This is a genomic window from Pseudomonas sp. FG47 (genome assembly GCF_057809115.1).
On the sequence record NZ_JBMDJI010000004.1, the window covers coordinates 171,085 to 228,755 of the forward strand.

Here is a 57,671-nt window from a genome sequence, read left to right on the forward strand (position 1 = left end):
GATGACGCCCTTCGGCCACGGCGCGCTGGCAGCACTGCTCCAGCAGGTGATGGGCACGGTCGCGGCCCAGGCGTTGGGCGAGGACGATACTGACCGCCTCGGCCAGCACCAGGCCCTGGGTGAGGTCGAGGTTGCGGCGCATGCGTTCGGCGTCCACCTCCATGCCTTCGGCGATCACCTGGGCATGACGCAGGGCACCGGAGACCAGGCAGCAGATCTCCGGCAGGGTTTCCCACTCGGCGTGCCACAGGCCGAGGCTGCGCTCGTGCTCCTGGGGCATCGCGCTGAACAAGGTCGAGAGCAGCCCGGGCACACGGGTAGCAGCGCCGATCAGCACCGCCGCACCGACCGGATTGCGCTTGTGCGGCATGGTCGAGGAACCGCCCTTGCCAGGTGCGGCGGGTTCGAACAACTCGCCTGCCTCGGTCTGCATCAGCAGGCTGACGTCACGGCCGAACTTGCCCAGGCTACCGGCGACCAGGCCCAGCACCGAGGCAAACTCCACCAGGCGGTCGCGCTGGGTGTGCCATGGCTGTTCGGGCAAGGACAGTTTCAATTGCACGGCCAGGGCCTCGGCCACCGGCAGCGCTTTGCTGCCCAGCGCCGCCAGGCTGCCGGAAGCACCACCGAACTGCAGCACCAGCAGGCGCGGGCGCAGTTCCTTGAGGCGTTGGCGATGGCGAGTGAGGGCGCCGAGCACACCGGCCAGCTTCATGCCCAGCGTCACCGGCGTGGCATGCTGCAACCAGGTCCGCCCCACCAGCGGCGTGTCGGCATGCTGCAATGCCTGATGCGCCAGGGTGTCGGCCAGCTTGCCGAGATCGTTTTCGAGCAACCCCAGGGCCTCGCGCAGTTGCAGCACCAGGCCGCTGTCCATCGCATCCTGGCTGGTCGCGCCCAGGTGCACATAGCGCTCAGCCTCGGGGACGCCGCTGGCGACCACCTTGCCCAGGGCCTTGACCAGTGGGATCGCCGAATTGCCGGCCACCGCGATGGCGTCGGCCAGCGCCCGGGCATCGTAGCGCTCGGCCTTGCAGGCCGCCTCGATGGCAGTCACCGCCGTGTGCGGCACCAGCCCGGCGGCCGCTTCGGCGCGGGCCAGGGCCGCCTCGAAGTCGAGCATGCCCTGCAAGCGGCCTCGGTCGGAGAAAACCTCGCGCATGGCCGGGGCGGTGAAGTAGGCGTCGAACAGTTGGTTGCTCATGCAACGTCCTTAGTGATCGTGGTGCAGGTACGCCGCCTGCTTTGGCAGGCGCAGGCTGAACAGGAAAGCCACCGCCATCATGGCGGTCACGTACCAGTAGAAGGTGTTCTCCATGCCCAAGGTTTTCAAGCCCAGTGCCACGTACTCGGCCGAGCCGCCGAACACCGCGTTGGCCACGGCGTAGGCCAGCCCCACGCCCAATGCGCGAACCTGTGGCGGGAACATCTCGGCCTTCACCAGGCCGCTGATGGAGGTGTAGAAGCTGACGATGCACAAGGCCAGGGTCACCAGCACGAAGGCCATGAACGGGCTGGTCACGGTCTTCAGCGCCATCAGCAAGGGGACGGTGAAGAGCGTCCCCAGGGCGCCGAACAGCAGCATCGAATTACGCCGACCGATGCGGTCGGAGAGCATGCCGAACAGCGGCTGCAGGATCATGAACAGGAACAACGCGCCGGTCATGACGAAACTGGCGCTCTTGGCGTTCATGCCGGCGGTGTTGACCAGGTACTTCTGCATGTAGGTGGTGAAGGTATAGAAGATCAGCGAACCACCGGCGGTATAGCCCAGCACAGTGACGAAAGCCGCGGCATGATTGCGAAACAGCCCGCTGATGGTACCGGCATCCTTGTCCTGGCGGGTCTCGGCGCTGCTGGTCTCCTTCAGCGAACGGCGCAGCATCAGCGAGATCAACGCGGCAATGGCACCGACCACGAACGGGATGCGCCAGCCATAGGCGCGCAGTTCATCCTCGCTGAGCAGTTGCTGCAGGATCACCACCACCAGCACCGCCAGCAACTGGCCGCCGATCAGGGTGACGTACTGGAACGAGGCAAAGAAACCGCGTTGCCCACGCAGCGCCACTTCGCTCATGTAGGTGGCCGTGGTGCCGTACTCACCGCCCACCGACAGGCCCTGGATCAGCCGCGCCAGCAGCAGCAAGGCCGGCGCCCAGGCGCCGATGCTGGCGTAGGTGGGCAGGCAGGCGATGATCAGCGAGCCGCCGCACATCATCAGCACCGAGATCATCAGCGAGTTCTTGCGCCCGTGACGGTCGGCCAGGCGGCCGAAGATCCAGCCGCCGATAGGGCGCATCAGAAAGCCCGCGGCGAACACGCCGGCGGTGTTGAGCAACTGCACCGTGGGGTCGTCGGAGGGGAAGAAGGCCGGGGCGAAGTAGATGGCGCAGAAGGCGTAGACATAAAAGTCGAACCATTCCACCAGGTTGCCCGACGAGGCACCGACGATGGCGAAGATACGCTTGCTGCGTTCTTCGCCGGTGTAATAGGTTGAGGTCATGGTGCGTTTACTCCTGGAGGGTCACAGGTAATTCTAGACATACCTGGTTACACACTCGTTCCGCTATCGGGATCACGCTGCGCCTTGTCTGTAGGAGCGGCCTCGTGTCGCGAAAGGGCTGCAAAGCAGCCCCAGCGATATAAAGGTGGTGCAAAGATCCTGGGGGTGCTTCGCCCCCCTTTCGCGACACGAGGCCGCTCCTACACACAAGTGCTGTGCTGCGGATCAGACCCGCTCGATGGCCAATGCCAACCCCTGCCCAACCCCCACACACATGGTCGCCAGGCCTTTGCGCCCGCCACTCTTCTCCAGCTGGTGCAACGCCGTCAGCACCAACCGCGCACCACTCATGCCCAGCGGATGTCCCAGGGCGATGGCGCCACCGTTGGGGTTCACCTGCGGCGCATCGTCCGCCACACCCAGCTCGCGCAACACCGCCAGGCCCTGGCTGGCAAAGGCTTCATTGAGCTCGATGACATCGAAGTCGGCCACGGCAATGCCAAGGCGCTCGGTCAGCTTGCGCACCGCGGGTACCGGGCCGATGCCCATCACCCGTGGCGCCACACCGGCGCTGGCCATGCCCAGTACCCGGGCACGTGGGGTCAGACCGTGCATCTTCACCGCCTCGGCCGACGCCAGAATCAACGCGGCGGCACCGTCGTTGACACCCGAGGCGTTGCCAGCGGTAACGGTCTTGTCCGGGCCGTTGACCGGCTTGAGCTTGGCCAGTGCCTCCAGCGTGGTCTGCGGGCGCAGATGTTCGTCGTGCTCGACCACCGTCTCACCCTTGCGGTGCTGGATACGCACCGGCACGATTTCCTCGGCGAAAAAGCCGGCGGCCTGCGCGGCGGCAGCCTTCTGCTGGCTGCGCAGGGCGAAGGCATCCTGGTCGGCACGCGACACCTGGTAATCATCGGCGACGTTGTCGGCGGTCTCGGGCATCGAGTCCACACCGAACTGGGCATTCATCAACGGATTGACGAAGCGCCAGCCGATGGTGGTGTCCTCGAGCTTCATGTTGCGCGAGTAGCCGCTCTCGGCCTTGCCCATCACGAACGGCGCGCGGGACATCGACTCGACGCCACCGGCAATGGCCAGCTCCATCTCGCCGCTGGCGATGGCCCGGAAGGCGCTGCCGACGGCATCCATGCCCGAGGCGCACAGGCGGTTGAGGGTCACGCCCGGGACGCTGTGTGGCAAGCCGGCCAGCAACAGCGCCATGCGCGCCACGTTACGGTTGTCCTCGCCAGCCTGGTTGGCGCAGCCGAAGAACACTTCGTCGAGCCGGTCCCATTGCACACCCGGGTTACGCTCGATCAATGCCTTGAGCGGCACTGCCGCCAGGTCGTCGGCGCGCACGCCGGCCAGGGCCCCGCCGAAACGGCCGATAGGGGTACGAACAGCGTCGCAGATGAAGACGTCACGCATCAGGCTTCTCCTGCCGTCTGGCCATGGGCGGCGGCGGTACGCGCTTCGAGATCGCGCAAAGCGGACAGCTCTACCTCGCTTGGTGCCGCGGTTTGCTGCACCTCCTCGGCAAAGCGGATCGCCCAGCCAGTGGCGTTGATGATCTGCTCGCGGGTCACGCCTGGGTGGACCGAGGTGACCACGAACTCGTGGGTACCTGCCTCCGGCTCCATGATGCACAGGTCGGTAATGATGCCGACCGGCCCCTCACCCGGCAGGCCCAGGCGCTGGCGCGAATCGCCGCCTTCGCCATGGCCGACCGAGGTGATGAAGTCGAGCTTGTCGACGAAGGCCCGCGGCGACTGCTTGAGGATGATCAGCACCTGTTTTGCAGAACCGGCGATCTCCGGCGCGCCGCCTGCACCCGGCAGACGGGTCTTCGGTGCGTGGTAGTCACCGACCACGGTGGTGTTGATATTGCCGAAGCGATCGACCTGGGCGGCGCCGAGAAAGCCGACGTCGATGCGCCCGCCTTGCAGCCAGTAGCGGAAGATCTCGCCGGTCGGCACCACGGTGTCGGCGCTCTCGGCCAGCTCGCCGTCCCCGATGGACAGCGGCAGCACGCTGGGTTTGGCACCGATCGGGCCGGACTCGTAGATCAGCACCACATCGGGCGACGAGGTCAGGCGCGCCAGGTTGGCGGCCTTGGACGGCAGGCCGATACCAACGAAGCAGACAGCGCCGTTGCGCAGGCGACGGGCGGCGGCGACGGTCATCATTTCGGAAGTGGAGTAGCTCATTGCGCGGCCTCCGCGGTGCTGGCCAGCCTGGCCTGGAATTCAGTGAAGTCGGCGGTGCCACGGATATAGGTGTCGATCCAGGCAGTGAACGACTCACGGTTGCGGGCAATCGGGTCCCAGGCCTGGTAGAAGCGGTTGTCGCGCTCGTAGTAGCCATGGGCGTAGGACGGGTGGGCGCCGCCGGGCACCAGGCACACCGCGCTAAGGGCCCAGGTCGGCAGTACACAGGCATTCATCGGTGCCTGCAGGTCATCGACGATCTCCTCGACGGTGACAATGCAGCGCTTGGCTGCCAGCGCCGCTTCCTTCTGCACGCCGAGGATGCCCCACAGCAATACGTTGCCCTTGCGGTCGGCCTTCTGCGCATGGATCACGGTGACGTCCGGACGCACCGACGGCACGGCGGCGAGCACCTCGCCGGTGAACGGGCAAGTAACGGACTTGATCAGCGGGTTGACCTTCGGCAGGTCGGAGCCGGCGTAGGCGCGCAGCACCGCGAACGGCAGGCCGGAGGCGCCGGCGACATAGGCGTTGGCCAGGTCGGCGTGGCTGTGCTCCTCGATCTCGATGGCGTGGGGCCACTGTTTCTCCACCGCGTCGCGCAGGCGGTGCAGCGAACCGACGCCGGGGTTGCCGCCCCAGGAGAAGATCAATTTGCGCGCGCAACCGGCGCCGATCAGTTGGTCGTAGATCAGGTCCGGGGTCATGCGCACCAGGGTCAGGTCGCGCTTGCGCTGGCGGATGATCTCGTGGCCGGCGGCGGTCGGGATCAGGTGGGTGAAACCTTCGAGGGCGACACTGTCGCCATCCTGGATGAACTGCTTCACGGCCTCGTGAAGCGAGAGGATTGCTGCCATTGGAGACTCCTGGTCAGGTCGAGTCGGGTCAGTGAGCAGCGGACCGATGCATCGCTGCGATGGGCCCAGATTAAGGAGGCCGAGGGGGTTATCTCAATCCGATAATCGCACTTTTGTGCGATTATCGAACTATTTGTTACCCTGCTATTTATGCGCTCCTGCAGCAGCGAGCCACCCAGACCTCAGGTCGCATCCGCGTGGCTGACCAACCCTTTCACCACGACAGCCACCGCGGCCAATGCCGCTGGCACCAGCAGTGCCGTCAGCACCTGCTCGAAATTCCACCCCAACCCCAGCAGCGTAGCCCCACTCCAGGCGCCGAGAATCGCGCCGAAGCGACCGATCCCGAGCATCCAGGAAACGCCTGTGGCACGGCCTTGGGTCGGATAGAAGCGCGCCGCCAGCGAGGGCATGGCCGATTGCGCGCCGTTCACGCACATGCCGGCGACCAGCACCAGGGTCGCCAGCAAGGTGATGTTGCCCAGGCTCTGTCCAACGGCGTAGGCAAACACACCTGCCAGCAAGTAGAAAATGCCGATCACCTTGTGCGGATTGAAGCGGTCCATCGCCCAGCCCACCGCCACCGCACTGAGCACGCCACCGAACTGGAACAGCGCGCCGATGAATGCTGCCTGCTCCATGCTGGCGCCACTGTCGCGCATCAGCGTCGGTAGCCAGCTGGTCAGCAGGTAGACGATCACCAGGCCCATGAAGTAGGTCAGCCACAGCAGCAGGGTGCCAAGCCCATAGGTACCCGAGAAAATCACCGCGAACACGTTGCGCGCCGCCACTGCCTTTTGCTCCGGTACGCTGAAGCTCGCCGCCTCGGCCACCAACGCCGGAGCGATCGGCGCCAGGGTCTTGCGCACCTTGTCGCTGTCCCGGTTGCGCACCACCAGGAACCGTGCCGACTCTGGCAGCCAGGCCAGCAACACCAACGCCAGCAGCAAAGGCAACACGCCGCCGATCACCAGCAGGCTGTGCCAGCCGTAGGCCGGGATCAACTTGGCGGAAATGAACCCGCCGCCGGCCATGCCCAGGTTGAAACCGCAGAACATGCTGGTCACCAGTAACGACTTGAGGCGCTCAGGGGTGTACTCCGACAGCAGCGTGGTGGCATTGGGCATGCCAGCCCCCAGGCCCAGCCCGGTGAGAAACCGCAGCACCAGCAACTGCTCGACATTGTTCGCATAAGCCGAGGCCAGGCTAAACCCGCCGAACACCAGCACCGCTCCCACCAGCACGCCCTTGCGCCCGAAGCGGTCGGCCAGCGGGCCAGAGCCCAATGCGCCGAATACCATGCCGATCAACGCGGCGCTCATCACCGGGCCCAGGCTGGCACGGTCGATCCCCCACTCCTGGGACAACGCCGGGGCGATGAAGCCCATGGCGGCGGTATCCAGGCCGTCGAGGAACACGACCAGGAAGCACAGGATCACCACCCGCCACTGGTAGCCAGACAAAGGCTGGGCATTGATCAAGGACTGCACGTCGAGGCAGTGGCCGACGGCGGATTGCGGTTTGTTCATTATTGTTATCCGGAAGGTAGGCGCAGGCACGCTACTGCGCATGAGCCATGCACAGCAACAGGAGACAACGGATAGCGCGGCGAGGAGTTAGCCGGAATGCAACGGCGACAACGAAGGGAGCGTATTCATGGAGGGTGCCCTCGGGCCTGTTGTTATTGTCCGGTCGGCGCAGCCGACCCGTGCGACAGACATTAATCAGCAAGCTGAAGCTGTGCAATTCGCTACAGGCGACACTGTGCGTTTATCGCACAGGATCTTGTTGACGCACTAGCGGTAGGCGCTGCGGTGGATGGCACCGGCTATGCCGGTGTTCGCCGGCAAGCCGGCTCCTACACGTTTTGCGGCATACCCCGCCCCGTAGGAGCCAGCTTGCTGGCGAACCAGGCAGCGCGGTAGAGGCCGGCTCCTGCAGCTCAACCAAACAACTGGTGACATAGATCCCGGCTGGCTGCCAGCAGGATCGGCAAAAACCGCTGCTCCAGCTCGCCACGGCTGACCCTTCCTACATGGGTACTCACATTCAACGCCGCCAGCACCTGCCCCGAGGCGTCGTAGATCGGCACGGCAATCGAGCGCAGTCCCTGCTCCAGCTCCTGGTCGACCACGCACCAGCCCTGCTCGCGCACTTGCTGGATGCAGGCCAGCAGCGATGGCGCGTCATGCAGCGTGCGGCTGGTCCGCGCCTTCAGGTCGGCGCGCTCCAGGTACTCGTGCAGGCTGGCATCGTCCAGCGCCGCCAACAAGATGCGCCCCATCGACGTGCAATAGGCCGGTAACCGCCCACCTACCGACAGGTCGACCGAGATCAACCGCTCCACCGTGGCCGAGCGCGCTATATAAAGGATGTCGTCGCCTTCCAGGGTGGCCATGTTGGCCGCCTCGTGCAGTTGGTCGCTGATGCGGTCCAGGTATGGCTGCGCCGAAACTGCCAACGGAGTCGAGGACAGGTAGGCATGCCCCAGGGTCAGCACCTTGGGCAGCAACGAATAGGTGCGACCGTCGGTGGTGGCATAGCCGAGCTTCATCAGCGTGTGCAGGCAACGCCGTACCGCCGCCCGGGGGATTTCCGTGCGGTGGCTGATCTGGGCGATGGTCAGGTGGCGTTTGCGCTCCTGGAAGGCCTGGATCACCGCCAGGCCACGGGCCAGGGAGGTCATGAAATCCGGATCGCCGGTGAATGCCTGGATACGTTTGGCCGCCGAGGCCACGATCGGCGGCGCCAGGGCCGACACACTGCTGCGCGCTGGCTCGTTCGGCACCGGGCCGGGGGTTTCATCGCTCATGGGGCTTGCCTCAAAAAACGGTAGCTTGTGCGATTATCGAACGAACGGCCGATAATCGCAATTGACCGCTGACACTTTTGCTTATACCTTTCCCCATGCCACGTGTGGCTTCTTTGGAGAGACTGGTCAGGTACCCACCGCGGAAGTCCCAGGCAACGGCCTCGCCCACCCGCGAGGCCGTTTTCATTTATGCCAGCCAAATGTCGAACTTTTCGCGCTGTGCGCTTGAACTTTCGTCGTAGCGCACAGACATATTCATAGTCAATTATTCATAACTTCTGTCAGGGCCTGGTAAAGAACGATAGCCTTAGAGTTGCCGATTGCTATAATCGACTTCGCGGGCCGTACAATTGCCAGTCGGATCCAACCCGCAGACTTTCGTTGCTTGCACCTCGCTTGCACACGCATCAGACGTGGCAGGCCCGGTAGCGAACCCTGGCGCTCATGCGAAGTTGCCTTCGACGCCACTCGCACAACAACGATGTATCCGCACGGGCGCGATACCCGCACATTGATTGTGTACTTGCTCGCCCGCGCCACACTTCAACCTATTCAGGTATCAACTGTGACGAAAGAAGAACTGCGCGCGGAACTCGAGCGCCAGGCTGAACGTTACAAGGATGTTTACGGTGGTGAAGTCACCACCTACGCCGCACAACCGGAGCCAGAACGCAAACCTTGGCGCAAACGCGCCAGCATTCGCGACCAGGCCTTCGCCCAGGAATTGGAGAAGATGGAAAAGGACCTGCGCCAGGACGAGCAGTGAGCGCGGATGATCTCATCGCGCCATCGGCCAAGGGCCCTTGGCGTGAGGCATCATTGCAGAATCGCCTTGGGTGAAATGGAATTACACAAATTTCATACAAGCGTTTGAAGCGTGAGTGACATTTAGATTTCGCTACAATTCATTGATTTTCAACACAATTAGCCGATTTTCAGGCTATTTTTTTGCGTCATCGATTGCGCTTTCGCGCGGCAACGGCCAGATGCACGGCAGCCATCGGTCTGCGGCAGGTGCATCGATTGCCATGGTTTTCTGGCATAATCCGCCCCCCCTAAGACCGCCAGACAACCTTCATGATCGATTTATTCAGCGGACTGGATGCCTGGGTCGTCGTGAGCCTGATGCTCGCTTTGACCTTCGTGCTCGCATTCGAGTTCATCAATGGCTTTCATGACACCGCCAACGCGGTAGCCACTGTCATCTATACCAAAGCCATGCCGCCACACCTGGCCGTGTTCTTCTCCGGTGTGTTCAACTTCCTCGGTGTCCTGCTGGGCGGCGTCGGGGTGGCCTATGCCATCGTCCACCTGCTGCCGGTGGAACTGCTGATCAATGTGAACACCGGGCACGGCCTGGCCATGGTCTTCTCGCTGCTGGCCGCGGCCATCACCTGGAACCTGGGCACCTGGTACTTCGGCATCCCGGCCTCCAGCTCGCACACCCTGATCGGTTCGATCCTCGGCGTGGGCCTGGCCAATGCCGTGCTCAGCGACATTCCCCTGGGTGACGGCGTCAACTGGCAGAAGGCGATCGACATCGCCCTGTCGCTGGTGGTCTCGCCCATGGCCGGCTTCGCCGTCGCCGCACTGGTGCTGCTCGGCCTGAAATGGTGGCGTCCGCTGTCGAAGATGCACAAGACCCCGGACCAGCGCCGCAAGCTCGACGACAAGAAGCACCCTCCGTTCTGGAACCGCCTGGTGCTGGTGATCTCGGCCATGGGCGTGAGCTTCGTGCACGGCTCCAACGACGGCCAGAAAGGCATCGGCCTGATCATGCTGGTACTGATCGGTATCGTCCCGGCCAAGTTCGTTCTCGACCTGAACAGCACCACCTACCAGATCGAGCGAACCCGCGACGCCACCTTGCACATGAGCCAGTTCTACCAGCGCAACGCCGCCACCCTTGGCGAGTTCCTGGCCCTGGGCAAGGCCCAGTCGACCGACCTGCCAGAGCAGTTCAGCTGCAATCCGCAGCAAACCGAACCGACCATTGCCGCGCTGCAATCGTCGCTGGCTGGCGTGACTGACTACCGCGACCTGAGCGCCGACAAACGTGTCGAAGTGCGCCGCTACCTGCTCTGCCTGGACGACACGGCGAAGAAGGTCGGCAAGCTGCCAGGCCTGGAAGCCCGTGAAAAGGCCGACCTGGAGAAACTGCGCAAGGACCTGACCGCCACCACCGAATATGCCCCGTTCTGGGTGATCGTGGCCGTCGCCCTGGCCCTGGGCCTGGGCACCATGGTCGGCTGGAAGCGTGTGGTGCTGACCGTCGGCGAAAAAATCGGCAAGCAGGGCATGACCTATGCCCAAGGCATGTCGGCGCAGATCACCGCGGCCTGCGCCATCGGCATGGCCAACATCTTCAGCCTGCCGGTGTCCACCACCCACGTCCTGTCGTCAGGCGTGGCCGGCACCATGGTCGCCAACAAGAGCGGCCTGCAAGGTGGCACCGTGAAGACCATCCTGCTGGCCTGGGTCCTGACCCTGCCGGCGTCGATGGGCCTCGCGGCCGGCCTGTTCTGGCTGGCGTCCAAGGCCATTGGCTGAGTGACACCGCAGTGGAAAAAGGCGCCTTCGGGCGCCTTTTTCGTTCATCCAGGCTGCGCTGGCGCCTGGCGCACCTGCGTGGATTGCTCGATCCAGTGCCCTGTGGGAGTGGCTTTAGCCGCCAATACCGGCGCAGCCAGTGCCCACCCCTCTGTCGCATGGTTCGCCAGCAAGGCTGGCTCCTACAGGAAGTGCGCATGGAACGGACTTGGCATACGGCCTAGCGCTTCTTGCCTCCTAGCAACGACCCCATCAGCCCACGCACCAACTGCCGGCCCAACTGGTTGGCCGCCTGGCGCACCGCCGACTTGATCGCCTGCCCGGCGGCACTCTGCAGGAACTCGCCGGCTTTGTCGGCAAAGCTATCCTCGTCAGCCTTGGGCTGCGGTGCCGGCTCCACCGGCTCGCCTTTGCGCTGGGTCAGCAGCTCGTAGGCCGACTCGCGATCGATCGGCTTGTCATAGCGCCCAGCCAGGGGAGATGCAGCGATCAACGCACTGCGCTCGGCCGCGCTCAACGGCCCGATGCGTGACTGCGGCGGCGCGATCAGCACGCGCTGGACCATGGCCGGTGTGCCCTTTTCTTCCAGGGTGCCGACCAGCGCCTCGCCGATGCCCAGCTCGGTGAGCACCGCCAGACTGTCGAACGCCGGGTTCGGTCGGAAACCATCGGCCACGGCGCGCAGCGACTTCTGCTCCTTGGCAGTGAACGCGCGCAAGCCATGTTGAATGCGCAAGCCCAACTGCGCCAGCACCGCATCCGGCAGATCGCCCGGCGACTGGGTGACGAAGTACACCCCCACACCCTTGGAGCGGATCAGCCGCACCACCTGCTCCAGGCGATCCTGCAGGGCCTTGGGCGTGCCGTTGAACAGCAGGTGCGCCTCGTCGAAGAACAGCGCCAACACCGGTTTGTCGGCGTCGCCCCGCTCAGGCAGTTGCTCGAACAGCTCGGCCAGCAGCCAGAGCAGGAAGGTCGCGTAGACCTTGGGTGCATCGTGCACCAGGCGACTGGCGTCGAGCAGGTGGATACGCCCGCGGCCATCGCCATCCAGGCGCAGCAGGTCTTCGAGCTGCAGCGCTGGCTCGCCGAACAGCGCCTCGGCGCCTTGCTGCTCCAGGGTCGCCAGGCGGCGCAGCAAGGCCTGAGTCGACGCGCTGGTCATCAGCGCGCTGTCCTCGCCGAGCAACTGCGGATTGTCCTTGAGGTGGGCGAGCAAGGCCTTGAGGTCTTTCAAGTCAAGCAGCAGCAGGCCTTCGCGGTCAGCCACCTTGAACGCGGCGTACAACGCCGCCTGCTGACTGTCGGTCAGCTCCAACAGGTTGCCCAGCAACAGCGGGCCCATCTCGCTCAGGGTGGTGCGCAGCGGGTGCCCGGTCTGCCCGGCGACATCCCACAAACTGACCGGATAGGCCTGGGGCCGATAGTTCAGCCAGGGCATGCCGGCAATACGCTCGGCCACCTTGCCTTGGGGCGCGCCGGCCGCCCCCAAGCCGCACAGGTCGCCCTTGACGTCGGCGGCGAAGACCGCGACGCCGGCATCGCTGAACAGCTCGGCCAGGTGCTGCAAGGTGACGGTCTTGCCGGTACCGGTCGCCCCCGCCACCAGGCCGTGGCGGTTGGCCAGGCGCATGGCCTGGGTTACCGGTTGGCCATCAGGGCCTGCTCCTACAACCATTTGCGAAGAATCTGACATCTTCATCCTTCCCCTGCTCAAGTTCTGTCACATATGTGCCGATATTTCGAAATGATTCTCCTAGAAAGACAGTAACAACCCCGACAAGGACCCCGGGAAATGTTGCACTGTTTTCCAGCCGTGCTTTGTGCGAACGACCCGATAACAAAACCTTAGCGGACGCCTCACGTCATGAATAAAAGCCTTCGTTTCAGCCACAAGATTCTCATGGCGGCATCACTGATCGTGATCCTCGCCTTCAGCCTGTTCACCCTGTACAACGACTATCTCCAGCGTAACGCCATTCGCGAGGATCTGGAGAACTACCTTGCCGAGATGGGCGACTCCACCTCTACCAACATCCGCAACCTGTTCGAAGGCCGCATCAAACTGGTCGAGAACGTGGCGCAGAACCTGGCCCAGTTCCCGCAGAACACCGGCACCCTGCTGGGCCAGAATGCCCTGACCTCAAGCTTCCTGACCATCTACCTGGGCCAGCCCGACGGCACCTTCACCGTACGCCCGGACACCAAGATGCCCGACGGCTACGACCCGCGCGTGCGCCCCTGGTACAAGGATGGCCTGAACGCCAGCGGCCCGATCCTCACCGAGCCGTATATCGACATGGCCACCAACAAGATGGTCATCTCGATCATCAGCACCGCCTCGCGCTCGGTCGGCGTGGTCGGCGGCGACCTGGCCCTCGACGGCCTGGTGGATATCATCAACTCGCTGAATTTCGGTGGCATGGGCTATGCCTTCCTGGTCAACGACCAGGGCAAGATCCTGGTGCACCCGGACAAGAACCTGGTGATGAAGTCGCTGTCGGACCTGTTCCCACAGAACACCCCAAGGCTGTCCCGCGACCTGACCGAGATCGAGCTGAACGGCCAGACCCGCCTGCTGACCTTCACCCCGGTCAAGGGCCTGCCCTCGGCCAACTGGTACATCGGCCTGTCGGTGGACAAGGACAAGGCCTTCTCGATGCTCAGCACCTTCCGCACCTCGGCGGTGATCGCCACCCTGGTGGCGGTGGTGATCATCATCGCCCTGCTCGGCCTGCTGATCCGCGTACTGATGCAACCGCTGCACACCATGACCCGCGCCATGAGCAACATCGCCGAAGGCGAAGGCGACCTGACCCGCCGCCTGGAAATCCACAACCACGACGAATTCGGCATCCTCGGCGCTGCCTTCAACCGCTTCGTCGAGCGTATCCATGGCTCGATCCGCGAAGTGTCCTCGGCCACCGAGCAGGTCAACGAAGTGGCCCTGCGGGTGATCAGCGCCTCCAACTCGTCGATGGCCAACTCCGACGAGCAGTCCAACCGCACCAACAGCGTCGCCGCCGCCATCAACCAACTCGGCGCCGCCGCCCAGGAAATCGCCGGTAACGCCGCCCAGGCCTCGCAGCACGCCAGCTCCGCGCGCCTGCTGGCCGAGGAAGGCCAGCAGGTGGTGCAGCGCAACATCGATGCGATGAACCGCCTGTCGGACCTGATCGTCACCTCCAGCGAGCACATCGAGACGCTGAACAACAAGACCGTCAACATCGGTCAGATCCTCGAAGTAATCACCAGCATCTCCCAGCAGACCAACCTGCTGGCGCTCAACGCCGCCATCGAAGCCGCCCGCGCCGGCGAGGCCGGGCGTGGCTTCGCCGTGGTCGCCGATGAGGTGCGCAACCTGGCCCACCGCACCCAGGAGTCGGCGCAACAGGTGCAGACCATGATCGAGGAGCTGCAGGTCGGCGCCCGCGAGTCGGTCGACACCATGGGCCAGAGCCAGCGCCACAGCCAGGACAGCATGGACATTGCCAACCAGGCTGGTGAACGCTTGGGCAGCGTGACCCAGCGTATCGGCGAGATCGACGGCATGAACCAGTCGGTGGCCACCGCTACCGAGGAGCAGACCGCCGTGGTCGACTCGATCAACATGGACATCAACGAGATCAACATGCTCAACCAGGAGGGCGTCGAGAACCTGCAGGCCACCCTGCGCGCCTGCTCGGACCTCGAGCAGCAGGCCGGCCGCCTCAAGCACCTGGTCGGCAGTTTCCGCATCTGACCTTGCGCCCTCCCGCGCTGTAGCCGCCAGCCTGGTTGGCGGCTACAGCGCGCCTCGAAACACGATCGAACAAACTATCCTTCAATAAGGTCAACCTTTAGGCGCGTCATCGCCAGATGACACACCCGAGGACGATCCCGGAGGGATGCTGATCGTGCACATCGCCGACATCACCATGTTCTACGCCCCGGCCAGCGGCGGCGTACGGACCTATCTTGATGCCAAACACCGCCGCCTCGACGCCATGCCCGGCGTACGCCACAGCCTGCTGATCCCCGGCGCCAACGCCGGCCATGCCGATGGTGTCTACCAGGTTCCCGCCCCGCCACTGCCGTTCGGCAACGGTTACCGCTTCCCCCTGCGCCTGGCCCCCTGGTGCCAGGTGCTGCGCCGCCTGCAGCCCGAGCTGATCGAGGTCGGCGACCCCTACCTCACCGCCTGGGCCGCCCTCGAGGCCCGGCGCCAGCTCGACGTGCCGGTGATCGGCTTTTACCACTCCGACCTGCCTTTGCTGGTCAGCAACCGCATGGGCAACTGGTTCACGCCCAACGTCGAGGCCTATGTCAGCAAGCTCTACGGCAACTTCGACCGGGTCCTGGCGCCCAGCCAGGTGATGGCCGACAAGCTGCGCCAGCTCGGCGTCAACGATGTGCATGTGCAGCGCCTGGGGGTCGACCTGGCGCTGTTTCACCCGGATCGCCGCGACCCCGGCCTGCGCGCCGCATTGGGCATCGCCGACACCAGCCGCCTGCTGGTGTTCGCCGGGCGCGGCTCGCGGGAAAAGAACCTGCCGGTGCTGCTCGACTGCATGCGCGCCCTGGGGGCGCACTACCACCTGTTGCTGGTAGGCTCGAACATGCCCGCCAGCGTGCCGGCCAACGTCAGCGTAATCGACCACTTCTGCCCAGCGCACGAGGTCGCCCGGCTGCTGGCCAGCGCCGATCTGCTGGTGCATGCCGGCGACCAGGAAACCTTCGGCCTGGTCATCCTCGAGGCCATGGCCAGCGCCACCCCGGTAGTAGCCGTGCACGCCGGTGCATTCAGCGAAATAGTCAACGACCAGTGCGGCCGCCTGTGCCCAGCCAACGATGGCCCAGCCATGGCCAACGCCGTGCGCGAGGTGTTCGAGACCGGGGTGCGGACGCTGGGCGCCCAGGCTCGTCGGCATGCCGAGCACCATTACAGCTGGGACGCGGTGGTCAACGGCCTGCTGCATCACTACCGCGCCGTGCTGGGGCATCAGCCCCAGGTGCGTGCCCATGGCTGAGCAGCCGGGCAGCGCGCGCAGCCTGATGCTGGTGCTGCACGACGTCGCGCCGGAAACCTGGCCGGACTACCAGCCGTTCGTCCAGGCCATCGACGAACTTGGCAACGTGCCCATGACCTGGCTGGTCGTGCCGGACTTTCATCACCGCAATGCACTGACCCGCTCACCGACCTTTTGCCGCTTGCTCGAACGACGCCTGGCCTGCGGCGACGAGCTGGCCCTGCATGGCTACTACCACGCCGACGACGGCCCGCCGCCACGCGGGCCGGGCGAGTTCTTCATGCGCCGCCTCTATACCCACGAAGGAGAGTTCTACAGCCTGGACCAAGCCCAGGCCTTGCAACGGCTGGAGGCTGGGCTGGCGTTGTTCGGCCAGCAGGGCTGGCCGGTCGCAGGCTTCGTCGCCCCGGCCTGGCTGATGAGCGCCGGCACCCGCCAGGCCCTGCGCCAGCTGCCCCTGCGCTACACCAGCACGCCGCAGCACCTGTATCGGCTGCCGGACTTCACCGCCTACAGCGCCCCCGGCCTGGTCTGGAGCGCCCGCAGTGCCTGGCGCCGGGGCCTGTCGAAAGCACTCAGCGACTGGCAATGCCGGCGCTGGCGCGACGCCCCCACCTTACGCCTGGGCCTGCACCCGGTGGACATGCGCCACGCCAGCGCCCGCAACTACTGGCTGGACACCCTGCGGCAGTTGCTGGCCGAGGGGCGCGAACCGCTGACCAAGTCCACCTGGCTGGCCCGCCAGGCCACCCGGTGAACCGCCTGGGCTGGCTGGGCCTGGCCGTGCTGCTGGCGGTACTGGTCCCGGCCTTGCTAGGCGGCAGCGAACTGCTGCCACGCCTGCAAGCCTTCGCCCCCGGGCTGATGGCCTTGTTGCTGGGGATGATCCTGCTGTGCTGGGTCATCAACGCCTTGCGCCTGCGCCTGCTGCTGGGCGAACAGGCCGCGCAGGTTGGGCGGCTGCGCAGCCTGGGGGTGATCATGGCCACCGAGTTCGCCATCTGCACCACTCCCGGTGGTAGCGGCGGCCCGCTGACGCTGATGGCCTTGCTGGCCCGCGAGCGCATCGCCCCCTCGCGCAGCGGCGCGGTGTTCGCCATGGACCAGTTGAACGACCTGGTGTTCTTCTTTTGCGCCATGCTGACGATTGCCGGTTACGCCCTGTTCCACAGCCTCGGCCACAGCCAGCGGCACATGCTGCTGGGCAGCACCGTGCTGCTATGCGCGGCCCTGGCGGGCATTGCCCTGCTGCTGCGCTATCGGCGCGCGCTGATGCGCGGCAACGGCCGCCTGCTGAGCCGCCTGGGCATGGCCCCGGCGCGCCGACGACGCTGGGCGCGCAAGTTGCTGCGCTTCGTCCGCGCCCTGGCCGACACCTGGCGCCTGCCCAAGCGCACCTTGGCATTGGTCTTCACCCTCACGTGCGCACACTGGTGCCTGCGCTACAGCGTGCTGTACCTGGTGTTGAAGGGCTTGGGCGTGGAACTGGCGTGGATTCCGAGCTTCCTGGTGCAGATGCTCGCGCTCAGCGCCGGGCAGTTCAGCCTGCTGCCCGGCGGCGCCGGCGCGGCGGAGCTGACTTCGGCGACCTTGTTGGCGCCGCTGGTGGGGAGTTCGACAGCGGCCGCGGCGATCCTGATCTGGCGCGCGGTTACCTATTACTTCTATCTGTTCGCCGGTGGGCCGGTGTTCGTCTGCCTGCTGGCGCGTCCGCTGTTGCAGCGCCGTCGTCGCCAGGCGGGTTGAGCACGGCCCAGAGCTCGGCGGCACCGGGAAACTCGGTACCATCCTCGGCGCTCAAGGCGCTGGGGTCGAAACGTGCCAGGCAGCCCTCGCCCAAGGTGGCGGGCAATGAAGCACCGGCCTTGTCACCAGGCGCCGCCATGGCTGTCCCTCGCCCCAAACCTTAGTTGAACACCACGGTCTTGTTGCCGTGCACCAGCACGCGGTCTTCCAGGTGGTAGCGCAGGCCACGGGCCAGGACCATCTTCTCCACGTCACGGCCGAAGCGGACCATGTCCTCGATGCTATCGGCATGGCTGACACGCACCACGTCCTGCTCGATGATCGGGCCGGCGTCCAGCTCTTCGGTGACGTAGTGGCAGGTCGCGCCGATCAGCTTCACGCCACGCAGGGCCGCCTGGTGGTAAGGCTTGGCGCCGACGAACGACGGCAGGAAGCTGTGGTGGATGTTGATGACTTTCTCGGCGTATGCCTGGCACAGCTGTGGCGGCAGGATCTGCATGTAGCGCGCCAGCACCACGGCATCGGCGCCGCACTCCTCGACCAGACGCGAGACTTCGGCAAACGCCGGCTGCTTGTCCTGCGGATCGACCGGCACGTGGTGGAACGGAATGCCGTGCCACTCGACCATGCTGCGCAGATCGTTGTGGTTGGAAATCACGCATGGGATTTCGCAATCGAGTTCGTCGGTGTGCCAACGGTGCAACAAGTCGGCCAGGCAGTGCGACTCGCGGCTGGCCATCAGTACCACGCGCTTCTTCTGTGCCGAATCGGTGATCCGCCAGGTCATGGAAAACTCTTCGGCGATTGGCGCAAAGGCCTCGCGGAACGCATCGATACCGAACGGCAGGGATTCGGCGCGGATCTCATGGCGCATGAAGAACCAACCGCTCTGTTCGTCGGAGTGGTGGCTGGCCTCGGTGATCCAGCCATTGTAGAGGGCCAGGAAATTACTGACCTTGGCCACGATACCGACACGGTCGGGGCAGGCAATCACCAATCGATAGGTGCGCATGAGGAAAAACTCCAGAACTTCGCAAAGGCGCACATTCTAGCGAGCTGCCAGGAAAAACGCAGTAATGATCTGCCCGCCGATGCTACTCGGCCCTTGAGCAACAAAAGCCACAACGCTTTTCCCTTCATCCCACAAGGAAATGGCCATTGGCCGAGCGCTATGTAAATTTTTCTTAACCTTCGCCTGATGAATACTGCCGCTGCTATTAATTGATGCAGGACTTTTTTATTGTTTACTTGAGAGTATCGCCTGTCTATTATTGGCCGCACTGTCTCTGTCAACGTATTAAGGAACTCTCCATGTCCCTGATCAACGAATACCGCGCCACCGAAGAAGCGATCAAAGAACTTCAGGCCCGTCTGGCCAACCTGTCGCAAGACGACAAGCTGAAGCAAGAACTGGAATTCGAAGGCAAGCTGCGCACCCTGATGGGTGAGTACTCCAAGTCGCTGCGTGACGTCATTGCCCTGCTCGACCCGGAAAGCAAACTGAGCAAGGCGCCACGTGCCGCCGTCAAGACCACCGCCACCAAGCGTGCGCGCAAGGTCAAGCAATACAAGAACCCGCACAATGGCGAGGTTATTGAAACCAAGGGCGGCAACCACAAAACCCTGAAAGAGTGGAAAGCCAAGTGGGGCGGTGATGTCGTAGAGAGCTGGGCCACCCTGCTCGACTGAGCCGCGATATCGCACATCGCTGCACAATGAAAACGCCGGCATTTGCCGGCGTTTTTGTTTGTCTGCTTATTTCACAGTTGGTAGTTCATTTTCAGCTGTCGGATATGTTCCAACCAGGCCGCCAGCACCTGCCGCCCCGCTTCGCTGGCCTCGCCCCAACTGCTCTGGCATGCCAGCTCGAAGTCACCGACAGTGGTTGGCGCGCCATACACCGGATCGGTCAGGCGTTGCTGACAGAAGCCATGCCAACGGGCACGCTCCTGTTCATCCAGGGTGTCGATGAAGTTGCGGGCGCGGTAGCGGAACAACAACTCCGGCAACCGCGCGTCGTCGAACATCCAGTGCTGCTTGCCCAATAGTCCTGGGTCTGTGTCACGCACTTGCTCGCTCAGGCGCTTGTCCCGGTCACCAATAAATCCGTCATACAACTGCTGCTCGGGATCCTCATTCGCTGCGAACCCTTCCTCCTGGAAGATGATCGCCAACTTGTCCTGCCATTGCGCCTGCTGATTGGCCAACTGCTCGCCACTTGACTGCAAGGCCGGCAAGTCGATGTCCAGGCGTTGCTGATCGTTAGGGCGCAATACCGATAAGGGGGCCAGCACTGGGCAACGGTTGATGTGCACCAACTTCAGTGGCACCGGTAGTTCGCCCTCGGCCATGTCTTCACGCCGCGTGTATAACCGCTGGCGCAAGGCTTCTGCACTTTCCTGGAGCAAGGGCCGGGTATCCTGTTGCAAGTCGCAGACAATCAATGCATTGCGATTACGCGGGTGCCAGGCCAAGGGCAGCACCACGCCGATATAGTTGCGCTGGGCCGAGAAACGCCCGGAAACATGCACCAATGGCTGCAACAGACGAATCTGTTCCATGACCTTGTGCTTACTGCGTAACTGGAACAACCAGTCGTACAACTTTGGCTGCTTCTGGCGAATCAGGCGCGCCAGGGCGATGGTTGCCCGTACGTCGGAAAGCGCTTCGTGGGCCTGGCCGTGATCCAGGCCGTTGGCCTTGCTCAGCAGCTCCAGGCGCAGGCTGGTACGTCCATCCTGCTGCGGCCACTCGATGCCTTCCGGGCGCAGGGCATAGGCGGTGCGCACCACATCGATCAGGTCCCAGCGGCTGTTGCCGCCCTGCCATTCGCGGGCATACGGGTCGAAGAAATTACGATAGAGGCTGTAGCGGGTGACTTCATCGTCGAAGCGCAGGGTGTTGTAGCCGGCGCCGCAGGTGCCCGGGCGCGACAATTGCTGGTGCACCCGGGTCATGAACTCGGCTTCGCCCAAGCCCTGGCTGGCCAGTTGCTGCGGGGTGATGCCGGTGACCAGGCAGGCCGCCGGGTGCGGCAGGATATCGTCGGAAGGACGGCAATAGAGGCTGATCGGCGCTTCGATCTCGTTGAGATCAAGGTCGGTGCGCACTCCGGCCATCTGCAACGGGCGGTCGCAGCGCGGGTTGATGCCGGTGGTTTCGTAGTCGTGCCAGAAGATGCTGGAGCTCACGGGGTCTTCCTGTAACAAGGTCGACCAGAGTCTAGCGGCCCAGGGCGGGCCTGGGCCAGCCTCAGGCGGAGGCGTTCAGCGGACGGAAGCTGAAATAGCCACGCAACGAGCGAACGAATTCGTCGTATTCAGTGGGGGCCTGCAGCAGCATGAAGCCTGCATCGTAATGCCCAGGGGTCTCGTCTTCACGGCACCACAGGCAACTGGCGGTCAGGTTGATGAACTGCGCGCCGCCACCGGCCAGGGGCACCCGCAGTTGCAGTTCGAAGTCCGGCCCCACCAGCACCGGCAGCTGGCTGATCAGCATCAGGCCGTCCTCGGAGGCATTGCCCAGATAGCCGATCTGTTGATCGGTGCAGCGGTTGTAGACCTTGAGTACGCAAGGCAACTGGTGACGTTCTATATGTCGCTCGATAAACATGATCGCAGTGAAATCCTGTACCTGGAGCCAGGAAGACAAGGTACTGGCGATAATCGTTACAACGTTTTAACAGCTTAGCCCAGCCCGACCCGCCGACTACATGAAATCATCGACACCTTCGGATTAACGCCAAGGTGTAGCGCTGACCGGCTTGGCCACCGCCGTGCCGCCGTCACGCAGGTGACCGAGCTTCTCCAGGGTCTGCAGACGGGCCTGGGCACGGTAGGCGTACTCGTTGCGTGGGTATTGCTGGATCAGGTACTGGTAGGTCTGGGCCGCGTCGACGTACAGTTTCTGCCGCTCCAGGCACTGGCCACGTAGCAGCGAGGCCTCCGGGTGGATGAACGGCCGCGCGCGGCTGGTGCGGTCGACCTGCGACAGCTCCAGCATCACCCGTGCGCAATCGCCGCGGTCGTAGGCGCGGTAGGCGTTGTTCAGGTGGTGGTCCATGGACCAGCGGGTGCAGCCGACGACACTGGCCGCCATGGTCAAAACGATCAGGGTGCGCATGGGAATTCTCCTTTGATGGGCAGTGTATCGGCCTTTGCCGGCAAATCTTCACCGCCTTTTGCAAGCATACCCCTGCCGTTCAAATGCCACCCTGCCTTGCATGCCGGTAGTGCAACGGAACAATGACTACAACGCAATTGAGGAGTAGCCTGCTGCTGCGCTTCACTATAGGAGTCTGTGCATGACCATCCGCCGTACCAAAATCGTCGCCACCCTTGGCCCCGCCAGCAACTCGCCGGAAGTGATCGAACAGCTGATCCTCGCCGGCCTGGACGTGGCACGTCTGAACTTTTCCCACGGCACCCCGGACGAGCACAAGGCCCGCGCCCGCCTGATCCGCGAGATTGCCGCCAAGAACGGCCGCCACGTCGCGCTGCTGGGCGACCTGCAGGGTCCGAAGATCCGCATCGCCAAGTTCGCCAACAAGCGCATCGAACTGAAAGTCGGTGACAAATTCACCTTCTCCACCGCCCACCCACTGACCGAAGGCAACCAGGACATCGTCGGCATCGACTACCCCGACCTGGTCAAGGACTGCGGCGTCGGTGACGAACTGCTGCTCGACGATGGCCGCGTGGTCATGCGCGTCGAAACCGCCACCGCAGACGCCCTGCACTGCGTGGTGATGATCGGCGGCCCGTTGTCGGACCACAAAGGCATCAACCGCAAAGGTGGCGGCCTGACCGCACCGGCCCTGACCGAAAAAGACAAGGCCGACATCAAGCTGGCTGCGGAAATGGACCTGGACTACCTGGCGGTGTCGTTCCCGCGGGACGCCAGCGACATGGAATACGCCCGCAAGCTGCGTGACGAAGCCGGCGGCAGCGCCTGGCTGGTGGCCAAGATCGAACGCGCCGAGGCGGTGGCCGACGACGAGACCCTCGACCAGTTGATCCTCGCCTCCGACGCCGTCATGGTCGCCCGTGGCGACCTGGGCGTGGAAATCGGCGACGCCGAGCTGATCGCCATCCAGAAGAAGATCATCCAGCACGCCCGCCGCAACAACAAGGCGGTGATCGTGGCGACCCAGATGATGGAGTCGATGATCCAGAACCCGATGCCGACCCGCGCCGAAGTGTCCGACGTGGCCAACGCCGTGCTGGACAACACCGATGCGGTGATGCTGTCGGCCGAAAGCGCCGCCGGCGCCTACCCGATCGAAGCGGTACAGGCCATGGCCCGTATCTGCTCGGGCGCCGAAAAGCACCCGACCAGCCAGAAGTCCAGCCACCGCCTGCACACCACCTTCGAGCGCTGCGACGAGTCCATCGCCCTGGCGGCCATGTACACGGCCAACCACTTCCCCGGCGTGAAGGCGATCATCGCCCTTACCGAAAGCGGCTACACCCCGCTGATCATGTCGCGCCTGCGTTCGCACGTGCCGATCTTCGCCCTGTCGCCGCACCGCGCCACCCAGGCCCGTGCCAACATGTTCCGCGGCGTCTACCCGATCGCCTTCGATCCGGCCTCGCTGCCGGCCGACAAGGTCAGCCAGGCGGCCGTCGACGAGCTGCTCAAGCGCGGCCTGGTAGAGCAAGGTGACTGGGTGATCCTGACCAAGGGCGACAGCTACCACACCATCGGTGGCACCAACGGCATGAAGATCCTGCACGTAGGTGATCCGCTGGTCGGCTGATCCTGCTCCCGTTGGGGCCGCTTTGCGGCCCTATCGCGACACCAGGCCGCTCCTACAGGCGATCGCATTTTCCTGTAGGAGCGGCCTTGTGTCGCGAAAGGAGGGCAAAGCCCTCCCAGCTCACTCAGGCATGTTCGACGAACACATCGGCAAACACCTGCCCCCGCGGCACCCCGGCAATGAACAACCGCCGGGCAAACCGCTCGACACTCCCCGCGCCGCCGCACACCAGCGCCACCGTCTGCCGCGATGACGGCCGCAACCGCGCCAGCGCCTCATCCATCCGATCGGCCAAGACCAGCTCGACATTCACCCCCGCCATTTCAAGCAACGGCCCGTCCAGATAATGCCCAGCGCCATCGCGCGCCACATGCACCACCCTGATCTCCCCCCGATGCCCCTGGCGCAACGCCTCGCGCAAGATGCCCCACAACGGTGCCAGCCCGGTACCCGCCGCCAGCAGCCACAAGGGCCGATCCTGCCAGTCCAGTTCGTAATGCAAGGCGCCGCCGCGCAGTTCGCCAAGGCGTATCCCATCGCCAACCTGCAAGCCACGCGCAAGGTCGCAGAATGCGCCCGGCCGCTGGCAGTCGATATGAAACTCGAGAAAATCATCCTCCCCCGGCAGGCTGGCCAGCGAGTATGGGCGGGCCACCATGCCCAGCCACAGCACCACATGCTGCCCCGCCTGATAGCGCAGCGTGCGCTGCGGTTTCAGCCGCAAACGCAGCACATCGCCAAACCAGTCCACCGCGCACACCCGCGCCGGCACGCCGTCGCGGTGCGGGTCGAACACCGCCACACGCAGGTCCTCGACTACCCGGCACTGGCAGGCCAGGCGCCAGCCCTGGGCGTGCTGGTCCAGCGCCAGGGCTTCGGGCAAGGCATCCACCGGCTGCCCGGCCAGGCAATGCACCAGGCAGGCATGGCAGCTGCCGGCGCGGCAGCTGTAGGGCACAGCGAGCCCGGCCTCGTTCAAGGCATCGAGCAGGTTGCTGCCGGACGGCACCACCCAGCGGCGCTCGCCCACGCAAAGTTCGGGCATGGTCGGTCTGTCTCCATCGTTCTTCGGGTCACTGTATGCCAAGCGCGCATTGGCAGCAAAAAGGATGCCCGCGCGGCAGCCGACCATGGTCCAGACCACCCGCAGGTGTTTCCCGCGGCGGGGCGCGGTATACTGCCGCGCCTTTTTGCCCCGGCCCGACCAGCCGGAGCCTTGCCAGGCGTTCCTGACATACAGGTGTGCACTGTCGGAATGCCTTTTCGAATGTTCCCGTCTTTAAGAGGAGCGCGCTGCATGACCGTGATCAAGCAAGACGACCTGATTCAGAGCGTCGCCGACGCCCTGCAATTCATTTCGTACTACCACCCCGTCGACTTCATCCAGGCGATGCACGAGGCCTACCTGCGTGAAGAGTCGCCTGCCGCGCGCGACTCCATCGCCCAGATCCTGATCAACTCGCGCATGTGCGCCACCGGCCACCGCCCGATCTGCCAGGACACCGGTATCGTCACCGTGTTCGTGCGCGTCGGCATGGACGTGCGCTGGGATGGCGCCACCCTGAGCGTCGACGACATGATCAACGAAGGTGTGCGCCGCGCCTACAACCTGCCCGAGAACGTCCTGCGCGCCTCGATCCTGGCCGACCCGGCCGGTGCCCGCAAGAACACCAAGGACAACACCCCGGCGGTCATCCACTACTCCATCGTCCCTGGCGACAAGGTCGAGGTCGACGTCGCCGCCAAGGGCGGCGGCTCGGAGAACAAGTCGAAGATGGCCATGCTCAACCCATCCGACTCGATCGTCGACTGGGTGCTCAAGACCGTGCCGACCATGGGCGCTGGCTGGTGCCCGCCTGGCATGCTCGGCATCGGCATCGGCGGTACTGCCGAGAAAGCCGCGGTGATGGCCAAGGAAGTGTTGATGGAGTCCATCGACATCCATGAGCTCAAGGCCCGCGGCCCGCAGAACCGCATCGAAGAGATCCGCCTGGAGCTGTTCGACAAGGTCAACCAGCTGGGCATCGGCGCCCAGGGCCTGGGCGGCCTGACCACCGTGCTCGACGTCAAGATCATGGACTACCCGACCCACGCCGCCTCGCTGCCGGTGTGCATGATCCCCAACTGCGCCGCCACCCGCCACGCCCACTTCGTGCTCGACGGCTCCGGCCCGGCCGAACTGGAAGCGCCGTCGCTGGACGCCTACCCGGAAATCGTCTGGGAAGCCGGCCCAAGCGCGCGTCGCGTGAACCTCGACGCCATCACCCCGGAAGAAGTCGCCAGCTGGAAGCCGGGCGAGACCATCCTGCTCAACGGCAAGATGCTCACCGGCCGCGACGCCGCGCACAAGCGCATGGTCGAAATGCTCAACCGTGGCGAAGAACTGCCGGTGGACCTCAAAGGCCGTTTCATCTACTACGTCGGCCCGGTCGACCCGGTCGGTGACGAAGTGGTAGGCCCAGCCGGCCCGACCACCGCTACCCGCATGGACAAGTTCACCCGCCAGATCCTCGAGCAGACCGGCCTGTTGGGCATGATCGGCAAGTCCGAACGTGGCCCGACCGCCATCGAGGCGATCAAGGACAACAAGGCCGTGTACCTGATGGCCGTCGGCGGCGCCGCCTACCTGGTGGCCCAGGCCATTCGCAAGTCGAAGGTCCTGGCCTTCGCCGAGCTGGGCATGGAAGCGATCTACGAGTTCGAGGTCAAGGACATGCCGGTCACCGTCGCGGTGGACAGCCAGGGCGAGTCGGTGCACATCACCGGCCCTGCGCTGTGGCAGAGCAAGATCGCCGAAAGCCTGGCGGTGGAAGTGAAGTAACCCCCCTGCCGTAGCAAAAAAGCCGCTCCTCTGGAGCGGTTTTTTTTTGCTCCTTGGCAGCCGTGAGATCTATGTACCGCTGTCGTCTGGCTAGCTCCCACTTTAATGAGGCTCGTATCCCACAGCGGGCATCGCTCATGAACTACACACAACAGGCCAATCAGTGGCTCAGCCGCTTCGAAGTCGCCATCACCTCCAATGCCAGTCGCGTCTTCGCCAATGGTCGCCAGCAAGTCGAAGTCACCATCAGCATCGAACCACGCAAAGGCCAGCAGATCAGCGCCGAACAGCTCGCCACCCTGCAGCTGATCGTCATCGACGACGATGGCATCCCACGAGACTTGCAAGGCGACCTGCAGGTGACCGACCGGCGCGACAGCCGATTTGCCTACCACGCCGCCTCCGGAGCGATACCTAGCGCTCTCATGCAGTCATCCCCGCGCACCCTGCGTCGGCGCTTCTACGTCAGCTCCACCCACGCGGGCGGGACACTGAGCACACTGTATGCCGGCATCTGGAAGGACGAGCAGACCCACTTCGAAACCAACCGCGCCCCCTTCCAGTCGTCGGTAGTGATCGAGTCCATCGCCACGCCTGAGCCACATGCATCGATGTTCAGCCTGGAGCTTGAGAAAAAAAATGAAAGCTACAACGTCGAGGGTGTTCACGACGATGAGTTCGAGTACCAGGTAGGCCACTTCGGTTTCAGCGACCCGAGGAACAGGATCGTCGAGAGCCACGCCCTTGCCACGCCCTCGGGTGAAGCATTCTACTGGCGCCACAACTGGGAGCATGTCCTGGTTTCATTCACCGGTACCAACGACTACAGCCAGTATTGCCACGTGACCGCCTACGGCGTGAATGAAACGTTCGAGCGCTACACCGGCGGCGCACAACCGCTCTTTTCCAACCGCCCCAACCACATGACCCTGAGCCTCTACCACCAGCGGTTCTATCGCCGCCATTACAGTGATCGGGCAGAACACGCCAGCCGCTGGACCGTGCTGGACAAGCATGGCAACGCCTACGGTATCGCGTTTTTCGCCACCGAGTCAGGTCGCAACGTCCAGTTCCGCCTTACCCAGGCCAACGACTGACCCAATGCGTCGGAGCCCCGCAACGGGGCTCCATTCGCCCCTTCACGTTCCTGAGACGCTAACCATGTCAAGCCTGCATACCCAGACCAGTAACTTCCTGGAATTCATGAAAACTGGCGTGGACAACCGCACAGGCCAGTTCACCTTGGCGCTCACCCTGCCGCTTCCTCCCGCCAACCAACTGAGTGGTCCGGCGCTGTCGATCACCCTGGCCTTCAATATGCTGGGTTCAAATGCCAACAGAGGCTACGGGCTGGGCTGGGCCCTGGGGCTGTCCGAGCTCGACCAGAACACGCTGAGGCTCGCGTCCGGCGAACAGTACGCCATCGACCAGGAGGCCTCGACTTTCGCGCCCGATACCCCGTTGACCTTCATCGACCAGAAACTCGCGACCCTGCGCGTCACCCCTCAAGCCGATGGCGATTATCGAATAGACAACAAGTCCGGCACGCGCGAAATCCTGCGTGAACAACAAGCCAGCGGCCGCTATCTGGTCGAGCAGATGCACTCCCCGGAAGGCCATCGCCTGTTCATCGACTGGGCGCCCTACGGCAATGATGGCCACTTCATTCTTCAGTGCATCCGCGATGAGCAGCGCAACCTGTTGAGCGTGGAGCAACGGGAGGACGAGGTAGAACTTACCCTCAACCCGCAAACCACCCAGGCCGCGGTGCTGCGGCTGGTGTTGAGCAATGAACGCCTTGTAGAGATCCACCTGCCCGAAGTCGCGTCCCCCATCAGCATCGACTACGACGAAGAGCTTCTGCCCGATGGCGCGCGCCTGCTGTTGCCCTGTGAGGTGCGCAGCCCGCTGGGCGCGCATGACACCATCACCTGGGCGAGCGGTCGCCAGGGGCATCACTTGCCCGCCGATGCACCGTTCCCTTATTTGCCGCGGGTGCTGTCATGGAATCATGGCACCGGCATACCGGGTAACGAACGGGCTCACCATTACCAATGGCTCGGCACCACCAATTACCTGGGTTTTGGCAGCCAGCAGGCCTTCTCCTGGCAGACTGGACGGGACAATCTGTATCAGGTCGAAAGCGAATATCAGTACCAATGTATCGAAACGCTCACCGATGCCAGCGGCCGGGAGCTGGGCAGCATCGAACGGGTATGGGACCGCTTTCACCTGCTGGTCAGCGAAACGACCCGCCTGGGCGAGTGCGAGACCCACACGTACACACATTATGGCGTCGACCCTGATCTGACCTGGGAACAGCAACCCGCCAGTTGCCAACTGCCTCACCGGATCACCACCACGTGGACCGACCATGCCCGAGACGGTGCCAGCCGCAGTGAAACCACAACCTACCGCTATGATGACTTCGCCAATATCACCTACGTGAGCTACCCAAGCGGCATCGAGGAGATCAACCTCTACTACCCCGCCGAGGGCGACGAAGGTTGCCCAGCGGACCCACTGGGCATGGTGCGCTGGCTCAAGAAAAAGATCACCCGCCCCGCACAGGCCCCTGGCAGCGCGCCAACCCTGAGTACAGCCTTTACCTATGAATTGCTCCCCTCGCTGCTCGAGGGCGCGCCTGCACATGTTCTGGTGGCCAGTGAACGCCTGCTCGACGAACAGGGTCATCGTGTCCTGGAGGCAACCCAGCAGTCTTACATCAAGACACCAGGCGTGGCCTACGGTCGTGAAGCCGAGAGTGTCACCGAGCTCAACGGCAAACGCACCACCACCGCCTATCGGTACGAAATCAGCGACGACGAGCTGATCAACACAACCACGATCACCGGCTTCGAGAACGACGAAGCGCATCGTGCCAGCGACAGCTACGGCCAATCGCTTCTGAGTGGGCAGACCTCCTGGGTACGTGACCATGCCGGCAGTTGCAGCCTCTATTACTACGACGCCATGGGCCGCATCGTACGTACCGTCAATGCCGCAGACAGCCCTTACCAGACGGAGCAGACCGCTCGCTACCACCTGGACGACAGCGTGGCTCGCGCAGTCCGCGCCAACGCACAGGACAACCCGGTCATGGTCGAGCAGACCGACTCCACCGGTTGCCGCCAACGGCAGTGGCTCGACGGCGATGGCCGCGTCGTCAAACAGGAGCGTGAGGACCTCGATCATGCCCCTGGCACCTTTCGCGAAATATTGCACACTGTCTACGACGCCCTTGGCCGACCGATCAGCCAGACCCAACGCGACTGGCTTGGCACGAACGACGCCAGCGTGCTCGCCTTGACCCACACGACGGCATACGACGACTGGGGCCAACCCGCCCTGAGCATCAGCCCTGAAGGTATCAGCAGCCACCTACAGAACGATCCTGTCACCCTGCGTAGCGAGCAGTGGCAATCGGCGGGTACAACGCAGGGAGCAAAGCTCGTGGTCCTGCGCGATACCTCAGGCGCTGCCATCGAACAGCAACACCTGACGGCCGATGGTGAACTGGTCCGCACCCACAAACAGGTGCGTGACGGCCTGGGTCGGGTCATCGAAGAGCGCATCGAGGCTGTGGGTAGCCCCGCCCTCATCACCCTCTCCGAGCATGACCACTACGGACGGATCACCCGCCAGACCCTGGCCGATGGTACCCGCCTGTCCTGGACATTCGCCGCCCATAGCGACGATGCGCATGTCGAGTCCCTCACCGTCACCCCACCACAGGAGCACCAGCCATGACTGCCGTGCCAATCGAAATGGGCCGCCAGACCTTCGACGGCCTGGGGCGTCAACTGTCGGTCAGCGTGACCGGCCGCACCACCCACTATCACTATCGCCCCGGTCAACTCCCCCCAGCCGCCAACACCTTGCCCGACGGCAAGCGCGTGGCGTTCACCTACGAGCCTCATTTGGGCAATGCCCTGCTCGCCATCCAGGTCGATGGCGAACCCAACGAACAGCTGGCCTATCACGCACAACTCTGCCGGCCCATCCAGGCCATTGGCCTGCGTGATGAGCAACACTGGTACTTCTCGCCATCTGGCCAACTGACGCGCGACACCTGGATGGTGGATGGCCAAGCGTATGCGACCCACTGGCGCCACTCGTTGCTCGGACGGCGCCTCGGTTTTACCGATACCGCAGATGTTGAGCATCATCGCACCTACGATACCTTCGGCCGGGTATGCCGTGTACGAACCGGCGACATTTGCACCACCTTCAGCTACGACGCTTTCTCACGCCCCTCGATCATCTCCACCGAGGATCTGGCCAGCGGCAAGACTTTGGACAAACAGCTGGACTACGACAGCTTCGGCCGTGAGGCTCGTTGCACCTTCACTGTCAGCGACGCCGGCCAGCGCCACACCTTTGTCCAGACGCAGGCTTACTCCAACCACGATCAATTGCTCTCGCGCACCTGGGAAGCACCTGGCAGGCAAGCGCAGGAGCGTTTTGCCTACGACCTGCGCGGGCGCCTGGTGCATTACACCGCCAACGCCGATGCCGCCCCGCAAGATCCGTTCGGCAATGCCATCGTCGAGCAGCGCTTCGCCTTCAACCCATTCGATGGGCTGCGCGAAGTCGTCAGTCGCTTCGCTGACGGCAGTGCTGACACCGCCACCTTCCGCTACGCGGACACCGACCCCACTCAGGTCGTTTCGATCAACCACACCCACCCCAGCTGGCCGGCCGAGATCACGCTGAGCTACGATGCCTCTGGCCGCGTCGTCAGCGACAGCCTCGGCCGTCGCATGGGCTGGAGCAGCCAGGGCCGCCTGGCCTGCGTCCGCTACCAGGGTAGCACTTGTCACTACCATTACAGGCCCAGTGGCCAGCTGTGCGACCGTGTCGTCGACGACGTACTCATCCGCAGTTTCCACAGTGGTGCCCAGCTGACCCACGAGCAGCGAGAAGGTGAGTGTCTGGCGCTCGCCGCAGACAACACCACGCTGTTCGCCGTCAACCGGGTCACCCATGGGGTACGCCAGAATATTCTGCTCGGTTGCGATAGCCAGGGCAGTGTCCGCCTGGAGGCCGGCAGTGACTTGCTCAGCCGCCGCTACAGCAGCCATGGCGCAGAACCCGAGCAGGCTGGACAAATCCCCTTTGGCTACTGCGGTGAGCGGCGTGAGCCACTTACCGGTTGGGTCAGCCCGGCCGGATACCGTCCCTACGACCCCTTGCTGATGTGCTTCCTTGCCCCCGACAGCGAAAGTCCCTTCGGCCGCGGCGGCATCAACCCATACGCGTACTGTGGCGGCGACCCCATCAACCGCTACGACCCAGACGGCCACAGCTGGCAGAGCTGGGTCCTGGCAGGCGCCGGGGTTGCCATTGGCCTGGTCGCCACGGTCGCCAGCATAGGGGCTGCCATACCCGCCCTTCTTGCCAGCGGTGGGCTCAGTGCCAGCGGTGCATTGGCCGTTGCCACGGCAGCCTTGAACATCGTCTCCCTTGGCACGGGCGCGGCCGACATGGCCATGCACGTCGGTGGCAAGGATGAAAAAGCCGCCAGCATCCTCGGTTGGATATCCCTCGGCACCGGGGCCGGGAGCCTGGTGACCGGCGCGCTGCTTGGCCTAGGCACAGGGACATTGCGGCAGATGAGCAAGCGCTTGCGCATGCCAGGCCGGGCAAGCAGCGTGGCCAGTGGGGGGCGACGCAACGCGCTCCATGCGCCACTGTCCAGTACACCCACTCGGCAATATTGGGGAAGCCAGGCGCTGTACGAAAGACGGCTTGGGCCAGGCCAATACAGCCACGATGTGGTCTGGCACGAACGGTTCCTCGGCCAGTACAGGGCATTCGAGACCCACGGTTCCGCGGATGGCCTGCTGATGAGCGCTGAGGGGAAGATGGTCGATCCGCTGCGCGTCGCCATCCAGGAAATCGCCCCACGACTCAAGGGCGCCGATCCGCGCGAGCCTCTACTCCTGCTGGCCTGCGAAGGTGGCAAGAGCGGGGCCGCACAACAACTGGCCAATCATCTGCAACGCCCGGTTTATGGCTATGACAAGGTTATTGGTGTGGGTGACCTGCGCAATGTGCAAAGGCTCTTCCTCAGCGCTAGCCATACCACGGCGCCTACGCAGGAAATCCCCTTCATGCGTCGGTTGTTGGGGGATCGAGGCTCCTTCTCCAGCCCGAACTATCAAGGGCGTGAGATCGCGACAGGACGGTTCTATTTTCCCCAGATGGCCTGAACATCGGCGCATTTCAGTTGCTGGCACGAGTCCTGTCAGCACAGGCTCGGACTTATACCTGCAATGCCTTGACCCAGAACGAGATGATCTTGTTCGATGGTGCTTGCTCTTGCCGATCACGCCATCGGTAAGACGTGCGCAACGATGGCTCATGCGAAAACCCCCGGTTGCGCCAGAACCCCTGCAGCGGCTTGTAGTCCACTGGCCGCTGCGGGTGCCCAGCCGGCCGCTCCACACTACAGAACGCGCAGACATCGAACCCGAGCAACTGGTGGGCATAGGATTCGCGCTCGATGAAAAAGCGCACGCCCAAACCCTGGCCGCGATACGCCGGCAGCAATACCGATCCAGCAAAGTAATACACCGCTGCCGGATCCCGGCCTTGCGCGAGGAACGCTTGCTGGAAATCAGATGCCTCGTCAACCAATGGCAGGCCAGCGGCGGCGCCAACCACCTCGCCGCCTTCCAGCGCCAGCACCACAAGGCTGCGTCCCGACTCGGCGTAACGGGCCAGATGGTCCGCCTCTTGCTCCAGCGAAGCGTCATAAAGGTAAGGAAACTCGCGGAACACGGTCAGGCGCAAGCGCGCCAGGTCATCGATATAAGGCGCGATGGCCGCGCCATGCAGCAGGCATATGTCCATGAGAAGGCAGTCGTCTGGTCGCAGTGGATCCGCGCTCGGCCAAGCCGGGCCTGAGGAGACACCCTAACATCGCCCTCACTCGCGGCCCTTGCCCGTGTGCGACAGGTATTTCTCCGTGGCCGCAACCAAACCGCACGGCGGCACCGGCGCACACAGACGGGCGTGTGCATTGATGCGACGATATTCCAAACAATCGCCAAGACCTTGCAAGGTCTGCCTGGCGCGGAGCAGCTACTGAATACGCGTGCCCAGCGCCTTGAGAAACGCCGCCAACCACGCCGGATGCGCGGGCCACGCCGGTGCCGTCACCAGGTTGCCGTGCACATGCGCCTGGTCCACGGCGATATCGATGAACGTGCCTCCGGCCAGACGCACTTCCGGCGCGCAAGCCGGGTAGGCGCTGCATTCGCGCCCTTCCAGCACTCCAGCCGCCGCCAGTAACTGGGCGCCATGGCACACCGCGGCGATGGGCTTGCCAGCCTGGTCGAAAGCCTTGACCAGCTCCAGCACCTTGTCGTTCAGACGCAGGTACTCCGGCGCACGGCCACCGGGGATCAACAACGCGTCGTAACTTTCGGCGCGCACCTGGACGAAGTCGTAGTTCAGGGCGAAGTTGTGCCCGCGCTTCTCGCTGTAGGTCTGCTCGCCCTCGAAATCGTGGATCGCCGTGCGCACCGTCTGCCCGGCGATCTTCTCCGGGCACACGGCATGGACGGTATGGCCGACCATGGCCAGGGCCTGGAACGGCACCATCACCTCGTAGTCCTCCACATAGTCGCCCACCAGCATGAGAATCTTCTTCGCCGTCATCGCATCCACTCCATCGGTTGTCTGGGAACAATTCCAGCACGATAGTCTGCTTTGCGTGACGGCGATATACGTCGCTAGTCGCGGCGGTCGAGCAGATTGGCCACCAGCCGGTCCAGCCAACCCCACAGGCGTTGCTGCACCCGGCGCCACAACGGCCTGGCGTGCCAGCGCGCCAAGTCGACTTCCAGGCTCTGGGCGAAGTCGCGCTCGAAGCTGGCCGCCACCGCGGCGGTCAGCGGCGGATCGAGGGCCTCGATGTTGGCCTCGAGGTTGAAGCGCAGGTTCCAGTGGTCGAAGTTGCACGAACCGACGCTGACCCAGTCGTCCACAAGCACCATTTTCAGATGCAGGAAACACGGCTGGTACTCGAAGATCCGCACCCCGGCGCGCAGCAGCCGCGGGTAGTAGCGATGCCCGGCATAGCGCACCGCCGGATGGTCGGTGCGCGGGCCGGTGAGCAGCAGGCGCACGTCGATGCCCTTCTGCGCGGCCCGACGTAGCGAGCGACGCACGCTGAAGGTGGGTAAAAAGTATGGCGTGGCCAGCCAGATGCGTCGCTGGCCACTGTTCAGCGCCCGCACCAGCGCATGCAGGATATCCTTGTGTTGGCGGGCGTCGGCATAGGCCACCCGGCCCATGCCCTGACCCTGGGCCGGAACCTGGGGCAGGCGCGGCAAGCCGAAGCCCTCCGGCGGACGCCAGGCAGTACGACGCTGGTTGACGTGCCACTGGCGGTCGAACAGCAATTGCCAGTCGGTGACGATCGGCCCCTGCATGCGCACCATCACTTCATGCCACTCGCTGGTGTCCTGGTCGGGCCTCCAGAACTCATCGGTGACACCGGTGCCACCGACCACCGCCCAGCGTTCGTCCACCAGCAGCAGCTTGCGGTGGTCGCGGTACAGGTTGCGAAAACCTCGGCGCCAGCGCAGGCGGTTGTACCAGCGCAGGTACACACCGGCCGCCAGCAATCGCTCGCGCAGCACCGTGGGAAACGCCAGCGAGCCATAGTCGTCGAACAGGCAGCGCACCCGCACGCCACGCTGGGCCGCCTGCTCCAGGGCCTCGACCACCGCCTCGGCGCAGGCACCGCCCTCGACCAGGTACAGCTCCAGGTCGACCTGGAACTCGGCGCGCACGATCGCCAGGAGCATGCGCGGGAAAAATTCGGGGCCATCGATCAACAGTTCGAACTGGTTGCCATCCCGCCAGGGGAAGACCGGCCCCGGCATGTCAGCGAGCGGTGAAGATCAGTACCGCGCTCACCGGCACCGACGGGTTGATCGACTTGAGCCCGGCCAGCTTGCGCAGGTTTTCCAGGCCCGGCAGCAAGCCGAAATCCGCCGCGCGCAGGATCAGCGGCTCCAGGGTCACCACCTGGAAGCGCCGCTCGTCCAGGCGCGTGGCCAGCAGCAGGGTGTTGTAGCTGCGGGTCTGGCCATGCAGGGTCACGCTCACCGGCAGGCGCAGTTCCAGCTGGGCACCGTCGGCCAGGTCGTTGATCGGGTGCAGGTCGATCTGGGCCTGCACCTTGGCCTCGGGGAACTGCTCGAAGGCGAACAGGTTGTCGCGCATGCGCTCGTCACGCAGCGGAATGCCGCTACTGATCGAGTCCATCTCGATGCTTACCTCGGCCGCGCCCTTGCGGTCGACCTTGCCGTGCAGCACCAGGAAACGGCTGACCTCGGCGATATTGCCGTTCTTGCCGGTGACGAACGACAGCCGTGAGGATTCGCCGTCCAGGTGCCAGTTGGCCTGGGCGGGCAGGCCCACGGCCATGAACAGTGGAAGCAACAGGGTGGGCAACAGGCGAGACGGCTTGAACATGTGAAATCCTGTGAATCGAAGCCGTCAACCTTACCCCCACGGTTTCATGGCAGCAAGCGGCAGCCCTCCCGCGGGCCTTGCCAGGCGGCCTGGTTGCGCCGGCCAAGGCCCGCGGCGGTAACCAGGCGCCGGTCGCTGTCTTCCTCCAGCAGCCCAAGGGGCAGGTACTGCTTTACATAGCCCCGGCAGTAGGCTGCGTCGAAGCCCATGACGAATCGGCACGAGCAGTACTCCTTGGCCGAGTACGCCGAGAGGATGCCAGGAAAATCCGCCAGTGCCTGACGCTCATGCCAGGCCCAGGCCAGCAACGCCAGCAACGGCAACAGCAGCAACCGCCTCATGCGCCTTCCCCGGCCACGGTGGTCAGCACGCGCTTGAGCAGTTCGTTGTGGCTGAAGCTGGCGTCGCGGTCATCGGCATAGCGCACGATCACCAGTTTCTGCGCCGGCAACACGTACAACGCCTGGCCCCAGTGGCCGAGGGCAGCGAATGCATCGGCTGGGGCGTCCGGCCAGGGCCGCGGCTGGCCGGGCAAGGGCTGGTTCAGCCACCAATGGCCACCGGGGTTGGCCTCGCCGGGAGCAGGCTCGGCAGCCGCGAACAAGGTACGATTGAACGCCACCCAGTCCGCCGGCAGCAGTTGCCGATCGCCCCAGCGCCCGTCGCGCTGCATCAGCAGGCCGATGCGCGCCAGGTCTCGGGCACTCAGGTACAGGTACGAGGAGCCGACATAGGTGCCCGCGCCGTCGCGCTCCCAGACCGCGCTATCGATGCCCAGCGGCGTGAACAGCGCCTGCCAGGGGTAGTCGCTGTAGTCCTGCGCATCGAGCATGCCACGCAGGGTCGCGGCCAACAGGTTGCTGTCGCCGCTGGAGTAGACAAAGCGCTGGCCAGGCGGGCTGTCGGCCGGCCTCGCGGCGGTGAAGGCCGCCATGTCATCGCGGCCCCGGGTGTAGAGCATGGCCACCACCGAGGACTTCAACGGCGCATATTCATAGTCTTCCTGCCAGGCCAGGCCGCTGGCCCAGTGCAGCAGGTCGGCCAGGCTCAGGTTGGGATGCCGCTGCAAGGCCGGGTAATAGCGCGCGGCGGGATCGTCCAGCCTGAAGCGCCCTTGGCCATGGGCCACGCCCAGGAGCGTGGCCAGCACGCTCTTGCTCACCGACCAGGTCAGGTGCGGGGTGTCGGCGCGGGTGGGCGCGGCGTAGCGTTCATGGAGGATGCGGCCATCGCGGATGACCAGCAAGGCATCGGTGCGAATGCCGCCGCGCTCGGCACCGCGCGAGGCAAAGGCATAAGCGTCGACGGCTCGCCAGTCAAGAGCGCTGTGGTCGACTGGCCATTGCGCGGTGGGCCAGTCTTCGGCCCAGGCCGGCGTGACGAGCATGATCAGGGCAAACCAGAGTGCCTTCATGGGACGCATCTGCCTGGGGCTGCCTGGCAGCCCGGATTCAAAGGTCCCCACAGTCTCTCAGGCTTTCATGACAATCCAGCGGCGGCCCAGGCCTTGGCCAGGCGCTGGTCGCGGGCGGCAGTGGCCAGGGCCAGCACGCCCTGGTCGCGTTGCCACAACTGCGCCCACTGCCCAGGGCCGTTGGCCAGGGCCTGGTCGATCTCGCCGCGCAGCCCCTGGAACTGGGCAAACAAGCCACCCAGCAGCAAGTGGCAGGCAACGCTGTCGGCGCATTGCCGGCTGCCCTCGGCACAGCCGGCCAGCAGCGCCACCAGGCGCAAGCGCAAGCCCTGCGGCCAGCCACATTCCTGGGCGACACCATGCAGCCAGGCGACCAGCGCGGCGAGCACATACAGGTCTTCGAGGGAGCGGAACGGCTTGACGTAGGCATCCCAGCCATCGCCGGCAAGCAGTTCGCAAGCGGCGCCCTGCAAAAGCAGGCGACCGTGCCCCACCTCGGGCATCAGCGGCAAGGTCGGCAAGGCTTCCAGGATCACGCCGGGCTCGCCCGGGTAGACCACCGCCAGTTGCAGCCGGGGCGACTCGCCCGGTTCTTCGTGGCGCGCCGCCACCAGCAACCACTCGGCCTCAAGGCCGGCCGTGACGAAGTCCTTGCTGCCGGTCAGGCGCAACCCATCGAGGCGGGTATGCATGTCCGCCGGGCGCACGCTGCGCCGTTCGGTCGCGCACAAGGCGCCAAGACTGGCCGGCGCGCTGGGCCAGAGCACCCGCAGCGCCGCCTGGTAGCCGAGCAGAAAGGCCAGGCCGGGGGTGGCCATGGCCCGGCCACCGAGCACTGCCAATTCGAACGGGGCCGCCGTGCCCAGGCGCGCCAGCAGCGCCGCGTAGGTTTCACCGAGGGTCGCCGCCAGCGGCACCCGCAGCGGGTCGTTGAGTCGTTGCAACCAGGCCATCGCAAGCTCCTTTTGAAAGGGGTGTCACGCAAGCATCACCAAAGATTCACGGGGGTGACACCACGCGTACCTAGGCTGACTTTGCACAACAAAGCCGACCGGCCGCAACCCTTTGGCTGGCTTATGGAGACTCGCAATGACTCGGATCGCTCGCTCTGGCGACAAAAGCACTGAACGCCGTCTGCAAGCCGAACGCCTGGTCGGCGCCGCGGCCCTGCAGGAAGCACAGGCCCTGCGCTTCAAGGTGTTCAGCGGCGAATTCAAGGCCAAGCTCAAGGGCGCCGAACACGGCCTGGACATGGACGACTATGACATCCACTGCCGCCACATCGGCGTGCGCGACCTGGGCACCGGCCAGTTGGTCGCCACCACCCGCCTGCTCGACCACCAGGCCGCCAGCAGCCTGGGGCGCTTCTACAGCGAAGAAGAGTTCGCCCTGCATGGCCTGTTGCAACTGCAAGGGCCGATCCTCGAACTGGGTCGCACCTGCGTCGACCCAGGCTACCGCAACGGCGGCACCATCGCCGTGCTCTGGGGCGAACTGGCCGAGGTGCTCAACGAAGGCCGCTACAGCTACCTGATGGGTTGCGCCAGCATCCCCATGCAAGACGGTGGCGTGCAAGCCCACGCGATCATGCAGCGCCTGCGCGAACGCTACCTGTGCACCGAGCACCTGCGCGCCGAGCCGAAGAACCCGCTGCCGAGCCTGGCCTTGCCGAACAACGTCATCGCCGAGATGCCGCCGCTGCTCAAGGCCTACATGCGCCTGGGCGCGAAGATCTGCGGCGAGCCATGCTGGGACCAGGACTTCCAGGTCGCCGACGTGTTCATCCTGCTCAAGCGCGACGACCTTTGCCCACGCTACGCCCGTCACTTCAAGGCGGCGGTCTGATGCCGGGCCTGCGGGCAAGCGCCCGCCTGCTGCGGTTGTGCCTGGTGTTGCTCCTGGGGCTGGCCATGGCCAGTATCATCGCCCTGGGCGAGCGCCTGGGCTTGAACGCCTCGCTCGAACGCCGCCAGCGCTGGACAAGGATGTTCATGGGGCGCCTGGTCGCCGCCCTGCCCTTCGACATCCAGATCCAGGGCGGCCTGCCACGACAGCCGATGCTGTGGGTCTGCAACCATGTGTCATGGACCGATATTCCCCTGTTGGGCATGCTCACCCCGCTGTCGTTCCTGTCCAAGGCCGAGGTGCGCCAATGGCCAGTGGCTGGCTGGTTGGCCGAAAAGGCCGGCACCCTGTTCATCCGCCGTGGCGGTGGCGACGCCCAGCGCCTGCGCGAGCAGATCAGCGACCAGTTGCGCGAACAACGGCCGCTGCTGATCTTCCCTGAAGGCACCACCACCGACGGCCGTGCCTTGCGTACCTTCCATGGTCGCCTGCTGGCCGGGGCCATCGATCGGGGTACGCCACTGCAACCGGTGGCGATCCAGTACCTGCGCGAGGGCCAGCCGGACCCGCTGGCGCCGTTCATTGGCGAGGATGACCTGGTGTCACACCTGCTACGGCTGTTTGGCCAGGACCGCGGCGAAGTCGTCATCCACCTGCTGCCGCCCATCGGCAGCGAGGGAAAGGAGCGCGCGGCGCTGGCATTTCAGGCACAACAGGCGATTCAGCTGGCTTTGTTCAGATGCGAGGAGGTCGAGCCGCGTCGATTGGTGAGGGCGGCTTGAGGCAGAAGAGCACGCCTGGGCCGTGACAGGCGCTTGCTGGCCGAAGGGATCGCAGTCAGAGCCCCCAGCCTCTAGTCCTTTCTCCCCGCGGCGGCGAACGCCTGCAACTGCGGATAGAACTCGCGAAAATCCCCCAGCAACGGCTCATACAGGCGTTCCAGCTCCGGCATCACGCCAGCCATGCCCTCAGGGCGCGACAAGCGCCGGGCAATCCCGCCGAACACTTGCTCCAACGTGGCGAAATCCCCGTAGGCCCCTAGCCAGTCATCCTCGGCCATGAAGGGTGCGATGCGTGCCAGCCGTCCTGGCAACACCGGTTCGGCCAGCAGCACCTTGTAGAAAGCATCGGTGAACTGCGCCAGCGGTTGCTGCGCATAGTCGCTCCAGTGTCGCGCCAGACAATGGTCGAAGAACACATCCAGGACGATGCCGGCAAAACGCCGCCGCTCCTGCGGAAAACGCGCCAGCGCCGCCAGCACCACGGGATGGCTATCGGTGTAGCTGTCGATATGCCGATGCAAGCGGATCGCGGCTTCCAGCATGGGCGGGAAGCGCCCCTCGAGCGTGCCCTTGACGAAATCGCCATACAGGCTGCCAAGCAATTGCTGGGGCGCGGGGCCGCCCAGGTGCAGGTGTGCGAGGTAGTTCATGGCGCCAGTCTAGCACCGTGCCCTGCTTCGCCGGCAGGCGCCGATATAGCGTTTGATGCTCGGCTCAGGCCACTTTGGTCTTTGTATATCGTCAAATATCGATATATATTTCGCCCCATCGCGATATAGCGTTACATACCCCGAGCCCAGCCATGCCACTCGATCTCGACGAAATCATCAAAGCCCTGTCGCACCCCGTGCGGCGCGACATCCTCAGTTGGCTCAAGGACCCTGCGACGCAGTTCCCCGACCAGCAGCACAGCACCGAGCATGGTGTCTGCGCCGGACAGATCGACCGACGCTGCGGTCTTTCGCAATCGACCGTCTCCGCCCACCTGGCGACCCTACAACGCGCCGGCCTGATCAGCAGCCAGAAGATCGGCCAGTGGCACTTTTTCAAACGCAACGAGCAGACCATCCAGGCCTTCCTCGCGCAGCTGAGCCAAGCGCTCTGACAAGGACCCGCAATGCCCCTTTCGCTTCTGATCCTGGCGCTCAGCGCCTTCGCCATCGGCACCACCGAGTTCGTCATCATGGGCCTGCTGCCCGATGTCGCCGGTGACCTGGACGTGACTATCCCCGGCGCCGGCTGGCTGGTGACCGGCTACGCCCTGGGCGTGGCCATCGGCGCGCCGTTCATGGCCCTGGCCACCGCCCGCCTGCCGCGCAAGGCCGCGCTGGTTGCGCTGATGGGCGTGTTCATCGTCGGCAACCTGCTGTGCGCGGTGGCCGCCGATTACAACCTGCTGATGTTCGCCCGGGTGGTCACCGCGCTGTGCCACGGCGCGTTCTTCGGCATCGGCTCGGTGGTAGCCGCCAGCCTGGTGCCGGCCAACCGCCGCGCCTCGGCGGTGGCCCTGATGTTCACCGGCCTGACCCTGGCCAACGTGCTCGGCGTGCCGCTGGGCACCGCCCTGGGCCAGGTCGCCGGCTGGCGCTCGACCTTCTGGGCGGTGACCGCCATCGGCGTGGTCGCGCTGCTCGGCCTGATCCGCTACCTGCCGCGTCAGCGCGAGGAGCACAGCGTCGACATGCGCGCCGAGCTGGCCGCGCTCAAAGGCATTGGTATCTGGCTGTCGCTGAGCATGACCGTGCTGTTCGCCGCCTCGATGTTCGCCCTGTTCACCTATGTCGCGCCGCTGCTGGGCGATGTCACCGGCGTTTCACCGCGTGGCGTGACCTGGACCCTGCTGCTGATCGGCCTGGGCCTGACCCTGGGCAACATCCTCGGCGGCAAGCTCGCCGACCGCCGCCTGGGCGCCACGCTGATGGGCGTGTTCGCCACCATGGCCATGGTGTCCACCGCCCTGAGCTGGACCAGCGTCGCCCTGGTGCCGGCCGAGATCACCCTGTTCCTCTGGGCCACCGCCGCCTTCGCCGCCGTGCCGGCGTTGCAGGTGAACGTGGTGACCTATGGCAAGGCCGCGCCTAACCTGGTCTCCACCCTCAACATCGGCGCCTTCAACCTGGGCAACGCCCTGGGCGCCTGGGTTGGCGGCAGCGTCATCGCTCATGGCTTCGGCCTGACCCGCGTGCCCCTGGCCGCCGCGGCACTAGCGGTGCTGGCGCTGATCGTCACCCTGATCACCTTCGGCCAGCGCGGTGGCGACGCCGAGCTGGCCACGGCCTCCCATTGATTTTCACGAGACCCTGCCCATGACTACGCTGTTCGACCCGATCACGCTGGGCGACCTGCAACTGCCCAATCGCATCATCATGGCCCCGTTGACCCGCTGCCGCGCCGATGAAGGCCGCGTGCCCAATGCGTTGATGGCCGAATACTACGTGCAACGCGCCAGTGCCGGGCTGATCCTCAGCGAGGCGACCGCGGTGACACCGATGGGGGTCGGCTACCCCGACACCCCAGGCATCTGGAACGACCAGCAGGTACGTGGCTGGCTCAACGTGACCAAGGCCATCCATGCCGGTGGTGGACGCATCTTCCTGCAACTGTGGCACGTCGGGCGGATTTCCCACCCGTCCTACCTCAACGGCGAAACACCGGTGGCGCCCAGCGCCATCCAGCCCAAGGGCCATGTCAGCCTGGTGCGCCCGCAGAGCGACTACCCGACACCACGGGCCCTGGAAACCGAGGAAATCACCGATATCGTCGAGGCCTACCGCAGCGGCGCCGAGAACGCCAAGGCCGCCGGCTTCGACGGCGTGGAAATCCATGGCGCCAACGGCTACCTGCTCGACCAGTTCCTGCAGAGCAGCACCAACCAGCGCAACGACCGCTACGGCGGCTCGCTGGAAAACCGCGCCCGCTTGCTGCTGGAAGTCACCGACGCGGCCATCGAGGTGTGGGGCCCTGGCCGCGTGGGCGTGCACCTGGCGCCTCGGGCCGACGCCCACGACATGGGCGACTCCGACCGCGCCGAGACCTTCAGCTACGTGGCCCGGGAACTGGGCAAGCGCGGCATCGCCTTCATCTGCTCGCGGGAGAAGGAGGCCGACGACAGCATCGGCCCGCTGATCAAGGCCGCCTTCGGCGGCCCGTACATCGTCAACGAGCGCTTCGACAAGGCCAGCGCCACTGCGGCCCTGGCCAGCGGCCGGGCCGATGCCGTGGCCTTCGGCATCCCGTTCATCGCCAACCCCGACCTGCCGGCACGCCTGGCCGCCGACGCGCCGCTCAATGCGCCGCGTCCAGAGACGTTCTACGCCCAGGGCCCGGTGGGTTACATCGATTATCCGCGGCTGTGACAGCCACCGCCCGGTAGGCGTCAGCCTTGCTGGCGAACCAGGCGACTCGGTGGATGGCACCGGCAAGGCCGGTGTTCGCCGGCAAGGCCGGCTCCTACAACGCCCATGCCTGCCTCAACCCCGTAGGAGCCAGCCTTGCTGGCGAACCAGGCGACTCGGTGTGGATGGCACCGGCCTCGGGGTCGGCTCAGGGCCGGGCGTTGATCTGCTGTTGCAGGTTCTGGATCTGGCTCTGCAAGGTGCTGATGTTGCGGGTGGTCTGGCCGCGGAAGGCGTCGAACTCCTGCACCGAGGCACCGCCGGCCGCTGGCGCCGGGCGGTTGTCGACCTGGCTCTTGAGCACCAGCACATCCTGCTCCAGGCTGGCGATTGCCGCGCTCGGATTGCCCTGTTTCTTCAACGCCGCCACCTCGTTGCTCAGGCTCTTGAGCTGTCCATCCAGCTTGCCGCCGTCCACCTGCCCCGACTTCAGCGCCGTCAACTCGGCGTTCACCGCCTTGAGCTGAGCCTGCAACTGGCCCTGCAACTCGGTCACGGCTTTTTGTTGCTCACGGGTGTCGGCCAGCACCTGCTCCAGGCGCTTGCCCAGGTCGCCCGCCTGGCCTGCAACGCCCTGCTGCTGCTTGCCCTGCTCGGCCAACGAGGCCTGCAACTGGCGAATCTGCAGCTTCAACGCCTCGCTGCCGGTGCTGTTGCTCGACTCGCTGGCCTCGACCTTGCCGCTGATCGCCTGCAAACGCCCGGCGGCTTCTTCGCTGATGCGGGCGAAACTTTCCTGGGTGGCGATCAATTGCTGCTCCATCAGCGAAATCTGCTGGAAGCTCCACCAACCCAGCCCCGCCAGGGCAATGAACGCGGCGCCGAGCAACGCCCACAGCGGCCCATTACTGCGCGCACGCGCGGCCTTCTGGCGGCTGCGCGCCACATGGGCAGGCAACAGTTCGTCATCATCAGGGGTGCCGGCTCGCAGGGTGGGCACTTCGTCAAAATCGTCGTGGGCGTCATTGCGCATGGATGTAGTCAACCGCGGTAGTAGCAAAGAGGCATGAGTATAAACCGCCTGGGCGGCGCACTGATGACCATCATCCAGCCAACAGGTTCAGCGCTGGCCCGGCTGGGCCTGCCACCAGGCGCAGAATTCATCCAGCGCCGCCCACACCTCGACCTTGGGTCGGTAGTCCAGGTACTGGCGGGCGCGGCTGATATCGAGGGTGAAATCGCGGCTCATCACCTGCATCGCGGTACGGCTCAAGGTCGGCTGCGGGCGGCCGGGCCACAGCAGGCAGGCGGCCTCGTTCAGCGCCGCCAGGCTGTAGGCCAGGCCGTAGGAACGGTAGCGGGTAACCTGGGGCAACTGCATGCGACGCATCACGTAGTTGACCACGTCCCACAAGGGCAGCGGGTGACCGTTGCTGATGTTGTAGGCCTGGCCCAACGCCTGCTCCTCGGCGAACAACGCGCTGAGCAAGGCCTCGTTGAGGTTGTGCACGCTGGTGAAGTCGACCTTGTTAAGGCCATTGCCAATGATCGCCACGCGATTCTTGCGCTGCATGTGCATCAGCCGCGGGAAAATGCTCGCATCCCCGGCACCGGTAACAAAGCGCGGGCGCAGCGCCAGAACTTCAAGACCAAACTCCTGGGCGCCGAACACCTTCTGCTCGGCCAGGTGCTTGGTCAGCGCGTAATGATCGTGGAAGCGCCGTGGCACCTGCTCCTCACGAATATCCAGTTGTCCACGGCCATTAAAGTAGATCGACGGCGACGACAGGTGCACCAGGCGCCGCACATGCTCCTTCAGGCAGCCCTCGACCACGTTCTCGGTAAGCACCACGTTGCCCTGGTGGAAGTCCTGGTAGCGCCCCCAGGTGCCCACGGCGCCCGCGCAATGCACCACCGCGTCGACGCCCTGGCACAGGCGCCGGGCCAACTCGGTATCGCCCAGATCGCCAGGGATGAACTGCGCCCCGCGCTTGACCAGGTGCTCCACCCCTTCCGCCCGCCGGCCGTTGACCCGCACCTCCAGGCCTTGCTCCAAGGCAAAGCGCGCAAAGCGCCCGCCGATGAAGCCGCTCGCGCCGGTGACCAGAATTCGCATGTAAGACTCCGCCTTGCCTGATATCGGATGCAACTGACGCACGCCGCGCCTACAACGGCACCAGCCAGTCCCGTGCCGAATGACGCAGGTGTTCGGTCAGTTGGGCGAGCAGTTGCCCGCCATTGCGCCAATGATGCCAGTACAGCGGCACATCGATGGGAGTATCGCGGCAGATTTCCACCAGCTCGCCACGAGCCAGTTGCTCGGCCACCTGCCGTTCAGGCACCAGGCCCCAGCCCAGGCCGGCCTCGGTCATGCGCAAGAAGCCCTCGGAAGACGGACACAGGTGGTGCAGGAAGCCATCCTCGATACCCAGTGAGGCCAGGTAGCGGTGCTGCAGGAAGTCATCGGGGCCGAACACGATCGCCGGGGTCCGCGCCAGGCGCGCGACCTCGAAACCGTTGGGGAAATAGCGCGCCATGAACCCGGGGCTGGCCAGCGCCCGGTAGCGCATCGCCCCCAGCGCCAGGCTGCGCGCGCCGGCCACTGGCCGCTCGCTGCCGCACAGACAAGCCGCCACTTCGCCGGCGCGCATGCGCTTGAGGCCCACGTCCTGGTCCTCGACCACCAGGTCCAGCAGCAACTGCTGCTCGGCGCAAAAGGCCCCTACCGCCCCCGCCCACCAGGTCGCCAGGCTGTCGGCGTTAAGGGCCACGCGCAGGCGCTCGGGCATGCCCTCCTCGTCCAGTGCCGGCACCTGGCGCTGCAAGTCGCGCTCGAGCAAGCGCACCTGCTGCACATGGTTGAGCAACTGGCGGCCGACCTCGGTCGGGCTCGGCGGCGTCGCCCGCACCAGCACTGGTTGCCCGACCCGCGCCTCGAGCAGCTTGATGCGCTGGGAGATGGCCGATTGCGACAGCCCCAGCACCTGGGCCGCACGCTCGAAGCCGGCTTGTTCGATCACCGCGGCGAGGGCTGCAAGCAACTTGTAGTCGAACATCGATTTCTCTAATGACAGATCAGCTCTATTTGTTTTTCTTATACCCGTGTACCCGCCACAATGGCCACATCTTTCTTGCAATCAGCGCCAGCACCAATGTTGGCGCCAGTGGGGTGTTCCTCTCATGTGGCAAAGCTATCTCAACGGCATGCTGGTAGCCTTCGGCCTGATCATGGCCATCGGTGCACAGAACGCTTTCGTCCTGGCCCAGAGCCTGCGCCGCGAGCATCACTTGCCGGTGGCGGCGCTGTGCGTCATTTGCGACGCACTGCTGGTAGCCGCCGGAGTGTTCGGCCTGGCCACGGTATTGGCGCACAATCCGACCTTGCTGGCGGTTGCCCGCTGGGGCGGCGCGCTGTTCCTCATCTGGTACGGCGCCAAGGCCCTGCGCAGCGCCTGTTCGAAACAGAGCCTGCAACATCAGGAAGGCCAGGGCCAACGCTCGCGGCGCGCAGTGCTGCTCAGCGCCCTGGCGGTGACCCTGCTCAATCCTCACGTATACCTGGACACCGTGCTGCTGATCGGCTCGCTCGGTGCCCAGCAGAGCGTGCCTGGGGCTTATGTGGCAGGGGCGGCCAGCGCCTCGTTGGTGTGGTTCTCGACCCTGGCCATCGGCGCCGCCTGGCTGGCGCCGTGGCTGGCCCGCCCAGCGACCTGGCGGCTGCTGGACCTGATGGTGGCCGTGATGATGTTCGCGGTGGCGGCGCAGTTGATTTTCAACTGAAGCTGACGATTCCACGCCTGACCAGACACCACCAGGCCCGCCTGTCGCCCCCGGCGAACCGCTCTGGAACCTCTATTCCCTATAGATGTTGCGTGGTTAAGCGCCAAGGCCGGTGCTATGATCCAGCCCTTGCGTCGCAAAGAGTACAAACTCGCCGACGCTCATGGGCCGCCCGTGATCGGCCTTGCGCAAACCGCAAACAGACCTGAATCAGGAGATCCACCATGGCTTTTGAATTGCCGCCGCTGCCTTACGCCCACGATGCCCTGCAGCCGCACATCTCCAAGGAAACCCTGGAGTTCCACCACGACAAGCACCACAACACCTATGTCGTGAACCTGAACAACCTGGTCCCAGGCACCGAATTCGAAGGCAAGACCCTGGAAGAGATCGTCAAGACCTCTTCGGGCGGCATCTTCAACAACGCCGCTCAAGTCTGGAACCACACCTTCTACTGGAACTGCCTGGCGCCAAACGCCGGCGGCCAACCGACCGGTGCCCTGGCCGAGGCCATCAACGCCGCCTTCGGTTCCTTCGACAAGTTCAAGGAAGAGTTCACCAAGGTTTCCGTCGGCACCTTCGGCTCCGGCTGGGGCTGGCTGGTGAAGAAAGCCGACGGTTCCCTGGCCCTGGCCAGCACCATCGGCGCCGGCAACCCGCTGACCAGCGGCGACACCCCGCTGCTGACCTGCGACGTCTGGGAACACGCCTACTACATCGACTACCGCAACCTGCGTCCGAAGTACGTCGAGGCGTTCTGGAACCTGGTCAACTGGAAGTTCGTTGCCGAGCAGTTCGAAGGCAAGACCTTCAAGGCCTGAGTATTTCAGTGCTGCACCAGAAACCCGGCCTTGCGCCGGGTTTTTTTATGCCGGAGCCGACACCTGCCGAGCGATTTGTCCGCCCGGGGCCTCGCCCCTCTTGCTCAGCCGGCATAGCGCGCTAACATCAACTTCTGGAAAGTTGACGCAGCGCACTCAAGTCGCATGACCGCCCAACCGATACAGAGCCAAGGGCACATCGGTCGATAGTCTGTCGCCATGGTTGATGGCAAAATAATGGCATGCGCATGGATTAAGGAAACCCCATTGAAGCTGGAATTTCGCAACAGCTTGTCGGTCAAGTTGCTCAGGGTGGTGTTGCTCTCGGCGTTGGCTGTCGGCGTCGTGCTCAGCTGTGCGCAGATCGTCTATGACGCCTACAAGACCCGCCAGTCGGTGAACAACGACGCCCAGCGCATCCTCGACATGTTCCGCGACCCCTCGACCCAGGCGGTGTACAGCCTCGACCGGGAAATGGGCATGCAAGTGATGGAAGGCCTGTTCCAGGACGACGCCGTGCGCATGGCCTCCATCGGCCACCCCAACGAAACCATGCTGGCGGAAAAGTCCCGGCCGCTGCAGGACATGTCCATGCGCTGGCTGACCGACCTGATCCTCGGCCAGGAACGCACCTACACCACGCAACTGGTCGGTCGCGGCCCCTACAGCGAATATTACGGCGACCTGAGCATCACCCTCGACACTTCCAGCTACGGCGAAGGGTTCCTGATCAACGCGGTGATCATCTTCATCTCCGGAGTGCTGCGCGCACTGGCCATGGGCCTGGTGCTGTACCTGGTCTACCACTGGCTGCTGACCAAGCCGCTGTCGAAGATCATCGAGCACCTCACCCAGATCAACCCCGATCGCCCCAGCCAGCACCAGATCCCGCAGCTCAAGGGCCACGAACGCAACGAGCTGGGCATCTGGGTCAACACCGCCAACCAACTGCTGGCCTCCATCGAGCGCAACACCCACCTGCGCCATGAAGCCGAGAACAGCCTGCAGCGCATGGCCCAATACGACTTCCTCACCGGCCTGCCCAACCGCCAGCAACTGCAGCAGCAACTGGACAAGATCCTGGTCGACGGCGGTCGCCTGCAACGCCGGGTCGCCGTGCTGTGCGTGGGCCTGGACGACTTCAAGGGCATCAACGAGCAGTTCAGCTACCAGGTCGGCGACCAACTGCTGCTGGCCCTGGCCGACCGCCTGCGCGCCCACAGCGGCCGCCTCGGCGCCCTGGCGCGCCTGGGCGGCGACCAGTTCGCCCTGGTCCAGGCCAACATCGAGCAACCCTACGAGGCCGCCGAACTGGCCCAGAGCATTCTCGACGACCTCGAGGCGCCGTTCGACCTCGACCAGCAGCAGATCCGCCTGCGCGCCACCATCGGCATTACCTTGTTCCCCGAGGACGGCGACAGCACCGAGAAACTGCTGCAAAAGGCCGAGCAGACCATGACCCTGGCCAAGGCCCGCTCGCGCAACCGCTACCAGTTCTACATCGCCAGCGTCGACAGCGAGATGCGCCGACGCCGCGAGCTGGAAAAGGACCTGCGCGAAGCCCTGCCACGCAACCAGCTGTACCTGGTGTACCAGCCGCAGATCAGCTACCGCGACCACCGTGTGGTCGGCGTCGAGGCCCTGCTGCGCTGGCAGCACCCAGAGCTGGGCATGGTCCCGCCCGACCAGTTCATTCCCCTGGCCGAGCAGAACGGCAGCATCATCAGTATCGGCGAATGGGTGCTCGACCAGGCCTGCCGGCAACTGCGCGAGTGGCACGACCTGGGCTTCGGCGAGCTGCGCATGGCGGTCAACCTGTCCACCGTGCAGCTGCACCACAACGAGCTGCCACGGGTGGTCAACAACCTGCTGCAGGCCTACCGCCTGCCGCCGCGCAGCCTGGAGCTGGAAGTCACCGAGACCGGCCTGATGGAAGACATCAGCACCGCCGCCCAGCACCTGCTCAGCCTGCGCCGCTCCGGCGCGTTGATCGCCATCGACGACTTCGGCACCGGCTACTCCTCGCTCAGCTACCTGAAGTCGCTGCCGCTGGACAAGATCAAGATCGACAAGAGCTTCGTCCAGGACCTGCTCGACGACGATGACGACGCCACCATCGTTCGTGCCATCATCCAACTGGGCAAGAGCCTGGGCATGCAGGTGATCGCCGAGGGCGTGGAAACCGCCGAGCAGGAAAGCTACATCATTGCCCAGGGTTGTCACGAGGGTCAGGGCTACCACTACAGCAAGCCGCTGTCGGCCCGCGAGCTGACCCACTTCCTCAAGCAGGCGCAACGCGACCAGGTGTCCGCGCTGTAACGCCCGGCGGGCCTTGGCGCCAGCGGACGAACGGGCGTTTGCATGAAATGCGCGCCCGACCCTTTACAGCAAATGCAAATCTTTCGCATGATGTCACGGTTTCGCGTGCCACGGCGCACGGCCCACCCTTGGTCCCACCACACGACGCAGGAAACCAACAATGATTCGAATGCCTCTGGCCTCCGCCAGTCTGCTGGCCATCGCCATCGCCCTCGCCGGTTGCGGCGAAGGCAAGGATGACAAGGCCGCCGCGCCGCAAGCCCAGGCACCTGCCGCCGCCAGCACCAGCGCAACGCCAGGCACGGTCGACGAAGCCGCCGCCAAGGCGGTGGTCAAGCATTACGCCGAAATGGTCCATGCCGTGTACAGCGACTCGCTGAGCACCGCCAAGCAGCTGCAAAGCGCAGTCGACGCCTTCCTCGCCAAGCCCGACGACCAGACCCTCAAGGCCGCCAAGGACGCCTGGGCCGCCGCCCGTGTGCCTTACCTGCAAAGCGAAGTGTTCCGCTTCGGCAACACCATCATCGACGACTGGGAAGGCCAGGTGAACGCCTGGCCCCTGGACGAAGGCCTGATCGACTACGTCGACAAGAGCTACGAGCACGCCCTGGGCAACCCGGCGGCCAACGCCAACATCATCGCCAACACCGAGATCCAGGTTGGCGAAGACAAGATCGACGTCAAGGACATCACCCCCGAGAAGCTGGCCACCCTCAACGAGCTGGGCGGTTCCGAGGCCAACGTCGCCACCGGCTATCACGCCATCGAATTCCTGCTTTGGGGCCAGGACCTCAACGGCACCGGCCCAGGCGCGGGCAACCGCCCGGCCTCGGACTATCTCGAAGGCAAGGGTGCCACCGGCGGGCATAACGACCGTCGCCGCGCGTACCTGAAGGCCGTGACCGACCTGCTGGTCAAGGACCTCGAGGAAATGGTCGGCAACTGGGCGCCGAACGTCGCCGACAACTACCGCGCCACCCTGGAGAACGAGCCAGGCAACGACGGCCTGCGCAAGATGCTGTTCGGCATGGGCAGCCTGTCGCTGGGCGAACTGGCCGGCGAGCGCATGAAGGTCTCGCTGGAAGCCAACTCGCCGGAAGACGAGCATGACTGCTTCAGCGACAACACCCACTACTCGCACTTCTACGACGCCAAGGGCATCCGCAATGTCTACCTGGGCGAGTACACCCGCGTCGACGGCAGCAAGCTGAGCGGCCCAAGCCTGTCGTCGCTGGTAGCCAAGGCCGACCCGGCCACCGACGCCACCCTCAAGGCCGACCTGGAGGCCACCGAGGCCAAGATCCAGGTGATCGTCGACCACGCCCTCAAGGGCGAGCACTACGACCAACTGATCGCCGCCGACAACGCCGCCGGCAACCAGATCGTGCGTGACGCCATCGCCTCGCTGGTCAAGCAGACCGGCGCGATCGAGCAAGCAGCGGGCAAGCTGGGGATCAGCAACCTGAACCCGGATAACGCCGATCACGAGTTCTGATCAGCGCCAGCGGTTCAACAGAGGCGGCCTTCGGGCCGCCTTTTTCATTTCCAGCATCACCATCGCCCCCTGTAGGAGCGGCCTTGAGTCGCGAAAGGGCTGCAAAGCAGCCCCAGGCTCTGTGCATCAACGCGAATAACCCGGGGCCGCGCTGCGGCCCTTTCGCGACTCAAGGCCGCTCCTACAGGTACCGTGCTCGCCGATAGGCCAACTGACATTGATTTCATCCAGCAATTGCAAATTGCTCTTATTCAAACACCCCCGGCCTGATAAGCTTGCACGCCGGTTTTTCGCCCATGCCCAGGATCCTCGATGTCCGTGCTCCGCCTAAGCCCCCTGCTGCTGGCCCTCGCCCTCGCCGCCTGTGACGACGCCCCGCGTTTCACCCAGGCCGAGCCCGGCGAAGCCCTCGCCGGCGGCAAGGCAACCGTGCAGCGCAGTGACCGCAACGCCTACTCGCTGCCCTCGGCCAACCTCAGCCCCGAGCGACGCCTGGACTTCGCGGTGGGCAACAGCTTCTTCCGCAACCCCTGGGTCATCGCCCCGTCCACCACCACCGCCCGCGACGGCCTTGGCCCACTGTTCAACACCAACGCCTGCCAGAACTGCCACGTGCGCGACGGCCGCGGCCACCCGCCCGAGCCAGGTGACAGCAACGCGGTGTCGATGCTGGTGCGCCTGTCGATCCCCGACCAGCCGTACTACGCCCGCGAAATCGAGCGCCTGGGCGTGGTCCCCGAGCCGGTCTACGGCACGCAGTTGCAGGACATGGCCATTCCCGGCGTAGCGCCGGAGGGCAAGGTGCGGGTGAGCTACGACCTGCACACCGTCACCTTCAAGGATGGTCATGCGGTCGAACTGCGCCGCCCGAGCCTGCAGATCAGCCAGCTTGGCTACGGCCCGCTGCATCCGGACACGCGCTTCTCGGCGCGGGTCGCCCCGCCGATGATCGGCCTTGGCCTGCTCGAGGCGATCGCCGAGGCCGACCTGCTCGCCAACGAAGACCCGGACGATCGCAACCGCGACGGCATTCGCGGGCGCGCCAACCGGGTATGGGACGATGCCCAGGGCAAGACCGTGGTCGGACGCTTCGGCTGGAAAGCCGGGCAGCCCAACGTCAACCAGCAGAATGTGCACGCCTTCGCCGGCGACATGGGCCTGACCACCGGCCTGCTGCCAAAGGACGACTGCACCCCGGCGCAGGTCGCCTGTCTGGCCGCGCCCAACGGCGATGGCCAAGGCGGCGAGAAGGAGGTCAGCGATAACATCCTGCGCCTGGTCACCTTCTACACCCGCAACCTCGGCGTCCCGGCCCGCCGCGACGTCGGCGCACCCCAGGTGCTGGCCGGTAAGAACCTGTTCTTCCAGGCGGGCTGCCAGGCCTGCCATACCCCGCAGTTCACCACCGCCGCCGACGCCGCCGAACCGGAGCTGGCCGGGCAGGTGATCCGCCCCTACAGCGACTTGCTGCTGCATGACATGGGCCCGGGGCTGAGCGACGAACGCACCGAATTTGCCGCCAACGGCCAGGACTGGCGCACCCCACCGCTGTGGGGCATCGGCCTGAGCCAGACGGTCAGCGGCCACAGCCAGTTCCTGCATGACGGCCGCGCCCGCAACCTCCTCGAAGCCGTGCTCTGGCACGGCGGCGAAGCCCAGGCGGCGCGCGACCATGTACTGACGTTCAATGCCGAGCAGCGCGCCGCGTTGCTGGCCTTTTTGAATTCACTTTAAAACGCACAAGGAGCCGGGCATGTTCCGACCCAAACTGTTGTTCACCAGCCTCGCCGCCCTCGCCCTCGGCGCCTGCTCGCCGCAGGACCCGCAAGCGCTGACCTCGGCCGCTATCGCCAAGCAGGTGATCCTGCCGACCTACAGCCGCTGGGTCGAAGCCGACCGCATGTTGGCCGCCAGCGCCCTGGCCTATTGCGAAGGCAAGGAGAACCTGGAAAAAGCCCGCGCCGACTTCCTCAACGCGCAAAAGGCCTGGGCCGAACTGCAACCGCTGCTGGTCGGCCCGCTGGCCGAAGGCAACCGCGCCTGGCAGGTGCAGTTCTGGCCAGACAAGAAGAACCTGGTGGGCCGCCAGGTCGAGCAACTGGTCGCTGCCGACAAACCAGTGGACGCCGAGTCGCTGGGCAAGGCCAGCGTCGTGGTGCGCGGCCTGTCGGCTTACGAATACATCCTGTTCGACAGCAAGCCGGACATCGCCACGGCCGAGCAGAAGGCCCGCTACTGCCCGCTGCTGGTGGCCATCGGCGAACATCAGAAGGCCTTGGCCGAAGAAATCCTCAAGGGCTGGAACAGCACCGACGGCATGCTCTCGCAGATGACCAAGTTCCCCAACCAGCGCTATGCCGACTCCCACGAGGCCATCGCCGACCTGCTGCGCGCCCAGGTCACCGCCCTGGACACCCTGAAGAAAAAGCTCGGCGCGCCAATGGGCCGCCTGAGCAAGGGCATCGCGCAGCCGCTGCAGGCCGAAGCCTGGCGCAGCCATTCTTCGATCAAGAGCCTGGAAGCCTCGCTCAAGGCCGCCCAGACCGTATGGGTCGGGGTCGACAACCAGGGCCTGCGCGGCCTGCTGGGCAGGGATCAGGCGCCACTGGCGCAGAAGATCGACGACGCCTACGCCAATGCCCTCAAGCTGCTGGGCGACAACCAGAAGACCCTGGGCGAACTGCTGGCCGACGACGCTGGCAAGCAAACCCTCAACCAGATCTACGATGCCCTCAACGTCGTCCACCGCCTGCACGAAGGCGAGCTGGCCAAGGCGCTGAACATCCAGCTGGGCTTCAATGCCAACGACGGTGACTGATCATGCTGCGACGCCAGGCCCTGAAACTCGGTAGCGTATTGCTCAGCGCCCTGACCTTGGGCGGCTGGAGCCTGTTTCGCAACAAAGGCAGCGAACCCTTGCTGCTCTCGGCGCGCGACGACGGCGACGGCAGGCATTATGCCGTCGGGTTCCGCCTGGACGGCACCCAGGTGTTCAGCACCCAGGTGACCCAGCGTTGCCACGCGATCATCAACCACCCTTCGCTGCCCATCGCCCTGTTCGTCGCCCGTCGGCCCGGTACCGAAAGCTACCTGGTCGACCTGCGTGACGGGCGCCTGCTGCAGACCGTCGCCTCGCAGCCACACCGGCATTTTTATGGCCATGCGGTGATCCACCAGGATGGCGAGTGGCTGTATGCCACCGAGAACGACACCCGCGACCCTGGGCGCGGCGTGCTCGGTGTCTACCGCTTCGAAGGCGAACGCCTGGTGCACAGTGGCGAGATCCCGACCCACGGCATCGGTCCCCACGAAGTGGCGTGGCTGCCGGACGGCGAGACCTTGGTAGTGGCCAACGGCGGCATCCGCACCGAGGCCGAGAGCCGGGTCGAGATGAACCTCGATGCCATGGAGCCGAGCCTGGTGCTGATGCAGCGCGATGGCACCCTGCTGAGCAAGGAGACCCTGGCCCAGCAGATGAACAGCGTGCGCCACCTGGCGGTGGGCAGCGACGGCACCATCGCCGCCTGCCAGCAGTTCATGGGCAGCGCGCACGAGACCGCCGAGCTGCTGGCGATCAAGCGCCCGGGCGAGCCGTTCAAGGCCTTCCCGGTGCCCGAGCGGCAATTGCAGGCGATGGCCCAGTACACCGCCAGCGTGGCTATCCACAGCGACCTGCGCCTGGTGGCGCTGACCGCCCCGCGAGCCAACCGCCTGTTCATCTGGGACCTGGACAGCGGCGCGGTCAAGCTCGACGCGCCGATGCCCGACTGCGCCGGGGTCGGGGCGGTGAAGGATGGCTTTGTGGTGACCTCCGGGCAAGGCCGCTGCCGCTTCTACGATTGCCGCCAGGCTGAGTTGATCGGCCAGCCGATGAACCTGCCGTCCGGGTTCTGGGACAACCACCTGCACCTGGCCTGATGTCGCGGGCAAGCCCTGTGCGCCTCCTGTAGGAGCCAGCCTTGCTGGCGAACCAGGCGACGCGGTGCCTGGCACCGGCTGCGCCGGTGTTCGCGGCTGAAGCCGCTCCCACAAGGATCGCGCCAGGGCGAGACAGTTGTTCCCTCACAGGCCCACCCTGGCCTCGCAATTCGGCCCTCGCCGGCTTGTTCCTCCCCTTTTCGCAAAAAACGACAATACTTTCCCCACCGCACGTGGGTCGCATCGCCCGTGGTCGTGCCCGCTGCCTAACCTCGCATCCAGGGAACCGGACCATGTTGCGCCGCCGCATGCTGATCATGTTGGCCGTCGTCCTGCTGATGGTATTGATCCTGGGAGGCATCAAGGCCTTTTCCATCTACCAGCAGGTGCAGATGTTTTCCCAACCCAAGCCGCCGGTCAGTGTCGCCGCGGCCCAGGCCGAGCTGCGCCAGTGGCAGGAGCGCCTACCGGCGGTCGGCAGCCTCAAGGCCTACCAGGGTGTAGAGCTGAGCCTGGAAGTGGCCGGCACGGTCAAGTCGCTGCATTTCCAATCCGGCCAGCAGGTCAAGGCCGGGCAACTGCTGCTGCAATTGGACAGCGATCAGGAAACCGCCCTGCTCGGCACCGCCCAGGCCGATCTGGGCCTGGCCAAGGTCGACTTCGGCCGCGGCAGCCAGCTGGTCGGCGACTCGGCCATCTCCCGCGGTGAATTCGACCGCCTCACCGCCCAGTACCGGCGTAACCAGGCGGTAGTCGACCAGCTCAAGGCCTCGCTGGCGAAAAAGAGCATCAGTGCCCCGTTCAGTGGCACCATCGGCATCCGCCAGGTGGATGTCGGTGCCTACCTGGCCAGCGGCACGGTGATCGCCACCCTGCAGGACCTGTCCAGCCTCTACGTCGACTTCAACGTGCCCGAACAGGCCCTGCCCCAGCTGAACCTGGGCCAGCGGGTGCTGGCCCAGGTGGCCGCCTACCCCGGCCAGACCTTCCCCGCCAGCCTCAGTGCGATCAACCCCAAGGTCGACGAGAACACCCGCAACCTGCTGCTCCGCGCCACCCTGGCCAACCCCGACGGCAAGCTGCTGCCGGGCATGTTCGCCAGCCTCCAGGTGCTGTTGCCCGACCCGCAACCGCAAGTGGTGGTGCCCGAGAACGCCATCACCTACACCCTGTATGGCAACTCGGTGTACCGGGTCAGCCAGAAGCACAACGAGGACGGCCAGGCGCAGCACGATGCCGAGGGTCAGCCCAGCCTGATTGTCGAGCAACGTACCGTGCAGACCGGCGAGCGCCGAGAGGGCTGGGTGGTGATACTCAAGGGCCTGCAGGCCGGCGACCAGGTGGTGACCGCCGGCCAGCTCAAGCTCAGCCCAGGCGCGGCGATCCGCATCAGCGCCGACCAGGCCCTCAAGCCCGCCGCGCCGGGCGCGAACTGAACGGGAGGCTGGCATGGCGTTCACCGACCCGTTCATCCGCCGCCCGGTACTGGCCAGCGTGGTCAGCCTGCTGATCCTGCTGCTGGGGCTGCAAGCCTGGAGCAAGCTGCAGATCCGCCAGTACCCGCAAATGGAAAACGCCCTGATCACGGTGACCACCGCCTACCCCGGGGCCAACGCCGAGACCATCCAGGGCTATATCACCCAACCCCTGCAACAAAGCCTGGCCAGCGCCGACGGCATCGACTACATGACGTCGGTGAGCCGGCAGAACTTCTCGATCATCTCGGTCTACGCACGCATCGGCGCCGACAGCGACCGCCTGTTCACCCAGTTGCTGGCCAAGGCCAACGAGGTGCGCAACAAGCTGCCCCAGGACTCCGAAGACCCGGTGCTGAGCAAGGAGGCGGCCGACGCCTCGGCACTGATGTACCTGAGTTTCTACAGCCAGCAGATGAGCAATCCGCAGATCACCGATTACCTGTCGCGGGTGATCCAGCCCAAGCTGGCGACCTTGCCGGGCATGGCCGAGGCCGAGATCCTCGGCAACCAGGTGTTCGCCATGCGCATCTGGATCGACCCGGTGAAGCTGGCCGGCTTCGGCCTGTCGGCGGTGGATGTGACCAATGCCGTGCGCCGCTACAACTTCCTCGCCGCTGCCGGCGAGGTGAAGGGCGAGTACGTGGTCACCAGCATCAACGCCACCACCGAGCTCAAGTCCGCCGAGGCCTTCGCCGCCCTGCCGCTCAAGACCGCCGGCGACACCCG

General features: G+C 64.9%; 51 protein-coding genes and 1 pseudogene (2 of these 52 only partly in view). 27 read left to right on the plus strand and 25 right to left on the minus strand.

Features of this window, described 5'->3' with window-relative positions:
• From ACODS5_RS06160 to pcaR, 7 genes are all read right to left on the minus strand, one after another.
• Positions 1-1,204, minus strand: partial view of a 3-carboxy-cis,cis-muconate cycloisomerase gene (locus ACODS5_RS06160; RefSeq protein ID WP_489108216.1) — the 5' portion only. Its footprint begins 149 nt before the window's first position; 1,204 of the gene's 1,353 nt are visible here — the first part of the coding sequence; it begins with the start codon at positions 1,202-1,204; its stop codon lies off the left edge, out of view.
• 9 nt (positions 1,205-1,213) lie between these two features.
• Positions 1,214-2,503: an MFS family transporter gene (locus ACODS5_RS06165; RefSeq protein ID WP_134691487.1), complete on the minus strand. Its 1,290-nt coding sequence runs from the start codon at positions 2,501-2,503 to the stop codon at positions 1,214-1,216.
• A 225-nt stretch (positions 2,504-2,728) separates the two neighbouring features.
• Positions 2,729-3,934 carry a 3-oxoadipyl-CoA thiolase gene (gene pcaF, locus ACODS5_RS06170; protein WP_489108240.1) on the minus strand — a complete coding sequence of 402 codons (1,206 nt, stop codon included), beginning with the start codon at positions 3,932-3,934 and terminating at the stop codon, positions 2,729-2,731.
• Positions 3,931-4,710, minus strand: a complete 780-nt coding sequence (locus ACODS5_RS06175) for a CoA-transferase subunit beta (RefSeq protein ID WP_489108217.1) — start codon at positions 4,708-4,710, stop codon at positions 3,931-3,933. The genes pcaF and ACODS5_RS06175 overlap by 4 nt, the downstream gene beginning before the upstream one ends.
• On the minus strand, positions 4,707-5,567 hold the full coding sequence (locus ACODS5_RS06180; protein ID WP_489108218.1) for a CoA transferase subunit A: 861 nt from the start codon (positions 5,565-5,567) through the stop codon (positions 4,707-4,709). Before ACODS5_RS06180 ends, ACODS5_RS06175 begins: the two co-directional genes overlap by 4 nt.
• Before the next feature lie 182 nt (positions 5,568-5,749).
• Positions 5,750-7,096 carry a 4-hydroxybenzoate transporter PcaK gene (pcaK, locus tag ACODS5_RS06185; protein ID WP_489108219.1) on the minus strand — a complete coding sequence of 449 codons (1,347 nt, stop codon included), beginning with the start codon at positions 7,094-7,096 and terminating at the stop codon, positions 5,750-5,752.
• A gap of 413 nt (positions 7,097-7,509) precedes the next feature.
• A complete protein-coding gene (gene pcaR / locus ACODS5_RS06190; RefSeq protein ID WP_134691491.1) occupies positions 7,510-8,379 on the minus strand; it encodes a pca regulon transcriptional regulator PcaR in 870 nt (289 codons plus the stop codon).
• A gap of 565 nt (positions 8,380-8,944) precedes the next feature.
• Between pcaR and ACODS5_RS06195 the strand changes: the two genes are divergently transcribed.
• Positions 8,945-9,145, plus strand: a complete 201-nt coding sequence (locus ACODS5_RS06195) for a hypothetical protein (RefSeq protein ID WP_134691492.1) — start codon at positions 8,945-8,947, stop codon at positions 9,143-9,145.
• A 311-nt stretch (positions 9,146-9,456) separates the two neighbouring features.
• Positions 9,457-10,929: an inorganic phosphate transporter gene (locus tag ACODS5_RS06200; RefSeq protein ID WP_134691493.1), complete on the plus strand. Its 1,473-nt coding sequence runs from the start codon at positions 9,457-9,459 to the stop codon at positions 10,927-10,929.
• A gap of 220 nt (positions 10,930-11,149) precedes the next feature.
• Here ACODS5_RS06200 and ACODS5_RS06205 read toward each other — a convergent pair whose 3' ends face one another.
• On the minus strand, positions 11,150-12,625 hold the full coding sequence (locus ACODS5_RS06205) for a helicase HerA-like domain-containing protein (RefSeq protein ID WP_134691494.1): 1,476 nt from the start codon (positions 12,623-12,625) through the stop codon (positions 11,150-11,152).
• A 207-nt stretch (positions 12,626-12,832) separates the two neighbouring features.
• Here ACODS5_RS06205 and ACODS5_RS06210 point away from each other — a divergent pair.
• From ACODS5_RS06210 to gpgF, 5 genes and pseudogenes are all read left to right on the plus strand, one after another.
• A pseudogene (locus ACODS5_RS06210) lies at positions 12,833-13,813 on the plus strand (HAMP domain-containing protein); the annotation flags it as partial.
• A 93-nt stretch (positions 13,814-13,906) separates the two neighbouring features.
• Entirely contained in the window at positions 13,907-14,671 is a 765-nt protein-coding gene (locus ACODS5_RS06215) for a methyl-accepting chemotaxis protein (protein WP_371041571.1), read from the plus strand.
• Positions 14,672-14,816: 145 nt separating this feature from the next.
• Complete coding sequence (gene gpgS / locus ACODS5_RS06220; protein WP_489108220.1) at positions 14,817-15,938, plus strand: N-acetylglucosaminyl phosphatidylglycerol synthase; 1,122 nt, start codon at positions 14,817-14,819, stop codon at positions 15,936-15,938.
• Positions 15,931-16,695, plus strand: coding sequence for an N-acetylglucosaminyl phosphatidylglycerol deacetylase (gene gpgD / locus ACODS5_RS06225; protein WP_134691497.1), 765 nt, complete (start codon positions 15,931-15,933; stop codon positions 16,693-16,695). The genes gpgS and gpgD overlap by 8 nt, the downstream gene beginning before the upstream one ends.
• On the plus strand, positions 16,692-17,684 hold the full coding sequence (gene gpgF / locus ACODS5_RS06230) for a glucosaminyl phosphatidylglycerol flippase (protein ID WP_489108221.1): 993 nt from the start codon (positions 16,692-16,694) through the stop codon (positions 17,682-17,684). The genes gpgD and gpgF overlap by 4 nt, the downstream gene beginning before the upstream one ends.
• Here the strand turns inward: gpgF and ACODS5_RS06235 are convergent.
• Both ACODS5_RS06235 and purU read right to left on the minus strand, forming a co-directional pair.
• Entirely contained in the window at positions 17,590-17,823 is a 234-nt protein-coding gene (locus ACODS5_RS06235; protein ID WP_134691499.1) for a hypothetical protein, read from the minus strand. The genes gpgF and ACODS5_RS06235 overlap by 95 nt on opposite strands.
• Positions 17,824-17,844: 21 nt before the next feature.
• Positions 17,845-18,696 carry a formyltetrahydrofolate deformylase gene (gene purU / locus ACODS5_RS06240; RefSeq protein ID WP_134691500.1) on the minus strand — a complete coding sequence of 284 codons (852 nt, stop codon included), beginning with the start codon at positions 18,694-18,696 and terminating at the stop codon, positions 17,845-17,847.
• Between the two features lie 299 nt (positions 18,697-18,995).
• Between purU and mvaT the strand changes: the two genes are divergently transcribed.
• On the plus strand, positions 18,996-19,373 hold the full coding sequence (gene mvaT, locus ACODS5_RS06245; RefSeq protein WP_134691501.1) for a histone-like nucleoid-structuring protein MvaT: 378 nt from the start codon (positions 18,996-18,998) through the stop codon (positions 19,371-19,373).
• A 71-nt stretch (positions 19,374-19,444) separates the two neighbouring features.
• Here mvaT and sbcB read toward each other — a convergent pair whose 3' ends face one another.
• From sbcB to ACODS5_RS06260, 3 genes are all read right to left on the minus strand, one after another.
• Positions 19,445-20,875 (minus strand): exodeoxyribonuclease I, encoded by a 1,431-nt coding sequence (gene sbcB / locus ACODS5_RS06250; protein WP_134691502.1) that lies wholly within the window; start codon positions 20,873-20,875, stop codon positions 19,445-19,447.
• A 61-nt stretch (positions 20,876-20,936) separates the two neighbouring features.
• Positions 20,937-21,296: a PilZ domain-containing protein gene (locus ACODS5_RS06255; protein ID WP_134691503.1), complete on the minus strand. Its 360-nt coding sequence runs from the start codon at positions 21,294-21,296 to the stop codon at positions 20,937-20,939.
• 123 nt (positions 21,297-21,419) lie between these two features.
• Positions 21,420-21,806 (minus strand): tol-pal system YbgF family protein, encoded by a 387-nt coding sequence (locus ACODS5_RS06260; RefSeq protein ID WP_134691504.1) that lies wholly within the window; start codon positions 21,804-21,806, stop codon positions 21,420-21,422.
• A gap of 181 nt (positions 21,807-21,987) precedes the next feature.
• On the opposite strand from ACODS5_RS06260, the gene pyk reads away from it, so the two are divergent.
• A complete protein-coding gene (pyk, locus tag ACODS5_RS06265; protein ID WP_134691505.1) occupies positions 21,988-23,442 on the plus strand; it encodes a pyruvate kinase in 1,455 nt (484 codons plus the stop codon).
• Positions 23,443-23,566: 124 nt separating this feature from the next.
• Here pyk and ACODS5_RS06270 read toward each other — a convergent pair whose 3' ends face one another.
• Complete coding sequence (locus tag ACODS5_RS06270; protein WP_489108222.1) at positions 23,567-24,487, minus strand: iron-sulfur-binding ferredoxin reductase; 921 nt, start codon at positions 24,485-24,487, stop codon at positions 23,567-23,569.
• 252 nt (positions 24,488-24,739) lie between these two features.
• Here ACODS5_RS06270 and ACODS5_RS06275 point away from each other — a divergent pair, with 252 nt between their 5' ends.
• The 4 genes from ACODS5_RS06275 to ACODS5_RS06290 all read left to right on the plus strand — a co-directional run bounded on the left by ACODS5_RS06275 (position 24,740) and on the right by ACODS5_RS06290 (position 32,478).
• Positions 24,740-26,263 (plus strand): fumarate hydratase, encoded by a 1,524-nt coding sequence (locus ACODS5_RS06275; RefSeq protein ID WP_217853116.1) that lies wholly within the window; start codon positions 24,740-24,742, stop codon positions 26,261-26,263.
• 137 nt (positions 26,264-26,400) lie between these two features.
• Positions 26,401-27,360: a hypothetical protein gene (locus ACODS5_RS06280; protein WP_489108223.1), complete on the plus strand. Its 960-nt coding sequence runs from the start codon at positions 26,401-26,403 to the stop codon at positions 27,358-27,360.
• Positions 27,361-27,424: 64 nt separating this feature from the next.
• Positions 27,425-30,013, plus strand: coding sequence for an RHS repeat domain-containing protein (locus tag ACODS5_RS06285; protein ID WP_489108224.1), 2,589 nt, complete (start codon positions 27,425-27,427; stop codon positions 30,011-30,013).
• Positions 30,010-32,478 carry an RHS repeat-associated core domain-containing protein gene (locus ACODS5_RS06290; protein ID WP_489108225.1) on the plus strand — a complete coding sequence of 823 codons (2,469 nt, stop codon included), beginning with the start codon at positions 30,010-30,012 and terminating at the stop codon, positions 32,476-32,478. The genes ACODS5_RS06285 and ACODS5_RS06290 overlap by 4 nt, the downstream gene beginning before the upstream one ends.
• 52 nt (positions 32,479-32,530) lie before the next feature.
• Here ACODS5_RS06290 and ACODS5_RS06295 read toward each other — a convergent pair whose 3' ends face one another.
• The 7 genes from ACODS5_RS06295 to ACODS5_RS06325 all read right to left on the minus strand — a co-directional run bounded on the left by ACODS5_RS06295 (position 32,531) and on the right by ACODS5_RS06325 (position 38,125).
• Entirely contained in the window at positions 32,531-33,121 is a 591-nt protein-coding gene (locus ACODS5_RS06295; protein WP_489108226.1) for a GNAT family N-acetyltransferase, read from the minus strand.
• A gap of 231 nt (positions 33,122-33,352) precedes the next feature.
• Positions 33,353-33,931 (minus strand): DJ-1/PfpI family protein, encoded by a 579-nt coding sequence (locus tag ACODS5_RS06300; protein ID WP_489108227.1) that lies wholly within the window; start codon positions 33,929-33,931, stop codon positions 33,353-33,355.
• 74 nt (positions 33,932-34,005) lie between these two features.
• Positions 34,006-35,163: a phospholipase D-like domain-containing protein gene (locus ACODS5_RS06305; protein WP_489108228.1), complete on the minus strand. Its 1,158-nt coding sequence runs from the start codon at positions 35,161-35,163 to the stop codon at positions 34,006-34,008.
• Between the two features lies 1 nt (position 35,164).
• The gene (locus ACODS5_RS06310; RefSeq protein ID WP_134691516.1) at positions 35,165-35,758 is read right to left on the minus strand and encodes a YceI family protein; all 594 of its coding nucleotides are present in this window, start codon (positions 35,756-35,758) and stop codon (positions 35,165-35,167) included.
• 44 nt (positions 35,759-35,802) lie between these two features.
• On the minus strand, positions 35,803-36,099 hold the full coding sequence (locus ACODS5_RS06315; protein ID WP_489108229.1) for an amidase: 297 nt from the start codon (positions 36,097-36,099) through the stop codon (positions 35,803-35,805).
• Entirely contained in the window at positions 36,096-37,172 is a 1,077-nt protein-coding gene (locus tag ACODS5_RS06320; protein ID WP_489108230.1) for a serine hydrolase domain-containing protein, read from the minus strand. Before ACODS5_RS06320 ends, ACODS5_RS06315 begins: the two co-directional genes overlap by 4 nt.
• A gap of 65 nt (positions 37,173-37,237) precedes the next feature.
• Positions 37,238-38,125 (minus strand): acyl-CoA dehydrogenase middle domain-containing protein, encoded by an 888-nt coding sequence (locus ACODS5_RS06325; protein WP_134691519.1) that lies wholly within the window; start codon positions 38,123-38,125, stop codon positions 37,238-37,240.
• A gap of 136 nt (positions 38,126-38,261) precedes the next feature.
• Here ACODS5_RS06325 and olsB point away from each other — a divergent pair, with 136 nt between their 5' ends.
• Together olsB and ACODS5_RS06335 are read left to right on the plus strand one after the other, a co-directional pair.
• Positions 38,262-39,017: an L-ornithine N(alpha)-acyltransferase gene (olsB, locus tag ACODS5_RS06330; RefSeq protein WP_134691520.1), complete on the plus strand. Its 756-nt coding sequence runs from the start codon at positions 38,262-38,264 to the stop codon at positions 39,015-39,017.
• A complete protein-coding gene (locus ACODS5_RS06335) occupies positions 39,017-39,799 on the plus strand; it encodes a lysophospholipid acyltransferase family protein (protein WP_489108231.1) in 783 nt (260 codons plus the stop codon). The genes olsB and ACODS5_RS06335 overlap by 1 nt, the downstream gene beginning before the upstream one ends.
• 71 nt (positions 39,800-39,870) lie before the next feature.
• On the opposite strand, the gene ACODS5_RS06340 is transcribed toward ACODS5_RS06335, so the two are convergent.
• Positions 39,871-40,449: an acyl carrier protein phosphodiesterase gene (locus ACODS5_RS06340; RefSeq protein ID WP_134691522.1), complete on the minus strand. Its 579-nt coding sequence runs from the start codon at positions 40,447-40,449 to the stop codon at positions 39,871-39,873.
• Positions 40,450-40,601: 152 nt separating this feature from the next.
• Between ACODS5_RS06340 and ACODS5_RS06345 the strand changes: the two genes are divergently transcribed.
• Genes ACODS5_RS06345 through ACODS5_RS06355 form a run of 3 tightly spaced genes read left to right on the plus strand, consistent with a single transcriptional unit; the run spans position 40,602 to position 43,155 of the window.
• Complete coding sequence (locus tag ACODS5_RS06345) at positions 40,602-40,904, plus strand: ArsR/SmtB family transcription factor (protein ID WP_134691523.1); 303 nt, start codon at positions 40,602-40,604, stop codon at positions 40,902-40,904.
• A 12-nt stretch (positions 40,905-40,916) separates the two neighbouring features.
• Positions 40,917-42,086, plus strand: a complete 1,170-nt coding sequence (locus ACODS5_RS06350; RefSeq protein ID WP_489108232.1) for an MFS transporter — start codon at positions 40,917-40,919, stop codon at positions 42,084-42,086.
• 19 nt (positions 42,087-42,105) lie between these two features.
• Positions 42,106-43,155 (plus strand): alkene reductase, encoded by a 1,050-nt coding sequence (locus ACODS5_RS06355; RefSeq protein ID WP_489108233.1) that lies wholly within the window; start codon positions 42,106-42,108, stop codon positions 43,153-43,155.
• 187 nt (positions 43,156-43,342) lie between these two features.
• On the opposite strand, the gene ACODS5_RS06360 is transcribed toward ACODS5_RS06355, so the two are convergent.
• From ACODS5_RS06360 to ACODS5_RS06370, 3 genes are all read right to left on the minus strand, one after another.
• On the minus strand, positions 43,343-44,167 hold the full coding sequence (locus ACODS5_RS06360) for an ATPase (RefSeq protein WP_134691526.1): 825 nt from the start codon (positions 44,165-44,167) through the stop codon (positions 43,343-43,345).
• Positions 44,168-44,254: 87 nt separating this feature from the next.
• Entirely contained in the window at positions 44,255-45,250 is a 996-nt protein-coding gene (locus ACODS5_RS06365) for an NAD-dependent epimerase/dehydratase family protein (RefSeq protein WP_489108234.1), read from the minus strand.
• Positions 45,251-45,299: 49 nt separating this feature from the next.
• Entirely contained in the window at positions 45,300-46,190 is an 891-nt protein-coding gene (locus ACODS5_RS06370; RefSeq protein ID WP_134691528.1) for a LysR family transcriptional regulator ArgP, read from the minus strand.
• 124 nt (positions 46,191-46,314) lie between these two features.
• On the opposite strand from ACODS5_RS06370, the gene ACODS5_RS06375 reads away from it, so the two are divergent.
• From ACODS5_RS06375 to ACODS5_RS06415, 9 genes are all read left to right on the plus strand, one after another.
• A complete protein-coding gene (locus ACODS5_RS06375) occupies positions 46,315-46,914 on the plus strand; it encodes a LysE/ArgO family amino acid transporter (RefSeq protein ID WP_134691529.1) in 600 nt (199 codons plus the stop codon).
• 224 nt (positions 46,915-47,138) lie between these two features.
• Positions 47,139-47,735 (plus strand): superoxide dismutase, encoded by a 597-nt coding sequence (locus tag ACODS5_RS06380; protein ID WP_134691530.1) that lies wholly within the window; start codon positions 47,139-47,141, stop codon positions 47,733-47,735.
• Between the two features lie 267 nt (positions 47,736-48,002).
• Complete coding sequence (locus tag ACODS5_RS06385) at positions 48,003-50,054, plus strand: putative bifunctional diguanylate cyclase/phosphodiesterase (protein WP_167659471.1); 2,052 nt, start codon at positions 48,003-48,005, stop codon at positions 50,052-50,054.
• Between the two features lie 160 nt (positions 50,055-50,214).
• Positions 50,215-51,549 carry an imelysin family protein gene (locus ACODS5_RS06390; protein ID WP_489108235.1) on the plus strand — a complete coding sequence of 445 codons (1,335 nt, stop codon included), beginning with the start codon at positions 50,215-50,217 and terminating at the stop codon, positions 51,547-51,549.
• A 312-nt stretch (positions 51,550-51,861) separates the two neighbouring features.
• Positions 51,862-53,283, plus strand: coding sequence for a di-heme oxidoreductase family protein (locus ACODS5_RS06395; protein WP_489108236.1), 1,422 nt, complete (start codon positions 51,862-51,864; stop codon positions 53,281-53,283).
• A gap of 19 nt (positions 53,284-53,302) precedes the next feature.
• Positions 53,303-54,367 (plus strand): imelysin family protein, encoded by a 1,065-nt coding sequence (locus ACODS5_RS06400; protein ID WP_134691534.1) that lies wholly within the window; start codon positions 53,303-53,305, stop codon positions 54,365-54,367.
• Between the two features lie 2 nt (positions 54,368-54,369).
• Complete coding sequence (locus tag ACODS5_RS06405; protein ID WP_134691535.1) at positions 54,370-55,467, plus strand: DUF1513 domain-containing protein; 1,098 nt, start codon at positions 54,370-54,372, stop codon at positions 55,465-55,467.
• Between the two features lie 293 nt (positions 55,468-55,760).
• Entirely contained in the window at positions 55,761-56,903 is a 1,143-nt protein-coding gene (locus ACODS5_RS06410; protein ID WP_134691536.1) for an efflux RND transporter periplasmic adaptor subunit, read from the plus strand.
• A 13-nt stretch (positions 56,904-56,916) separates the two neighbouring features.
• On the plus strand, positions 56,917-57,671 hold the start of the coding sequence (locus ACODS5_RS06415) for a multidrug efflux RND transporter permease subunit (RefSeq protein WP_489108237.1). The gene runs 2,281 nt beyond the window's last position; the window shows 755 of its 3,036 coding nt (coding positions 1-755); the start codon lies at positions 56,917-56,919; its stop codon lies beyond the right edge, outside the window.

Coding starts and splice junctions, on each gene's coding strand:
- ACODS5_RS06165 (WP_134691487.1), bottom strand. CDS start 2,503: ATGACCTCAACCTATTACACCGGCGAAGAACGCAGCAAGCGTATCTTC.
- ACODS5_RS06175 (WP_489108217.1), bottom strand. CDS start 4,710: ATGAGCTACTCCACTTCCGAAATGATGACCGTCGCCGCCGCCCGTCGC.
- ACODS5_RS06180 (WP_489108218.1), bottom strand. CDS start 5,567: ATGGCAGCAATCCTCTCGCTTCACGAGGCCGTGAAGCAGTTCATCCAG.
- pcaK (WP_489108219.1), bottom strand. CDS start 7,096: ATGAACAAACCGCAATCCGCCGTCGGCCACTGCCTCGACGTGCAGTCC.
- pcaR (WP_134691491.1), bottom strand. CDS start 8,379: ATGAGCGATGAAACCCCCGGCCCGGTGCCGAACGAGCCAGCGCGCAGC.
- ACODS5_RS06200 (WP_134691493.1), top strand. CDS start 9,457: ATGATCGATTTATTCAGCGGACTGGATGCCTGGGTCGTCGTGAGCCTG.
- ACODS5_RS06205 (WP_134691494.1), bottom strand. CDS start 12,625: ATGTCAGATTCTTCGCAAATGGTTGTAGGAGCAGGCCCTGATGGCCAA.
- ACODS5_RS06215 (WP_371041571.1), top strand. CDS start 13,907: ATGGCCAACTCCGACGAGCAGTCCAACCGCACCAACAGCGTCGCCGCC.
- gpgS (WP_489108220.1), top strand. CDS start 14,817: ATGCTGATCGTGCACATCGCCGACATCACCATGTTCTACGCCCCGGCC.
- gpgD (WP_134691497.1), top strand. CDS start 15,931: ATGGCTGAGCAGCCGGGCAGCGCGCGCAGCCTGATGCTGGTGCTGCAC.
- ACODS5_RS06235 (WP_134691499.1), bottom strand. CDS start 17,823: ATGGCGGCGCCTGGTGACAAGGCCGGTGCTTCATTGCCCGCCACCTTG.
- purU (WP_134691500.1), bottom strand. CDS start 18,696: ATGCGCACCTATCGATTGGTGATTGCCTGCCCCGACCGTGTCGGTATC.
- mvaT (WP_134691501.1), top strand. CDS start 18,996: ATGTCCCTGATCAACGAATACCGCGCCACCGAAGAAGCGATCAAAGAA.
- ACODS5_RS06255 (WP_134691503.1), bottom strand. CDS start 21,296: ATGTTTATCGAGCGACATATAGAACGTCACCAGTTGCCTTGCGTACTC.
- ACODS5_RS06260 (WP_134691504.1), bottom strand. CDS start 21,806: ATGCGCACCCTGATCGTTTTGACCATGGCGGCCAGTGTCGTCGGCTGC.
- pyk (WP_134691505.1), top strand. CDS start 21,988: ATGACCATCCGCCGTACCAAAATCGTCGCCACCCTTGGCCCCGCCAGC.
- ACODS5_RS06270 (WP_489108222.1), bottom strand. CDS start 24,487: ATGCCCGAACTTTGCGTGGGCGAGCGCCGCTGGGTGGTGCCGTCCGGC.
- ACODS5_RS06275 (WP_217853116.1), top strand. CDS start 24,740: ATGACCGTGATCAAGCAAGACGACCTGATTCAGAGCGTCGCCGACGCC.
- ACODS5_RS06280 (WP_489108223.1), top strand. CDS start 26,401: ATGAACTACACACAACAGGCCAATCAGTGGCTCAGCCGCTTCGAAGTC.
- ACODS5_RS06285 (WP_489108224.1), top strand. CDS start 27,425: ATGTCAAGCCTGCATACCCAGACCAGTAACTTCCTGGAATTCATGAAA.
- ACODS5_RS06290 (WP_489108225.1), top strand. CDS start 30,010: ATGACTGCCGTGCCAATCGAAATGGGCCGCCAGACCTTCGACGGCCTG.
- ACODS5_RS06295 (WP_489108226.1), bottom strand. CDS start 33,121: ATGGACATATGCCTGCTGCATGGCGCGGCCATCGCGCCTTATATCGAT.
- ACODS5_RS06300 (WP_489108227.1), bottom strand. CDS start 33,931: ATGACGGCGAAGAAGATTCTCATGCTGGTGGGCGACTATGTGGAGGAC.
- ACODS5_RS06305 (WP_489108228.1), bottom strand. CDS start 35,163: ATGCCGGGGCCGGTCTTCCCCTGGCGGGATGGCAACCAGTTCGAACTG.
- ACODS5_RS06310 (WP_134691516.1), bottom strand. CDS start 35,758: ATGTTCAAGCCGTCTCGCCTGTTGCCCACCCTGTTGCTTCCACTGTTC.
- ACODS5_RS06315 (WP_489108229.1), bottom strand. CDS start 36,099: ATGAGGCGGTTGCTGCTGTTGCCGTTGCTGGCGTTGCTGGCCTGGGCC.
- ACODS5_RS06320 (WP_489108230.1), bottom strand. CDS start 37,172: ATGAAGGCACTCTGGTTTGCCCTGATCATGCTCGTCACGCCGGCCTGG.
- ACODS5_RS06325 (WP_134691519.1), bottom strand. CDS start 38,125: ATGGCCTGGTTGCAACGACTCAACGACCCGCTGCGGGTGCCGCTGGCG.
- olsB (WP_134691520.1), top strand. CDS start 38,262: ATGACTCGGATCGCTCGCTCTGGCGACAAAAGCACTGAACGCCGTCTG.
- ACODS5_RS06335 (WP_489108231.1), top strand. CDS start 39,017: ATGCCGGGCCTGCGGGCAAGCGCCCGCCTGCTGCGGTTGTGCCTGGTG.
- ACODS5_RS06340 (WP_134691522.1), bottom strand. CDS start 40,449: ATGAACTACCTCGCACACCTGCACCTGGGCGGCCCCGCGCCCCAGCAA.
- ACODS5_RS06345 (WP_134691523.1), top strand. CDS start 40,602: ATGCCACTCGATCTCGACGAAATCATCAAAGCCCTGTCGCACCCCGTG.
- ACODS5_RS06350 (WP_489108232.1), top strand. CDS start 40,917: ATGCCCCTTTCGCTTCTGATCCTGGCGCTCAGCGCCTTCGCCATCGGC.
- ACODS5_RS06355 (WP_489108233.1), top strand. CDS start 42,106: ATGACTACGCTGTTCGACCCGATCACGCTGGGCGACCTGCAACTGCCC.
- ACODS5_RS06360 (WP_134691526.1), bottom strand. CDS start 44,167: ATGCGCAATGACGCCCACGACGATTTTGACGAAGTGCCCACCCTGCGA.
- ACODS5_RS06365 (WP_489108234.1), bottom strand. CDS start 45,250: ATGCGAATTCTGGTCACCGGCGCGAGCGGCTTCATCGGCGGGCGCTTT.
- ACODS5_RS06370 (WP_134691528.1), bottom strand. CDS start 46,190: ATGTTCGACTACAAGTTGCTTGCAGCCCTCGCCGCGGTGATCGAACAA.
- ACODS5_RS06375 (WP_134691529.1), top strand. CDS start 46,315: ATGTGGCAAAGCTATCTCAACGGCATGCTGGTAGCCTTCGGCCTGATC.
- ACODS5_RS06380 (WP_134691530.1), top strand. CDS start 47,139: ATGGCTTTTGAATTGCCGCCGCTGCCTTACGCCCACGATGCCCTGCAG.
- ACODS5_RS06390 (WP_489108235.1), top strand. CDS start 50,215: ATGATTCGAATGCCTCTGGCCTCCGCCAGTCTGCTGGCCATCGCCATC.
- ACODS5_RS06395 (WP_489108236.1), top strand. CDS start 51,862: ATGTCCGTGCTCCGCCTAAGCCCCCTGCTGCTGGCCCTCGCCCTCGCC.
- ACODS5_RS06400 (WP_134691534.1), top strand. CDS start 53,303: ATGTTCCGACCCAAACTGTTGTTCACCAGCCTCGCCGCCCTCGCCCTC.
- ACODS5_RS06405 (WP_134691535.1), top strand. CDS start 54,370: ATGCTGCGACGCCAGGCCCTGAAACTCGGTAGCGTATTGCTCAGCGCC.
- ACODS5_RS06410 (WP_134691536.1), top strand. CDS start 55,761: ATGTTGCGCCGCCGCATGCTGATCATGTTGGCCGTCGTCCTGCTGATG.